Annotated in this window: 38 protein-coding genes, 1 tRNA gene and 2 pseudogenes (1 of these 41 running past the window's edge); 19 read left to right on the top strand and 22 right to left on the bottom strand. The window is 50.4% G+C overall.

What is annotated here, in order from left to right:
- Nucleotides 1–179: 179 nt before the first annotated feature.
- A pseudogene (locus tag KP22_RS10095) lies at nucleotides 180–392 on the top strand (IS3 family transposase); the annotation flags it as partial.
- Between the two features lie 135 nt (nucleotides 393–527).
- Here KP22_RS10095 and KP22_RS10090 read toward each other — a convergent pair.
- Complete coding sequence (locus KP22_RS10090; protein ID WP_039308834.1) at nucleotides 528–1,034, bottom strand: GNAT family N-acetyltransferase; 507 nt, start codon at nucleotides 1,032–1,034, stop codon at nucleotides 528–530.
- 255 nt (nucleotides 1,035–1,289) lie between these two features.
- Nucleotides 1,290–3,581, bottom strand: a complete 2,292-nt coding sequence (locus tag KP22_RS10085) for a penicillin acylase family protein (protein WP_167333800.1) — start codon at nucleotides 3,579–3,581, stop codon at nucleotides 1,290–1,292.
- 274 nt (nucleotides 3,582–3,855) lie between these two features.
- On the opposite strand from KP22_RS10085, the gene KP22_RS10080 reads away from it, so the two are divergent.
- The 8 genes from KP22_RS10080 to KP22_RS10040 all read left to right on the top strand — a co-directional run bounded on the left by KP22_RS10080 (nucleotide 3,856) and on the right by KP22_RS10040 (nucleotide 25,246).
- On the top strand, nucleotides 3,856–6,939 hold the full coding sequence (locus KP22_RS10080; protein WP_209428700.1) for a type I polyketide synthase: 3,084 nt from the start codon (nucleotides 3,856–3,858) through the stop codon (nucleotides 6,937–6,939).
- A gap of 129 nt (nucleotides 6,940–7,068) precedes the next feature.
- Nucleotides 7,069–11,034: a non-ribosomal peptide synthetase gene (locus KP22_RS10070; protein ID WP_039323996.1), complete on the top strand. Its 3,966-nt coding sequence runs from the start codon at nucleotides 7,069–7,071 to the stop codon at nucleotides 11,032–11,034.
- Between the two features lie 52 nt (nucleotides 11,035–11,086).
- Entirely contained in the window at nucleotides 11,087–11,647 is a 561-nt protein-coding gene (locus KP22_RS10065) for a sterol desaturase family protein (RefSeq protein WP_052012508.1), read from the top strand.
- Nucleotides 11,644–12,834: a MupA/Atu3671 family FMN-dependent luciferase-like monooxygenase gene (locus KP22_RS10060; RefSeq protein ID WP_209428699.1), complete on the top strand. Its 1,191-nt coding sequence runs from the start codon at nucleotides 11,644–11,646 to the stop codon at nucleotides 12,832–12,834. Before KP22_RS10065 ends, KP22_RS10060 begins: the two co-directional genes overlap by 4 nt.
- 7 nt (nucleotides 12,835–12,841) lie before the next feature.
- Nucleotides 12,842–13,726: a metallophosphoesterase family protein gene (locus KP22_RS21295; RefSeq protein WP_052012507.1), complete on the top strand. Its 885-nt coding sequence runs from the start codon at nucleotides 12,842–12,844 to the stop codon at nucleotides 13,724–13,726.
- A complete protein-coding gene (locus KP22_RS10050) occupies nucleotides 13,723–14,937 on the top strand; it encodes an MFS transporter (protein WP_039323992.1) in 1,215 nt (404 codons plus the stop codon). The genes KP22_RS21295 and KP22_RS10050 overlap by 4 nt, the downstream gene beginning before the upstream one ends.
- A 38-nt stretch (nucleotides 14,938–14,975) precedes the next feature.
- On the top strand, nucleotides 14,976–24,482 hold the full coding sequence (locus tag KP22_RS10045) for a non-ribosomal peptide synthetase (RefSeq protein ID WP_039323991.1): 9,507 nt from the start codon (nucleotides 14,976–14,978) through the stop codon (nucleotides 24,480–24,482).
- An 11-nt stretch (nucleotides 24,483–24,493) separates the two neighbouring features.
- The gene (locus tag KP22_RS10040) at nucleotides 24,494–25,246 is read left to right on the top strand and encodes a thioesterase II family protein (protein WP_039323990.1); all 753 of its coding nucleotides are present in this window, start codon (nucleotides 24,494–24,496) and stop codon (nucleotides 25,244–25,246) included.
- Between the two features lie 2 nt (nucleotides 25,247–25,248).
- On the opposite strand, the pseudogene KP22_RS21680 reads toward KP22_RS10040, so the two are convergent.
- Nucleotides 25,249–25,455, bottom strand: a pseudogene (locus tag KP22_RS21680) (Arm DNA-binding domain-containing protein); the annotation flags it as partial.
- Between the two features lie 390 nt (nucleotides 25,456–25,845).
- Here KP22_RS21680 and KP22_RS10035 point away from each other — a divergent pair.
- The 3 genes from KP22_RS10035 (at nucleotide 25,846) to KP22_RS10025 (ending at nucleotide 27,025) form a co-directional block, all read left to right on the top strand.
- Nucleotides 25,846–26,139: a type II toxin-antitoxin system TacA family antitoxin gene (locus KP22_RS10035; protein WP_038921611.1), complete on the top strand. Its 294-nt coding sequence runs from the start codon at nucleotides 25,846–25,848 to the stop codon at nucleotides 26,137–26,139.
- A complete protein-coding gene (locus KP22_RS10030; RefSeq protein ID WP_039323986.1) occupies nucleotides 26,136–26,624 on the top strand; it encodes a GNAT family N-acetyltransferase in 489 nt (162 codons plus the stop codon). Before KP22_RS10035 ends, KP22_RS10030 begins: the two co-directional genes overlap by 4 nt.
- A gap of 206 nt (nucleotides 26,625–26,830) precedes the next feature.
- Nucleotides 26,831–27,025 (top strand): YlcI/YnfO family protein, encoded by a 195-nt coding sequence (locus KP22_RS10025; protein ID WP_039323985.1) that lies wholly within the window; start codon nucleotides 26,831–26,833, stop codon nucleotides 27,023–27,025.
- A gap of 104 nt (nucleotides 27,026–27,129) precedes the next feature.
- Here the strand turns inward: KP22_RS10025 and KP22_RS10020 are convergent, their stop codons facing one another.
- A complete protein-coding gene (locus tag KP22_RS10020) occupies nucleotides 27,130–28,410 on the bottom strand; it encodes a tyrosine-type recombinase/integrase (protein WP_039323984.1) in 1,281 nt (426 codons plus the stop codon).
- 393 nt (nucleotides 28,411–28,803) lie between these two features.
- Here KP22_RS10020 and KP22_RS10015 point away from each other — a divergent pair, with 393 nt between their 5' ends.
- Both KP22_RS10015 and KP22_RS10010 read left to right on the top strand, forming a co-directional pair.
- A complete protein-coding gene (locus KP22_RS10015; RefSeq protein WP_039323983.1) occupies nucleotides 28,804–29,097 on the top strand; it encodes a type II toxin-antitoxin system TacA family antitoxin in 294 nt (97 codons plus the stop codon).
- The gene (locus KP22_RS10010; protein ID WP_039323982.1) at nucleotides 29,094–29,582 is read left to right on the top strand and encodes a GNAT family N-acetyltransferase; all 489 of its coding nucleotides are present in this window, start codon (nucleotides 29,094–29,096) and stop codon (nucleotides 29,580–29,582) included. The genes KP22_RS10015 and KP22_RS10010 overlap by 4 nt, the downstream gene beginning before the upstream one ends.
- A gap of 214 nt (nucleotides 29,583–29,796) precedes the next feature.
- Here the strand turns inward: KP22_RS10010 and KP22_RS10005 are convergent, their stop codons facing one another.
- Nucleotides 29,797–30,489 (bottom strand): hypothetical protein, encoded by a 693-nt coding sequence (locus tag KP22_RS10005; RefSeq protein WP_052012506.1) that lies wholly within the window; start codon nucleotides 30,487–30,489, stop codon nucleotides 29,797–29,799.
- Nucleotides 30,490–30,517: 28 nt separating this feature from the next.
- Entirely contained in the window at nucleotides 30,518–30,838 is a 321-nt protein-coding gene (locus KP22_RS10000) for a hypothetical protein (RefSeq protein ID WP_039323981.1), read from the bottom strand.
- Nucleotides 30,839–31,745: 907 nt separating this feature from the next.
- On the opposite strand from KP22_RS10000, the gene KP22_RS09995 reads away from it, so the two are divergent.
- On the top strand, nucleotides 31,746–32,879 hold the full coding sequence (locus KP22_RS09995; protein WP_039323979.1) for a hypothetical protein: 1,134 nt from the start codon (nucleotides 31,746–31,748) through the stop codon (nucleotides 32,877–32,879).
- 664 nt (nucleotides 32,880–33,543) lie between these two features.
- Here KP22_RS09995 and ccdB read toward each other — a convergent pair.
- The 5 genes from ccdB to KP22_RS09965 all read right to left on the bottom strand — a co-directional run bounded on the left by ccdB (nucleotide 33,544) and on the right by KP22_RS09965 (nucleotide 37,845).
- Entirely contained in the window at nucleotides 33,544–33,849 is a 306-nt protein-coding gene (gene ccdB, locus KP22_RS09990) for a type II toxin-antitoxin system toxin CcdB (protein WP_039323977.1), read from the bottom strand.
- A gap of 2 nt (nucleotides 33,850–33,851) precedes the next feature.
- Nucleotides 33,852–34,070 carry a type II toxin-antitoxin system antitoxin CcdA gene (gene ccdA / locus KP22_RS09985; RefSeq protein WP_015855076.1) on the bottom strand — a complete coding sequence of 73 codons (219 nt, stop codon included), beginning with the start codon at nucleotides 34,068–34,070 and terminating at the stop codon, nucleotides 33,852–33,854.
- 58 nt (nucleotides 34,071–34,128) lie between these two features.
- Complete coding sequence (mobC, locus tag KP22_RS09980; RefSeq protein WP_039323975.1) at nucleotides 34,129–34,872, bottom strand: MobC family replication-relaxation protein; 744 nt, start codon at nucleotides 34,870–34,872, stop codon at nucleotides 34,129–34,131.
- An 898-nt stretch (nucleotides 34,873–35,770) separates the two neighbouring features.
- Nucleotides 35,771–36,112, bottom strand: coding sequence for a hypothetical protein (locus KP22_RS09970; RefSeq protein ID WP_039323971.1), 342 nt, complete (start codon nucleotides 36,110–36,112; stop codon nucleotides 35,771–35,773).
- Between the two features lie 452 nt (nucleotides 36,113–36,564).
- Entirely contained in the window at nucleotides 36,565–37,845 is a 1,281-nt protein-coding gene (locus KP22_RS09965; RefSeq protein ID WP_039323969.1) for a tyrosine-type recombinase/integrase, read from the bottom strand.
- Nucleotides 37,846–38,347: 502 nt separating this feature from the next.
- Here KP22_RS09965 and KP22_RS09960 point away from each other — a divergent pair.
- Nucleotides 38,348–39,490: a Fic family protein gene (locus KP22_RS09960; protein ID WP_039323967.1), complete on the top strand. Its 1,143-nt coding sequence runs from the start codon at nucleotides 38,348–38,350 to the stop codon at nucleotides 39,488–39,490.
- A gap of 116 nt (nucleotides 39,491–39,606) precedes the next feature.
- Here the strand turns inward: KP22_RS09960 and KP22_RS09955 are convergent, their stop codons facing one another.
- The 4 genes from KP22_RS09955 to KP22_RS09940 all read right to left on the bottom strand — a co-directional run bounded on the left by KP22_RS09955 (nucleotide 39,607) and on the right by KP22_RS09940 (nucleotide 42,860).
- Complete coding sequence (locus KP22_RS09955) at nucleotides 39,607–40,041, bottom strand: hypothetical protein (protein ID WP_039323966.1); 435 nt, start codon at nucleotides 40,039–40,041, stop codon at nucleotides 39,607–39,609.
- Nucleotides 40,035–41,906 (bottom strand): DEAD/DEAH box helicase, encoded by a 1,872-nt coding sequence (locus KP22_RS09950; RefSeq protein ID WP_039323964.1) that lies wholly within the window; start codon nucleotides 41,904–41,906, stop codon nucleotides 40,035–40,037. Before KP22_RS09950 ends, KP22_RS09955 begins: the two co-directional genes overlap by 7 nt.
- A gap of 323 nt (nucleotides 41,907–42,229) precedes the next feature.
- Nucleotides 42,230–42,496 (bottom strand): helix-turn-helix domain-containing protein, encoded by a 267-nt coding sequence (locus tag KP22_RS09945; protein WP_039323962.1) that lies wholly within the window; start codon nucleotides 42,494–42,496, stop codon nucleotides 42,230–42,232.
- A gap of 103 nt (nucleotides 42,497–42,599) precedes the next feature.
- A complete protein-coding gene (locus KP22_RS09940) occupies nucleotides 42,600–42,860 on the bottom strand; it encodes a helix-turn-helix domain-containing protein (protein ID WP_039323960.1) in 261 nt (86 codons plus the stop codon).
- A gap of 120 nt (nucleotides 42,861–42,980) precedes the next feature.
- On the opposite strand from KP22_RS09940, the gene KP22_RS09935 reads away from it, so the two are divergent.
- Nucleotides 42,981–43,202, top strand: coding sequence for a helix-turn-helix domain-containing protein (locus tag KP22_RS09935; protein ID WP_039323958.1), 222 nt, complete (start codon nucleotides 42,981–42,983; stop codon nucleotides 43,200–43,202).
- A 904-nt stretch (nucleotides 43,203–44,106) separates the two neighbouring features.
- Here the strand turns inward: KP22_RS09935 and KP22_RS09930 are convergent.
- The 7 genes from KP22_RS09930 to aspA form a co-directional block, all read right to left on the bottom strand.
- Nucleotides 44,107–45,366, bottom strand: coding sequence for a tyrosine-type recombinase/integrase (locus KP22_RS09930; protein WP_039323956.1), 1,260 nt, complete (start codon nucleotides 45,364–45,366; stop codon nucleotides 44,107–44,109).
- Between the two features lie 163 nt (nucleotides 45,367–45,529).
- Nucleotides 45,530–45,605, bottom strand: a tRNA-Phe gene (locus KP22_RS09925).
- Nucleotides 45,606–45,731: 126 nt separating this feature from the next.
- Nucleotides 45,732–46,307: a transcriptional regulator gene (locus tag KP22_RS09920; protein ID WP_039302997.1), complete on the bottom strand. Its 576-nt coding sequence runs from the start codon at nucleotides 46,305–46,307 to the stop codon at nucleotides 45,732–45,734.
- A gap of 42 nt (nucleotides 46,308–46,349) precedes the next feature.
- Nucleotides 46,350–48,101: a protein-disulfide reductase DsbD gene (locus tag KP22_RS09915; RefSeq protein WP_039323955.1), complete on the bottom strand. Its 1,752-nt coding sequence runs from the start codon at nucleotides 48,099–48,101 to the stop codon at nucleotides 46,350–46,352.
- Nucleotides 48,077–48,409, bottom strand: coding sequence for a divalent cation tolerance protein CutA (cutA, locus tag KP22_RS09910; RefSeq protein WP_039303002.1), 333 nt, complete (start codon nucleotides 48,407–48,409; stop codon nucleotides 48,077–48,079). Before cutA ends, KP22_RS09915 begins: the two co-directional genes overlap by 25 nt.
- Nucleotides 48,410–48,560: 151 nt before the next feature.
- Entirely contained in the window at nucleotides 48,561–49,862 is a 1,302-nt protein-coding gene (locus KP22_RS09905) for an anaerobic C4-dicarboxylate transporter (RefSeq protein ID WP_039303005.1), read from the bottom strand.
- Between the two features lie 131 nt (nucleotides 49,863–49,993).
- Nucleotides 49,994–51,433 carry an aspartate ammonia-lyase gene (aspA, locus tag KP22_RS09900; protein WP_039323953.1) on the bottom strand — a complete coding sequence of 480 codons (1,440 nt, stop codon included), beginning with the start codon at nucleotides 51,431–51,433 and terminating at the stop codon, nucleotides 49,994–49,996.
- Between the two features lie 477 nt (nucleotides 51,434–51,910).
- Here aspA and KP22_RS09895 point away from each other — a divergent pair, with 477 nt between their 5' ends.
- Nucleotides 51,911–52,381 carry an FxsA family protein gene (locus KP22_RS09895; protein ID WP_039303011.1) on the top strand — a complete coding sequence of 157 codons (471 nt, stop codon included), beginning with the start codon at nucleotides 51,911–51,913 and terminating at the stop codon, nucleotides 52,379–52,381.
- Between the two features lie 238 nt (nucleotides 52,382–52,619).
- Nucleotides 52,620–52,848 carry the 5' portion of a co-chaperone GroES gene (locus KP22_RS09890; protein ID WP_005971295.1) on the top strand. 65 nt of this gene lie beyond the right edge of the window, so 229 of the gene's 294 nt are visible here — the first part of the coding sequence; it begins with the start codon at nucleotides 52,620–52,622; its stop codon lies beyond the right edge, outside the window.

Genomic DNA, 52,848 nt, shown 5'->3' with positions numbered 1-52,848 from the left:
GTCGTCTGCAAAGTGATTTACGCGATGAGCAGCGTTTTCACGGTAAAAGCCGCATCAGTCGTTTGATGAAACAGTGCGGTCTGAAAGCCGCGAATCAGACGCGCTATAAAGTGACGACGAACAGCCGACACGATTTAATATGCGAGCCATCGATATCGGGATGTACTGAAAGATAACGATCAATGAGCGGAAAGGGTTGCTGTTACGACAATGCGGTAATAGAAAGCTTCTATCACACGCTGAAAACGGAGCTGATGCGGGGCAAAGCGTTTGTCAGCAGAGAACAGGCGATGAACGCTCTGTTTGGTTATATTGAGGTGTTTTACAATCGCCGTCGCAAACATTCGACGCTGGGTTATCAAACGTCGGTGGATTATGAAATGGCGGCATAAGTAGGTGGGAATCATTTCAGGGACAGATCATTCTTGTGACAATTGAAAAATAATCCCCTGAACTTGCGTCCTGCAATATAGGGGAGTGCTGAAATCATTTGCAAATGCTCTATCAGTTCACCCTAAGTAGCTATGTTATAGCAACTTATAAAAAAAGGTTGTGCCATCGAGTGTACCAGCGGAGCTGCGGGCAAACTGCGGGATTTGACCCGCTTCCTGATAGCCTAATTTACGATACAAAATGGAGGCGGTGTCATTGGTGCGAGTATCCAAGACCAATAAGGTGCGCTGATGGGCTTGCGCCTGACGCTCCACTTCTGTCATTAATTGCTGCGCAATGCCGCGTTGGCGAAATGCCGTATGCACCATCAGTTTTTCCACTTCAGCGCGGTGGATGCCGTTTTTCTTTGGACAATAGCTAATCTGCACTGCGCCCGCGATGCGTCCTGCTTCACGCGCAATCAATAACGTACGACCGCCTTCAGCCAGATCGACGGCGACCCCCCGCCAGTAACGCTCTGCTTCACCAGCTTCCAGTGGAGCAAGGAAACCGATGGACGCACCACTTTCCACACAATCATTTAATAAGGTCACTAATTCATCACTGTTTTCTGACAGAGTACTCAATTGCTCAATTTTCATTATGTCCTCACGGCTTTTATTGAATAATTACCAAGGCGCTAAATAGCAACCTCTTGTCTATGTCACGTGCAGCGAGACGACCATTGTGTTGGAAGCTGGGCAATGGGTCAGGCTGTCGACAATACTTTTTAGTTTGCTCGGTTTGTACTGCTAACCGTTAAACAGGGCAGCAGGCGTGGCCTGAACAGCGGTAAATCCTGTCGTGCCCGCGGTGAAAATAGCCCCTCATGCCCGTTGCTGAAAGACGGGGAAGTATCACTTTACCTCTCTTTCAGGGACTAGCTGCAAGGTATGGCGATGTTCCCCAGCAACAAGCGCACGCGGAGTGCCGTGATACCAGCTGTCGAAACCGTCGAGAAACCAGATGCTGAGTGGATGCCCGCTTTGGCCTCCTGGCAACAGCAGGGTCGCGTTAGCTTCATCTCCCGGTGACACAATCAGTCGTTCGGAAGCACCGAAGGTGGGTTTACTGACATGTGGCACATGATGATCGCCGGATTGAGGTAGCGCGGGGGCAGATAGCCAACGCCGCATAAATGGAAGTGCCTGCGCAATTGGATGTTCAATACGCACGGCATTCCACTCTCCCCAACGTGCCTGATCCAGCGGTTTTTGGGCGCTGATGATTTGCAATGCGCTGTCAAGTTGTTGCAGGGAGAAATCAGCCCAATCGTGATACCCCTTTGGTACCCAAGCGATTGTGTTATTTTCGATTAAACGCATCACGTTTTCATCCCAGCGCGTATTCGCACGTAGGTAGCTGGCTTTATGCCATTGCTGTCCCAACTGTCGATCCAGACCAGCAAACAGCCCCTGATAAAGTGCTTCTCGCCAGGCAGCCAGCACCGTATAGCCTACAGAATCGGCATTGGCATTACCTGACCACTGTATGATGGCCGAAAGAGCCTGAGCGCGTGGCGTCCCTTCCGTTGGATGGCTGGCTTGTAGTATGGGTAACAGCAGGTTACGCCAGGCACTCATCAGTACGGCGCTATCATCAAACTGAATATGACGCATGTCGCTGTGGCTTAACCGATCGCTACGCATGAGTTGTCGCTTGATCTCAAATGCACGTGGTCCCATATCGGCACCACCATCGTTGTAGGCGTCACTGCTGGCAGAAAAGCTCTGGCGATTATTGGCTGTCCAGATAATGCCGTCTGGCGGATCAATTTGTTGTGGGTAACGTGATACAGGCAGCGGTGTGCTAGCCCATGCCTGGCTGGCCTGCGCAGGAAGCGGAAAACTGCTTTGTTCTCCCACGGTCTTCCTGTCTGGAAGCCAGCCTGCCAATGTCCAGCCAATGTGTCCTTGATCATCGGCAACCAGCAGATTTTGGACTGGCAGACCAAAATGTGGAGCCGCACGTACCGCATCGGCTACCGATTGGAGCTCCGCGAGCTCCAGAAAATCCATATTTACCGCACCTGGCAAGCTGGCTATCCAGCGCATGGCCATATCACCCTGTAGCGTTGTGAAAGCTGGTCCCCAAGGGCTGAGGTGCACATCAAATTGTTCTTGCTGGCCGTGACTAACGGCCAGTATTTCATGGCGCAGCGGATATGACGTGGCGTGCTGCGGTAATTTTACCCAATCGAAGGTATCGATATAGGCATTGGTAAATCCCCAGGTAATATACCCATTGCTACCCGACACTATCATTGGCAGGCCTGGGAGTGTAATGCCTGACTGTTGGCTAATCAGTCCATTATCCATCTGATAGTGTAAGGTGGCTTGATACCATAATGTTGGTAGCATCAGTCCCAGATGCATATCATTGGCCAGTATCGCTTTGCCAGTCATACTGCGATGGGCGCTTACTAGCCAACCGTTACTGCCTTTCATCGCTTCATTGAGCTGGGGTTGCGGGGTAAGGGGACGTGTTCCCCACCACTCTGGTGGGGAAGGTGGAACGGCGGACGGTGCAGGCGGCTGTCCGAGCAACGGCGTATCCCATCGGCTAGATATGGGTAACAGAAACGCTGTTTGTGCTGCATTGCTGTGCTCGGCTATCCAGCCACGGGCATACTCCCGTTCAGCTTGATTACTTTGCAGATCGAGATAGAGCGCATAAACGGTAAGTAGCGAGTCTTCTTCTTCCCAACGTTGGGGTTTTTCCCGCAGCAGCCAGTACTCAAAAGGACGGCTTCCCAGACTCATCAATCCGGCGTTGACCCCGGCAGTATATTGCCGCAATAGCTCTCGCTGAGCGGCTGGCAAACCCTGTACCGCCTCTCTTGCTTTTTCGCGCAATAGCCAAGGACGGTGGCGACGATCCTCTGGCAGCAGATTCGCTCCTAAAAGCGCGGCTAATTCTCCTGATGCACTACGCCGCAACAGATCCATCTGAAAGAAACGATCCTGTGCGTGGGCATAGCCGAGACCAAAGCTGACGGATGCTCTGTCATCTGCCTTGACGGTTAGCACGCCTCGTTCATCACGTTCTAGCGTTATCTGGCTGTTCAATGTTTGTAATCTAACCGTACCTTCGGTCTCCGGCAGGCTTCGATAGAAGAATACAAACACTGTTGCGATGGTTGTTAGCAAAAGAATCAGAAATCCCACCCAAAAGCAGCGCAATATTTTTTTTATGATTGTTAAGTTGGGGTGATGTGCTGGGTTTTTTTTCATAAGTTTAATTCATATTAAATAGCACTCTAACTATCTGTGTATGATTTATTTTTATTTTATATCAGAGTATTGGTTGGTGGTGTCATAAATTTCATATAAATTTTCTTTATTTTTATGTTGATTAATTGTATTTATTTTATTCTTAAAGTTAAGGGGTGGTTATAATACAACTTGCCAGAGGAAGTGTCCTGTGTCTCAACTGAACGGTAATGAAGTTGCTATTATTGGTATGAGTGGTCGGTTCCCCGGTGCGCCTAATCTTGCTGCGTTTTGGCAAAATCTTTGTCATGGAGAGGAGAGCATCACGTATTTTGATGATGCGACATTGCGTGCAAGTGGGGTGGCAGAGAAACAACTGGCCGATAGAGATTACGTTCGCTCTGGGTTTTGTCTGGATGGCATCTCGCAATTTGATGCTGAATTTTTTCAGCTCACTCCGCGTGAAGCGCAGATCCTCGATCCACAACAGCGGCTCTTTCTGGAATGTTGCTGGCATGCGCTGGAACATGCTGGGCATGTGCCTGAGCGCTATGATGGACGCATTGGTGTCTATGCCGGAGTGTTTTCCAGCAGCTATCTGCTGAATATCTATAGTCAGCCCGGTTTGATCGCTTCTCTGGGCGAGATGGCGGTGCGCCATGGCAATGAGAAGGATTATCTCACCACTCGGCTTTCATATAAGCTCAATCTGCGTGGCCCGAGTATCGCGATTCAGACCTCTTGCTCAACCTCGCTAGTCGCCGTGCATACTGCGGTACAGAGCCTGTTAGCTGGCGAATGTGATATGGCGATTTCTGGTGGTGTATCCGTGCTGGCCGATCAAGAAACGGGTTATCTGTGGCAGACTGGAGGCTTGCTGTCGCCGGATGGACACTGTCGACCCTTTGATGTCGATGCGGCGGGTACGGTATTTGGTAATGGCCTCGGCGTGGTGGTGTTAAAACGGCTGGAAGAGGCTGAACGTGATGGCGACACCGTCTATGCGGTGATCAAAGGCAGCGCCATTAATAATGATGGTGCAAATAAGGTTGGCTTTACCGCTCCCAGCGTACAGGGTCAGGCTGAAGTGATCGCTGAGGCGCTCAGTATGGCAGAGGTATCGGCAGAAACCATTCAATTGGTGGAAGCGCACGGTACGGGCACGCCACTTGGCGATCCGGTTGAAATTGAAGCGTTAACCCGCGTTTGGCAGTCGCAAACATCGCGTAAAGGCTATTGCGCACTCGGATCAGTGAAAGGCAATCTGGGGCATTTGGGGGCTGCGTCTGGTATTGCCGGACTGATCAAAGCCACACTGGCCTTACACCATAAGCAACTCCCTCCGACCATCAACTTTACCCGCCCTAACCCCAATATCCCTTTCGAACAAACGCCGTTTTATCCTCACACCACTCTCACGCCTTGGGGGGAGACGGACGAACATCCACGTCGTGCCGCGGTCAGTAGTTTCGGTATGGGTGGAACCAACGCCCATCTGATTCTGGAAGAAGCACCGAAAAAAACATCTCAGACAGGCTTTGATGATGAGGTGTGCCTGCTGACCCTATCAGCCCGCAGTAAGGTGGCATTACAGCAAGCGGTTGCTGAACTGGCAGATCATTTGCATCAGCAGCCAACGGCCCACTTACAGGACGTGGCCCACACGCTGCGTGAGGGGCGACAAACCTTCGACTGGCGAGCAACAATTACCGCCAGCACCATAGAGCAGGCACGAGAAAAACTCCAACGCGGGCTCAACAAACCTTCGCAGGCGCTGGCGTCACCCGAAGTGGCGTTACTGTTTCCGGGGCAGGGATCGCAGTACTGGGGGATGGCTCAGCAACTTTGTCAGACGTTACCCACATTTCGTGATGAAATCAGCCACTGTTTCAGCATCTTGCGGGATCAATTTGGCCTTGACCTAGACCCTCTGATGACGCAAAGCACGCCAGATGATGCACAACTGGCGTGGTTAAACAGTACGGCGGTGACGCAACCTGCGCTGTTCTGTATTGAATATGCGATGGCGCGCACCATACAGGCGCAAGGGGTGAAGGTCAGCCATATGCTGGGACACAGCGTGGGCGAACTGGTGGCGGCGACGCTATGTGGTGTGTTCACCCTCGATGCGGCTCTGACTCTGGTGGCAACACGTGGTCAGTTAATGCAACGGGCAGAGCCGGGGAGGATGTTATCCGTATCGTTGCCGGAAGCGCCGCTTACTGCTTTGCTGCGGGACTGGCCAGCACTTTCACTGGCGGCGGTTAATGGACCTGAGTTGTCGGTAGTCGCGGGTCCTGAAGTGGAGATTACTGCCCTCCAGCAGGCACTAAACGATTCTGGTGTGAGCACCCGATTGTTGATGACTTCCCATGCCTTCCACTCGGCGATGATGGATCCGATATTGGATACCTTTGAAGCCGCGGTTGAAAAATGCCAATGTCATCCCCCTGTAGGGCGTTGGATTTCTAACCTGACAGGTCGAGAAATTACGCCTGAGGAGGCGATTAGCCCACGTTACTGGCGCGACCATTTGCGGAGTACTGTGCAGTTTAATCGGGGACTTCAGCAATTGCTGGCTCGCCCTGATGTGGTACTGGTGGAGTGTGGGCCTGGCACGGTACTTACCAGCTTGGCACAGGCGCAAATGCGGTTACTTAACCCGCAGCGCGCAGTGTCACTTTCTCGTCATCCCAAAGAAAAAAGTGGCGATATGCACGCCTGGCTGACAGGTATTGGTCTGCTGTGGTCTCACGGCGTGCCGCTTAACTTGCCGGAAACGCAAGGACAACGTATCGCTTTGCCGGGTTATCCGTTCCAGCGGCAACATTACTGGATTGAACGTATTTATCCTCATCACGCGACAACGGCGGCCACTGCGTTAGAAGTGGGTGCTGCGACTGCGACTGCGACGGCTACTGATGATACGGGAACCGTCGCTCAATCTTACGCGCAGGCTGAAGGTACTGAGGTACGCGTGGCCGCCATATGGCGGGAACTGTTCGGCATGGACAATATCCTGCATGACGATGATTTTTTTGCTCTCGGTGGCACTTCGTTAGTGGCGATTCAACTGATTTCACAGGTGCGGGAGTTGTGGGGCGTCGAACTCAGTATTGAAGTGTTATTTGAGGATCCCACGATCCGTGGCATTGCTGCACAAATTGACACGGCGCAGGCCAGACAGCCATCGGTTGAGGCTACCGCAGAAGCAGAAGATCCTGAGATGGCAGAGCTATTACGCCTGACAGAGGGGTTGTCACTGGAAGAACTCAACGCAAAGTTGAGCGGGTAAACACGCGGCAGGGATGCAGCCAACAATAACGATTTCATGACGTAACGACGGGTTATCAGGCGCATCACTCCCCTGAGGGGAACCCATGCCTGACGCCGCCTAATCGATACCGCTGATAGAGAGATAATTATGTTACAACCCTTGCCACTCACGCGTATCAGCCGCCAGCAAGCGCTGCCACTGTCCGCCGATCAGTACCGCATTTGGTTTATGCATCAGCTCCAGCCAGATCTGATCCATTTTAATATCAATATGGCATTTCACCTGCGCGGCGATCTGCAATTTGCCCGTTTTCAGGAGAGCCTGAACGCCGTAGTGGCGCGTCATGAGTCGCTGCGAACTACCTTTGTGATGCTATCGGAAGAAAAGCAGCCACAGCAGTGCATTCATCCGCAATTAACGCTCGATATTCCGTTAACCGATCTCAGTACACAGCCTGTGACTGTGCAGGAACTGATGGCACAGGAACAAATGGAAGCGGTAGGTAATCAGGTTTTTTCATTGGAACACGGACCGTTATTGCGCGCACATATCTGGCGGCTAACTGATGAGCATCACCTGCTGTTGTTTACTATCCACCACATCATTGCTGATTTCGACTCGCTGAAACTGATCATGCGCGATCTCTTTGCTTTCTATAACCAGCAGGGCGAAACGCTGGCACCGCTGCCACTGCAATATGCAGACTACGCAGCCTGGCAGCAGGCGCGTTTACAGAGTGAGGATTACGTTAGCCAACTGGAGTACTGGAAAAATCAACTGGGTGGCGAAACGCCAGTGCTCAAAATGCCGATGGATCGCCCGCGTCACAGCGTGATGACGAATAATGGAGCCATCGTTCGTCATACGTTTAGTGCCGAGCTAACAAAGGGGCTAGTGGCCCTGAGTAAAACACAAGGCGTGACGTTGTTTGTCACTCTCTATTCCGCCTGGCAGGTATTGCTGCAACGCTATACCGGACAGGATGATATTCCTGTTGGTACACCGATCACCACCCGTAATCGGCCTGAATTAGGTCAGTTGGTGGGCTTGTTTATTAACACTCTGGTGTTGAAGTCAGACCTACAGGGAAATCCGGATTTTATTACGCTGCTGAAACGTAATCGCAAAATTGCGTTTGGCGCATTTGCCCGTCAGGACGTTCCCTACGAAAAATTGGTTGAAGTGCTGAAGCTGAAGCGCAACCTGAGTCACAGCCCATTCTTCCAGACCATGGTGATGCTGCTTGAAGCTGAAAAATATGACCAACTGGCGCCGGGACTAGCGATTGAACCTTTTGAATTTAAAAAACGCACCACCACGTTTGAGCTGACTCTGACTTTTTCACTGGTTGAACAACAGTTACACCTGGCACTGGATTACAACACCGATCTGTATGACCGTGAGACCGTCACGTGTCTGTTGCAGCATCTGGACGCATTAATGCAGGGGATTGTTGCCAATCCACAGCGGTCGATTGCGGATTATCCGATTATTTCAGAACGAGAGCGGCATCAATTACTCAGTGAGCAGTGTCGTGGACCTGTAGTCCCTGACAATCTGGAGCACTGCGTGCATCGTCTGTTTAGCGACGTGGTGGCTCGTACGCCAAACCAGATAGCAGTACGCCATCGTCATCAGCAGCTCAGCTATCAGCAACTGGATGAGCGTGCCTGCCAGTTTGCACGTTGGTTACAGTCGCAAGGGGTCGGACGTGGAGCAATCGTTGGTCTGGTCACCGAACGCTCGTTGAATATGATGGTCGCCTTGTTTGGCATCTTGAAAGCGGGTGCCGCTTGGTTGCCGATTGATCCGGCTAATCCGGACGAACGAATTAAATACATGCTGAACAATGCGCATGTGTCCCTGGTATTACTAGGGGAAAATGTTCAGCTAGCCTGCCAGCAGCCCTGTTTTGCGCTAGAGGATATCGATAGCTGTCTGGCTGATTTCTCTCGTGCGCCACTACTGTGTCTGAATGTGCCTGATGATCTGATGTATGTCATCTATACCTCTGGTTCCACCGGTCAGCCGAAAGGGGTGATGGTCAGCCACCGTAATGTGGTGAACCATTGCGCCAACATCATTAAGCGCTTTGATCTCCAACCGCATGACCGGGTATTACAGTTCACGTCGATTGGTTTTGATGTGTCGATTCAGGAGATCTTTCCTACGCTGTTACGCGGTGCGACGCTGGTGCTGTGGAAAGAGAAGCGCTTGGAAGAGAGCGGTGAATTTCTTAGCTGGACGGCTCACGAAGAAATCAGCGTGATGAACCTGACCACCGCACATTGGAACAATATTGTTGCCGATCTGCGTCACAGCCGAATCCCTGTGCCGGATCACCTGAAATTGGTGATTGTTGGCGGCGAGCAGGCCGCGGGTGAAGTGTGGAATAACTGGCAACAGCTGACACGCGGTGCAATCCGTTGGATCAATGACTACGGCCTGACGGAAACCACGGTGACTGCCACCATGTTTGAACCATCAGAGGCGTACGTTGCCTGTGGGGCAATGCCCGTTGGCACGGCGTTGGATAACGTCGAAATTTATATTCTCGATAGCCAGATGCAGCCTTTGCCTGTGGGTGTTTTTGGCTCGCTTTATATCGGCGGGTCTGGTGTAGCAATGGGCTATATCAACCAACCTGAACTCACTGAAGAACGTTTCCTGACGAATCCTTTTGCCTCGGGCAAGCTGTTTAAAACTGGCGATCAGGCACGCTGGCGTCGCGATGGTCTGCTGGAATTTGCCGGACGTGACGATCAGCAGGTGAAAATCCGTGGTCACCGCGTAGAGCTGGCAGAAGTGGAGTCGATGCTGACGAAACATGCCAGTGTAAAAAAGGCGCTGGTTCTGGCACAGGAAACCACGCACGGTGGGCAGCAATTAGTGAGTTGGCTCGTGGTGGATGAGGCTACCTATCAGGAAGCTGCGCTGCGTGGGTGGTTAACGGAAACGTTACCGGATTATATGGTACCCGCATCGCTGGTCACACTCGACAGTATCCCCCTCACCGTAAACGGTAAGGTCGATAAAACGCGCTTACCTGCGCCGATTTTTGTGGCCGAGAACGGTGAATCTTTCCAGGCACCGCAAAGTGCAATAGAGCAGATGCTGGCGGAGTGCTGGCAGTCGCTGCTGCAACGCCCAGCCGTCGGTCTGCAAGATAACTTTTTTGCTATCGGTGGTGATTCGCTATTGGCTACTCAGGTAGCGACGCACATTAAGGCACGGATCCAGCATGCCATCCCACTACGTTTGCTATTCGAATACCCACGTTTAGGTGACTTAGCGCATGAGTTGGAGCGCATCATTGCAGAGGGGCAGAGTGTTAGCGATCGCTGCATGGTGAAAATACAGCAAAAAGGTAACCAAACCCCACTTTTCTATGTGCATCCGGTCGGTGGCAATGTTAGCTGTTACTTCACGTTGGCTCGACACCTGGGGGAAAACCAGCCTTTTTACGCGCTGCAATCTCATGCATTGATCGATCCCGATTCGCCTTATAACACCGTTGAGAGTATGGCTGCTTTCTACCTCAATGAGATCCGCCAGATCCAGCCACGTGGCCCTTATCGATTAGGGGGCTGGTCAATGGGAGGGTTTATTGCCTATGAAATAGCGCGCTTGTTGCAGGAGGTCGGGGAAGAGGTACAGGAACTGTCGATGATCGATACCTATCTCACCAAAAGCCGCGTTTCTACAGATGAAATCGTGTTATTCAACTTTGTGCTGCAACTGGCTGCTATGCCGGGGCGGAAGATCGATGAGGAGATGTTGCTAGCATGGCAAGGGAAAAGCTATCGCCATGAGGATGTTTGCCAGCAGTTACGTGCGCACGGCTTAGTGCCGCAGGGAACGAGCGATGCAGAAATTCAGCGACTGTTGGATGTGTATACCCACACTGTACATGCCTTCAAACGTTATCAGCCACAACCGACGCGCAAGCTGGCCTTGGATCGCGTTGTGCTGTTTCGTGCCCGTGATTCACATGAGGAACTGGGCGTTTGGGAGCAATTAGTGGAACGGGTCGACCTGCATCATGTCGACGCTGATCACTTTGGCATCGTGCATCACCCGAAGGTTGGGGACGTACTGCGCCAGACATCTTAAACCTGTGTGGCATTGATGCCGCATATCACCCATGGTTAGTCAGGAGACGGTTATGATTTTTGTACTCAAGCTGGTGGTCTATTTTCTACTCTGGACCCTGTGGTCCTACACCATGCACGTTATTGCACACACCAATTTTAAGTACAATTTTATTCGCTATTTCCATCTCAAACACCATGCCTACGACTATGGCGAGAGCCAACTACCACCATGGCATGACTATTTCTTCTGGTTTGGTGACTGGAAATCATCAATGGATGTGTATATTACCTTTACCATTCCATTGATTATTCTAACGATTTTTGAACCTGTTTATGGTGGCATCCTGCTGGCATTCCACTACATCTATGAGGTGTTTCTTTCACGTAACGTGTTAGATCACAATCCGAACATCACAGGCAACATTACCCGCTTCATTCCTATCGGTAAGTTCCATCTTTGCCACCACCATAATGTGAAGTGCAACTTCTCTTTCTATATCACGTTATGGGATTACCTGTTTCGCACCAACGACGCCTGGGTACTGAGGAGGCGTTATGAGCGGCAGAAACAGCGTCAGCAGGGGAAAGTTACCCCCACTTCCGACACCCCACAGACAGACGAGAGTGCATGATGAGCGATATTCAGGATAAGTTAAGTAGTCTGACCCCCGAGCAGCGCGCGCTGCTCCTGAAAAAGATCAAAGCCGAACGCGATGTCACAACCACAGACACGCCGCAAACAGCCAGTGAGAAGGGGATGAATTTCTCGCTGATCTTCTTTTCGGGCGATGGCGGGACTGAGAGTGAGCATAAGTATGATTTGCTACTGGAATGCGCCCGTTTTGCTGACACCCATGGATTTAGCGCAGTGATTACCCCTGAGCGTCACTTTCAGCCAGTGGGCGGGTTGTTTCCCAATCCTTCAGTGCTGAATGCTGCGCTGGCGATGATCACCAAAAACATTCAACTGCGTGCTGGCAGTGTGGTATTGCCGTTACATAACCCGCTGCGTGTAGCCGAAGAGTGGTCGTTGGTGGACAACTTATCACAGGGGCGCGCCGCGATTTCTTGTGCAACAGGCTGGCATCCGGCGGATTTCTTAATCAATCCCGAAGCGTATGAAAATCGTCGCGCGACCATGTTGGAAAATATTGCTCTAATCCGCCAACTGTGGCGTGGCGAGTCGGTACAGCGTCAGGATATTGCGGGCAACACGGTAGAGGTAAACATTCTGCCGCGTCCCATTCAGAAAGAATTGCCGATGTTTCTCACCTCGTCTGGTAATCCCGATACCTGGCTAAAAGCGGGTGAACTGGGGATGCATGTGCTCTGTTCCCTGACTAACCATACGCTGGCTGAGTTGAAAACGAATATCACCGCTTATCGCGATGCACGGGCGAAGCACGGTTACGATCCCGAAAGCGGTATTGTGTCGGTGATGGTTCACACATTTGTTGGTGAGCAAGATGACGTGGTGAAAAATCAGGTACGTGAACCGCTACGTGACTTCCTTAATGGTTATATCAATCAGAACGATACCCTCAATCCTTACAAAGATCGTCAGCAAACGGTGCGTAGCGCCATTGATAACGATCGTGAGGCCTTACTGACCTATGCTTTTGAAAAACACTTCAATCAGACTTCGCTAATGGGGTCGCCCGAGAAGTGCGCGCGCATGGTGCATAAGTTGCAGGAGGCAGGGGCAAATGAAATCGCTTGTCTGGTGGATTTTGGCCTTAGCATGGAAACCGTGCTTGCAGGATTGCAGCCGCTGGCGGCGCTAAAAGCACAGTGTGCTCATAAGACCGTGAACGGGTAAGCGTGCGATGCGGATCCTGGCGCTCTCCGATATTCATGTCGATCAGGCGGAAAATCTAGCCTGGCTGATGCAGCTCTCGCGTGACGACTATCGTGAGGATGTGCTGCTACTGGCCGGTGACGTTTCCCATGATGCTACACGCTTTGCCGATGCACTCAGCATGTTACGACAGCGTTTTGCGCAGGTGTTTTTTGTGCCGGGTAATCATGACTTGTGGTTGATGCGTCAGGAAGCTGGGGATTCACTGGCAAAGTTTCATTATTTGCTGGCGCTGTGTCAGAAATTGGGCGTACGCACCCAGCCACAGACGCTGAATTTTCTTGGGAAAACAGTGACGATACTGCCGCTGTTTTCCTGGTATATGCGTCCAGAAGAGGGCGTAGAAAGTTTGTATGTCCCCTGTACGCAGGAGCAGCATGTCAGCCACTGGTGTGATAACTACTTGATCCGTTGGCCTGACTCCCTTGGCATCAGTCCAGCACGTTATTTTTTACAGCTCAATGAGCCCTACCTTGCCGCTTGTCCCGCCGGAGAAGTGATCACGTTTAGCCACTTTCTCCCTCGTAGTGAATTGATGCTCTCGTCACTGACTGATGAGGCAGTAACCCGCGTGACCAGCGGAAGCGGATTTAACTTCAGCCGTGTGGCGGGTACGACGCTGCTTGATCAGCAACTGCGTCGCGCGCGCGCCACGCGGCATATTTATGGTCATCAGCACCGCAATCGCGTCCGGTCACTGGCTGGCGTGACCTATTTATCTTGTTGCCTCGGCTATGTTGCTGAGCGCAACACACAGCGTATTGATCTGAGTCAGGGAGCCCCACTGGATGTTTTCAGTCGCTCAACCTGTCATCAGCATATGGAAGAGTCAGGACAGGTGAACATACGATGAAAGCAAGTAACAAAGCGATTTATATTGGTATTATGACTTCCTGTATGCTGGATTCAGTGGCGGTTGGAATATTACTGCCAGTGATCCCTCTGTTGGCGATTGAGATGGGCGCGAATGCAGTGATCATTTCTGCGCTGGTTTCGATTCAATTTATCTGTGGTGCGCTGGGGTCGCCGATCCTTGGGCGAATTTCGGATCATATGCCACGCGGGGTATTGCTGCTGATCTCGCTGATCGCCATTGCGCTATGCTACTGGGGACTGGCATTTACCTCATCGTTATTGATGTTGTTTGTTTTACGTGCGGTGATTGGTTTTATGAGCACCAATCTGGTGATTCTCGAATCCATTATTTCGCAACTGACCAATAACAAAGAGCGTAGCGCTGGGATCGCTCGATTACGATTAGGATCGACCGCAGGTTTGATCCTGGGCCCTGGCCTCGCCGGGCTTCTAGGGCACTTCCACATTATGCAGGGGCTGCATGAACTGCTCGTGCTTTCTGCCTGCATGTCGAGTCTTGTACCGCTGGTGATCGCCTGGACGCTGCGCGGTCAACTGACAACCAATCTGACGGCCGCTCGTCCCAAAAACCCCTACCGCAATGTGCTGAAACTCTTTTTTGCCAATGCCAATATTCGCGATTTTGCGCTGATTAAAGCGCTTATTGCGGTCTGTTTTTCGCTGCTGATGACCATCGCACCTCTGTGGGCCGTACACGCAGTGGGCTGGACCACCACCGAACTTTCCATGTTGGTCGCCGTCTTTGGTCTGTCACTCTTTTTCATCCAGGTGGCCATAGCCACCAACCGAGCACGTTGGCTGACCAGTAATCTTTCACTGTTTCTCGCTTGTCTGGTCGTGGTGCCGGGCTTTGTGATGCTGATTGTCGCCCCGAGCGGGTTGGCTCTGTTTCTCTGCTGCGTCGGTTTGGGACTCAGTTCCGCAGTGGTAAACATTGTGGTGCCTTCCACTATCAGCAAGATGGCTTTCTTTGACGTTGGTGCAGTGCTTGGAATGGTCTCCACTACGGTGCTGGTGGCCAGTACTGTCGGGCCCTTGGTGTTTGGTGTCGTATATCAAACATGGGGAGGGGGACTCACCTGGGCATGTGGATTGCTTTGTGCACTGGTCGCCTGCTGGCTGGCAATGAAATATGTCGGTAAATCCAGCGAGATTGACGAGTCGTTACCTGGGCGTGAGTTGCCGTAAGTGCAGCCAATTTAACCTTTTAATTGTGGCAGGTGAGCATGGAACAACTGGAACAACTCAGCCCGATACAGACCGATATTTGGCTGGATATCAATGTCGGCAGTGAACAGAATTACGGTATCGGTGCCCACTGGAAATTGGCAAATAAGCTCAGTCTGTCAGAGCTTAAGCTTGTCCTGACATCGTTAGAGACGGCGTTGGCTCCGCAGGTCAGTGTTGTGAATGCGGCGTTGGGCGTGACGCTGAAACAGGGGATCCATTTTAGTCAACAGCACTGTATGGCGGCGCAAGTGGCGGACATCGCCCAACGATGGATTCGCGATCCCTGGGATTTCAGTCAGCAATTGGTTCGCGTACTGCTGCTGGAGTTGGACAATGGTGAACAGAATCTGGTGGTGGGAAGCCATCATCTGGTGTTTGATGGTGCGGCCATTGTCCTTTTTTCCCGAGCGCTGTGTGGTGAAGTACCGGAGGTAGCGGAAGGGCAGCAGCCGTTTGTGTTACTGACCGATAGCCTGCGCCAACGTTTTGATTGTCAGGATACGCTGGCATTTTGGCAGCAGCACGCGGCTTTATTAACGCAAACGGGTGAAGACAGCGGTCAGCGTCATCCACAGGAAGCGACTACGTTAATTGATGTACCGATTCCATGCGAGGGATTGGACGCCGTTTGCCGTGCTGCGCGCATTAACCATCCGTTCTACTTTAAATCGCTGTTCGCCTGGGTTGCAGGGCAGTTATATGGCTATGACGAGGGAATTGCGCTTCAGGAGATCGTCAATCACCGCAGTGCTACATCGGCACAGTTATTAGGTAACTTTTCCAGTTTGGTGCCTTTCGTGCTGCCATTTGGCTCGGCACAGCATTTTGGCGACCTACTGCAACAAGGCCGTGAATTTCAGCGTCAGCGCAAAGGGTTTGAAGCGCTGACCCAACTCACCTCTCGTCATCAAGGGCTGACCAGTAACGGTCTGCGGTTTATTTATAACTTCCATGGCTATTCGCGGGCGCTATTGCAAAGCAGTCGCCTGGAGTTAGTGAACAGTTGGACCAGTGAAGATGGCGGAGCCTTACAGTTTTATCTTTATTATCGTAGTGACGGTGCCCTGCATGCCAAGTGTTCTCACCCACAAGGGGTTGCCGCTGCACAACAATTTACCGACTGTCTGATTCACGTTCACCAGCAGTTGCTGGCGGGAACGACGGCGCTGGATAAGTTAGAGTTGGTCAGTGAAGTCGATCGCGCGCAGTTATTACGCTGGAATGCGACCGAGAAGGCCTTTGACGATCGGCAAACGTTACACGTACTGTTCGAACAGCAGGCGAGACGTACACCTCAGGCGATTGCTGTACAGGACGATGATAACAAATTGAGTTATCAGCAGCTTGACTCGCAGTCCAGTCAATTGGCGCATTACTTGCGTTTACAAGGTGTTGGACCAGACTGCCGGGTGGGGATGTTTATTGAGCGCTCCTGCGACATGCTGATTGGCATTCTGGGCATACTGAAAGCAGGGGGAGCCTGGCTGCCTTTGGATAGCGAATATCCTGATGCCCGATTGGCTTATATGTTGGCAGATGCGCAATCCGAGGTGGTGCTAACGACGAAGGCGCTGGCGCCACGCTTGCGTTTGCTGCTGGCTGAACAGCCCGCTTATGTGGTTGTACTTGACGACAGCGATACATTGGCTCAGATAAAGCAGCAGTCAACAGCAGCGATGTCGATGGAGACGCTGGAGCTAACCTCACGTCATCTGGCCTATGTGATTTATACCTCTGGATCGACAGGGAATCCGAAAGGCGTGATGCTGGAGCATCGCGGTGTGGTGAATCGCCTTGCATGGATGCAGTCAGCGTTTAAGCTGACCGCGGACGATACCCTGCTACAGAAAACGCCGTTTGGTTTTGATGTCTCGGTATGGGAACTCTTGTGGGCAGTATTAGTGGGGGCGAGATTGGTGTTTGCTCGCCCTGGTGGACATAAAGATCCGGCATATCTGCATCAAGTGATGGCGCAGCATCGCGTCACGCTGGTGCATTTCGTTCCTTCTATGTTACGGCTGTTTATTGACAGTACGGCGACGAATTCTCTGCCCGATCTGAAAACCATCGTTTGTAGCGGTGAAGCCTTACCCGTAGAAACCTGGCAAGATACTTTGAACTACCTGCCGCAGGTCGCGCTATGGAATCTTTATGGGCCGACGGAAGCGTCGATCGACGTGACCTGGTGGTGTGGTGAAGCCGGGCGACGCTACCGTACCATCCCTATTGGCAAACCGATTGATAACACGACGTGTTATGTGGTCAATCGTCGTCTGCAATTGCTGCCGCCTGGGCTGGCGGGCGAACTTTGTCTTGGCGGCGTGGGTATTGCCCGTGGCTACCTAAACCGACCTGACCTGAGTGCTGAACGTTTCCTGCCTGATCCATTTTGTACTCAGCAAGATGGTGTGTTGTATCACACTGGCGATTTAGTGCGTTACCAACCGGATGGCAATATTGAGTACCTTGGGCGTATTGATGACCAGGTAAAAATTCGGGGGTTGCGAATTGAACTGGGGGAAATAGAACAACAGATGTTATCACTGCCGTTTGTTAGCGCGGCGGTGGTGGTGGCGCGTAAAGATGCGCACGGTGAACAGCATCTGCTGGGTTACTATAGCCTCAATCCAAGCGCTGCATTGCCAACGAATCGAGACGCAGAGATGCGCGCGGTGTTGCACAAGCAATTACCCGATTATATGGTGCCAGCACTGCTGATTGCACTGGACGTTATGCCGCTGTCTGCTAATGGAAAAATCAACCGTAAGGCATTGCCTGAACCTCATTTCACGCGAGATACCCAGAGTTATATTGCCCCGCAAGGCCACGATGAGTGCACGTTGGCAACGATTTGGGCTACGTTGCTGCCAGTAGAGGCGACGGTAATCGGAGCCAGCGATAGCTTTTTTGCTCTGGGCGGCCACTCGCTGTTAGCTGTGCGCTTATTGGCTGAAATTCGTGAGCATATGCAAGTGGAGTTGACGATCCGTGACCTGTTTGACTCGCCTCACTTGTCGGAGCAGGCTGCGCTGATTACCAGTAAACGAGGTGGTGAACTGCTTCCGCCCGTGCTGCCACAGCCGCGTGATTCTCTGGTACCAGATATAGGCTTCCCACTCTCTTTTTCCCAACAACGTCTATGGTTGCTCGATCAACTGATCGCTGACAGTAGTCTCTATAATATTTCTGCGCTGCTACGCATCGAAGGCGAGTTTCAAGCGACGTTGGCTGAAAACGCTTTTCGCTTATTGATTGATCGTCATGAGCCACTGAGAACGGTGTTTTGTGTAGAGAATGATGAGGCTCGGCAGGTGATTCGTGCTGCGTTTAGCTTCCAGTTAGATCAGGTTGATCTCAGTCTGCTTCCAGCAAGCCAGCAACAGCAATCTATTCTGGAAGCCGCAGAACGTGACGCACGGCAACCATTTGATCTGTCTAAAGACGTGCTGCTGCGAGCGGCCTTTCTGCGCACCAGTGCAGATGAAGGCGCTCTGTTGGTTACCGTCCATCACATCGCGGCAGATGGATGGTCGATGGCCGTACTCATTGAGGAATTCCGTACGCTGTATCAGACGCTGCTGGCCGGGGAAGCCCCGTCACTACCAGCACTGCCTGTTCACTATATCGATTATGCCCACTGGCAGCGTGAATGGGTGCAGCGGCCTGCTTATCAGGTTCAGCTTGCATGGTGGCGACAGCAACTGATGGATTTGCCGTTAGTACATAGCCTGCCGCTCAGTCACCCGCGACCGTTGCAGCAGAGTAGCAACGGTGAACGTTATTGCTTCTCGTTGACAGCAGACACCACTCTGGGATTACAACAGCTAGCCAATGAGGAAGGTGCTACGCTATTTATGCTGTTGCATGCCACCTTTGCCTTGCTGTTGTCCCGCCATGGCAGCAGCCAGGACATTGTGATTGGTGTTCCGGTCGCGAACCGTTCTCATTCGGTGTTGGCGCCGTTGGTGGGTTTTTTTGTTAACAGTCTGGTACTGCGTGTCGAGTGCGATCCCGATCTTGAATTCCGCCACTTTTTACGTCAGGTGAAAGCGGTCAATATTGATGCGCAAATGCATCAGGATGTGCCGTTTGAACAACTGGTCGAGGCGTTGAATCCTGAACGTAGTACCCGCCATACGCCGTTATTCCAAATTATGTTCAGTATGGATAACGATCTACTGCAACCGACTCCGGTTGGTAATTGCCATTTTGTCCGCCTGCCGCATCCGGTTACGCCCGCTCGTTTTGAGCTGTTGCTGAATGTGGTGGAGCAGCAGGGCGAATTGAAGTGCCAGTTTGACTACAATACGACGCTGTTTGAGGCTGACTATATTGCCCAACTCGCACAGCGCTTTGGTGAATTGATCAATAGCTTGTTACGTCAGCCTGAGATGGCGCTTGGTGCGTTGCCTATGCTTGATACCGGACAACAGCATCTTCTTCAGCAGTTCAACCCCGCTCCTCATCACTGGTCAGAAGCGTCGCTGCTACCCCAGCAAATCTTGCGTCAGGCGGCATTAACCCCACAACGTGTCGCGGTGGAATGGGGCGATCGGCAATTGAGTTATCTGCAACTGTGTCAGCAGGCGAGCCAGTTGGCACATTTCCTGCGGGAGCAAGGCATTGGTACAGATTCGCTGGTTAGCCTGGCGATGCCGCGTAGCGGTGAGGTGATGATTGGATTGCTGGCTATTGTGATGACAGGGGCGGCCTATGTTCCGATTGATCCAGATTATCCGACAGAGCGGATACGCTTCATGCTGGAGGACAGTGGCGCTAGCTGGTTGCTGACTCACAGTACGGTGGTTGATACGCTTGGCGCCAGTTTGCCCCCAGAGGTGCAGGTATTGACGCTGGACGATCCTGCTTTACGACAGACGCTAAGCGTTTATCCGACGCAGCCGCCTGTATTTACGCAAATCCCAGCCGATCGGCATCTGTTATATGTTATCTACACCTCTGGTTCGACGGGGCGTCCGAAAGCGGCTCAGGTGACGCATCATGGCGTGAATAACCTGCTGCACTGGTATGTTGGCGAGCTTCAGGCCGGAGAAGACGATCGGCCGCTAATTATCAGTTCTCTGTCTTTTGACCTTACGCAGAAAAATCTCTGGTCTCCGCTATTACAGGGCGGGTGCGTGGTGTTCTCTACGGTTACGCAGTATGACGTCGGGCAAATTGTGCAGGAGATAGCTCTGCATCAGGTGACACGCATTAACTGTGCGCCAAGTGCCTTCTATCCGTTGGTGACAGAACGTGAAATGTGGACGCATCTTGTTAGCTTGCAACAGCTGTGGCTCGGTGGAGAAAGTATTGCGATGAATATCCTGCAACCTTGGTTGCAGCACAGCGGTTGTGCGCTGATTAATTCCTATGGTCCCACTGAGTGTACGGATGTCGTGTCGTGGCATCGCGTTGCACTTGAAGAGGATAATCCACCGATTGGGCGACCGATTAGTAATACCCAACTTTATGTTCTCAACAGCCACCTTTCATTGTGTCCAGTGGGTACGCCCGGTGAACTCTGGATTGGCGGCGCAGGGGTTGGGCTGGGCTATTTGGGGCGGCCGGAACTCACTGCCGAGAAATTTATTGCCGACCCGTTTAGTGATGATCCACAGGCGCAGATCTATCGCACTGGGGATCTGGCTCAATGGCAGGCTGATGGTCGCATTGCTTATCTGGGACGGATGGATGATCAGGTTAAAATCCGAGGGTTCCGCATTGAACTAGGGGAAATCACTCAACACTTGATGCAGCATGAGCATGTTTCCGCTGCTACGGTAATCGCCAGAGAAGGGCAAACGCCTTCACTGGTAGCCTTTGTCGTCGCGAATGATCCCGTGCTGACACCAGCATCGTTGCGTCAGCATCTTCTGGTATCGCTTCCCGGTTGGATGGTTCCTGCGCAAATTCTGTTACTGCCAGCTTTGCCGCTGACGCCCAATGGTAAAATTGACAAAAAAGCGCTGCTGGCGTTACCAATGCCTGAGGCATCTTCAGAAATAATGGCCACCGTCCGTACGCCTGTCGAAGCGGGGGTCGCAGCCATCTTTGCTGAGGTTCTTGGTATCAGCCAGATCGGCGTTGATGACAATTTCTTCGAGTTGGGTGGGCATTCACTGTCGGCAACCCAGGTTTTGGCACGTCTGCGCCATCGTTTTGCGCCGGATCTGGCATTACATACGCTGTTTGAAAATCCTACGGTGGCGACATTGGCTGCTGTGCTCGGTGAGAGCTTACCTCTTCCATCTGCACTGACCATCCAACCGCAGCCGGAAAATGCTCCGCGGGTGCTCTCCTTCGCGCAACAAAAAATCTGGTTTATGCAGCAACTGATGCCGGACAGCAGCGCCTACAACCTATTCAGCGCGCTGCAACTGGAAGGAGAACTAAATGTTGTGGCGTTGCAGCAGGCATTTAACCAACTGCGCGCACGTCACGCGGTGTTACGCACCCGTTTCGCGGACGAGGATGGTACGCCAACGCTGATGCCCATCGCGGCGCAGCCTGTTGAGCATCACGATTTGCGTATGCTCGCGGCGGCTGAGCGACAGTCGCAAATTGAGGCGCTGGTGGATGCAGCCGCGAATCGACCTTTCCGCTTGGCAGAAAATGAGTTACTGCGTGTGAGTTTGTTGCACTGCGAGGAGCAGCGATATGTGCTGCTCCTGACGCTACATCACATTATCGCTGATGGCTGGTCGGTCGGTGTGATGATTGATGAACTGGTTCAATATTACCGTCAGATTCTGTCTGCTCGTACGGTGGCGTTACCTGTACTAGCGATTAATTACAGCGATTATGCCGCCTGGCAGCGTGAGCAACTGAGCGGCGAACGGATGCAGCAACTAGAGCAATATTGGTTGAAGCAACTGAGCGGCGATCTACCACTATTGCAACTACCTGCCGATTTTCCTGAGGACGAAAGTGTGGGATCGCAAGGCGATAGCCTGACCCTGTCGTTGGATTCCGGCACATTGCGACGTTTGCATAATTGCTGCCAGCAACATAATGCCAGCCTATTTATGCTGTTGCTAAGTGCTTTTGGATTACTGCTGAGTCGTGTTACAACACAGCAGGATCTGGTCATTGGTGCCCCCGTTGCCGGGCGCACGTTGCCGGAAACAGAACCGTTGTTGGGCTGCTTTATTAATCCGTTACCCCTGCGCGTGAAGGTGGTCGATGAGGCAACGTTCAGTTCGTTGCTGATGCAGGTACGGCAGGTTTGCCTTGATGCCTGGGATCACCAGGAAATGCCCTTTGAGCGATTGACCGAGCTTCTGCGTCCAGAACGACGCCTGAATCAAAACCCTATCTTCGACGTGATGCTCAATATGCTCAATGCGCCGCAGGGGGATAAGCAGCTTGATGGCATCACGGTACGTGAGCTGAAGTTGACGCAACCGCAGGCGAAATTTGCACTGACCCTCTATGCGCAAGAACGTGAAGGTGAGTTGGTGCTGGAATGGGTCTGGCCGCAAGCGCGCTATGGGCATGGACAGATACGCGCGTTGGCGGAACAGTTGATTACACTGCTGGAACAGGTTGCTGATGATGCTGAGCAGCCGTTGCAAAGCTACTCGTTATTGACCGTTGCCGCACGACAGTTTTTACCTAACCCTCAGGCGCCGCTGTCATCTGCTGCGATCACCACCGTACCGGCGCTATTTGCCGACAGTGCCCGACGGTTTGCGATGCTGACCGCGATTGAACAGGGGGAGCGGCTGTGGAGTTATCAGGAGCTGGCAGAAACCGCCGCTTACTATGCCGCACAGTTGCGTACAACGGGCGTACAACCCGGTGAGGTGATTGCCATCCACGGTTCGCGCAGCTTTGGTCTGATTGCAGCGATGTTGGCTGTCATGCAGGTGGGTGGCGTGATGCTGTTATTGGATAAAAATCTGTCGCTGCCTCGTCGTCAGGCAATACTCAACGAGGCGAAGCCGCAACAGTTGTTGTCTGTTGTTTCCCCTGATGCAGCCATTACTGATATTTGCGACGATCGACGTTGGAGGCAGGTGACGCCGATCGACGCATTGGCTACCCAGCATGCCGAGGTTATTTCTCCAACCGTTGACCCTTTGGCGGCGTGTTATCTGTTTTTTACCTCTGGCACAACCGGTACGCCGAAGGGAATTATCGGTCAGCAACAGGCGCTGGCTCACTTCTTACAATGGCAACGAGACACCTTTGCCATCGGTCCAAACGATCGCTGTGCACAACTGACTGCACTCAGTTTCGACGTGGTGCTGCGCGATATTCTGACACCGCTTATCAGCGGCGCAACGCTCTGTTTGCCGCCTGTTGAGGAAGATCTTTCTGCGGGGACGTTGTTCCCTTGGTTCCGACGTCAGCGCATTACTATTTTTCACACCGTGCCGACTATCGTGAAATCCTGGCTGCTGACGATTGACCAGATTGCTGCGCTGCCGGATCTCCGACGGCTGTTTTTTGCCGGTGAGCTACTTCCGGCTAACCTGGTACGCCAATGGCAAGCCCTGGTCAGCGCGGAGGCGGAGATCATCAATCTCTATGGCCCGACGGAAACGACATTGGCGAAAAGTTTCTATCGTGTGCCTGCGGTTGGGCGCTTACCGCAAGCATTACCGGTGGGACAGGCGATAAGTGCCAGCCAGATTTTGGTGCTTAACGCGCAGCGCCAACAGTGTGGTATTGGCGAGCCGGGCGAAATAGTTATCCGTACTCGCTTTCCGTCGTTGGGCTATTTACAAGGTGGGCGACAGGCTCCTGCCTTTATCCACAACCCGTTTTCCGAGCAACCGGATGATATTTGTTATTTTACTGGGGATGTTGGGCATGTGCGCCATGATGGCGTTGTTTGCCTCATGGGGCGCCGCGACGATCAGGTGAAAATCCGCGGTATGCGGGTAGAGCCTGGTGAGATTGGTGCAGTACTGTTAAGCCATCCTGCTATTCAGGATGTTGCAATTACGGTTTTTAGTGATGCGCAAGATGAGAAACGTATTGCCGCTTATTATGTTGCCGCACAACCTGTGCCGGAAATAGAGACATTGCGCCAACATCTACAGGCTCGTTTACCAAGCTATATGTTACCAGCGGCTTGGGTTGCGATCGATCGCCTGCCGATAACGCCGAACGGTAAACTGGATCGCCGTCAATTGCCTGACCCTCGAGCGGCGATAGCGTCGGGAAGAAGCCTGGGTTACGTTGCACCTTCCAGTGAACTGGAACAGCAGCTAGCTACGGTGTGGGCTAGCGTATTGAAGATCGAAGCCCCTGGCATCAGAGACAACTTTTTTGATATTGGCGGCCACTCTCTATTGCTATTACAGGTAAAAAATCAGTTAGAGGCCGCGTTGCAGCGTGATATTCCAGTAGTAGTGTTGTTTCAGTATCCCACTATTGCTGCGTTGGCGGCTTGGCTGGGCGAACAGGTTCCGCAACAAGATCTGATGGCGGAGGCTGATGCGCGTATCAGAAAACGCCGTGAGGCGTTGCAGCGCCGCCGACATCGTTAACAGGAGAAATAATGTCACCGTGGTTTCACACATTACTGCCGCGTCCAGCGGCAGTCGTGCGATTAATTTGCCTGCCATTCGCAGGAGGGAGCGCCAGCCATTATCAACCCTTTGCCAACGGATTACCTTCGTGGGTCGAACTTTGCGCTGCCCAACTACCGGGGCGTAGCACGCGCCTGCGTGAAGCGCCTTGCCTGCGGATAGCTGAGGTCGTTGAGGCGTTGCGTCAGCATATTCCGCTCGATAAACCTTGGCTGCTATTCGGTCACAGCTTGGGGTGCCGTTTGGGTATGTCATTAATGCAGGCGTTGCAGGAACACGGGCAGCGTTTGCCTCTTCATTTTATTGCTTCAGGCTGCCGGCCACTGCATCTGATTCGTGACATATCGCCGATGTCATCGCTTTCCGACGCCGCATTTATCCAGCGGCTGCAAGGGTATGGAGGGACGCCGCCGGAATTGCTGGCTCATCAGGAACTGATGGCGTTGGTTTTGCCTATGTTACGGGCTGATTTCCGCTTGGTAGAGGATTACCACTTGTCCTCTGCTACACCATTACCACTACCCGTTACGATAATGGGAGGGCGCCAGGATCAGAATGTTCCAGTGATGGAGTTGCCACAGTGGCAGACGTTGTTTACCGACCCTGCGACGGTTCTGTTATTTGACGGTGGGCACTTTTTTATTCAGCAGCAGAGGCAAGCGGTGCTAGAGGCGCTGGTGCAAATTTTGCGGCGCTATCATGTTGGCGAGATCATTGAATAGACTTCTGCCAGCGTAGTCTGTGGATAGGGACCAAAGGCCAGACGGTTCTCTTTACCGCTAAGGCGATAGCGGAAATACCATAGCTTAGCGCCGCTGGGTGATACCGTGAGGTACAGGCCTTGCGAGTCAGTGAGCTTACAAGATTTTGCGAGAGGTTTCGCGGATCTGACTTTGCTGTCAGTTAACCTATGAGGATCACTCCCGTTCATCGAACTGAATGACCCGCAATCTGACCCACAAATTCCCCGATACGAAGGGATAAATCAAAACGCATCGGAAAAGATTTTTACGCCAACTTATTGAATCGTAACAACATAGGGATTGATAAGGGGGCATAAAAAAGGAAAAGTGGCAGACTCGGGAACATTCAGCTTTCTATGAAGTTGAAATGTAACATAAATTTTAATCGTGGCTGTTGTCAAGACCCGTGGGTTGACTCATGTTTTCTATTGAATATCATAACGCTGGGATATATGTGCGATAAATAGCCCAGTGATTTCCTTTGGTTCGGTTCCCTATGATGCCGATAAATCGTAATGACATTAGCGTTACGGCTGCTGTATGATTAATATCCAGAGAGTATATTCGAGGATAACATCATGCCAGCGACGAACAGCGTTTCTGTTAAACGCGAAACATTGAATTTACGCATCAAACCCGCAGAACGGGATCTGATTGATCGTGCTGCGAAGGCTAGAGGAAAGAATCGCACTGATTTTGTCCTTGAGGCTGCGCGTGCTGCCGCAGAGGAAGCGTTGATCGATCAGCGCATCATCATGGCAGATCCCGACGCTTATCAGGAATTCCTTGCCCGTTTGGATCAGGCCCCTGCACCAAATGCCGCGCTGCGTAAAACTATGCAAACGCCTGCACCGTGGGAACAGAAAAAATGATCTCTGCTCCTGAGCCACTCCACGCCGAACATGCACTTTCCTCATTCTGTTGCGGTGTGGAGTCTATGGATAACTGGCTAAAACTGCGGGCGATGAAAAATCAGGTCACTGGTGCATCACGAACTTTCGTCAGTTGCGATGATTCAAAAGTGTTGGCGTATTACTCATTGGCTTCCAGTGCCGTTGCAACGAATGCCGCTCCCGGACGTTTTCGCCGCAATATGCCCGATCCGATCCCGGTCGTGGTGCTGGGTCGTCTGGCAGTAGATAAATCATTGCATAGTCAGGGTGTTGGCCGGGCGCTGGTACGTGATGCTGGGCTAAGAGTGATTCAGGTTGCTGATACTATCGGCATTCGCGGGATGTTAGTTCATGCGCTGTCTGATGAGGTGCGTGATTTTTACCTGCGGGTGGGATTTGAGCCTTCACCGATAGATCCGATGATGCTGATGGTGACGTTGGCGGATTTGGTGGGGAACGTTTGATGCTTAATTGGATTCCAGCATAAGCTTGTTTGCGCTAATGTTGTGGTCAGAAGCCCGGTTAGTGTTAGCGCACTGCCGGGTTTCGTTTTTCACCATGAATTTGCTCTTGGTGTTCATACACCTTAGCGCTAGGTGCACATACACGTCAACGTGTTTAAAAATATTTTTCCTTGTATAGTGTGCGTTCAGCGAGAAAGGAAAACGGCATGCCTACAGGTTCTAAAAACAAGCGTTCGACCACAAAGGGAATTCGCTTCCCGCATGAGCTTATCGAAGAAATAAACGCCAGCGTTGCACAGGAGAGAACGGAAGATCCCGACGCTAATTTTTCAGCCTGGGTTCTGGATTCTTGCAACCGAAAACTGGCAGCGCCAAAACGCGATAAGCCAGTGAAATCCTGACGTATAAGAAATGTTTGGCAGAATGCTCGAATGATTTTACGAAAAGCTCCTGACGGGTTTTCTATCACATAGAAAGCCCGTCAGGAGCCAACAAGCGTAGCGCGTTAGCCAGCCGTATAACTTCGCGCATAAATATACGGTGCGACATATCCTTCACGGTTGACGTCCAGATAATCCGACCACCACTGCATCATTTCGATTCTGGCTTCCAGATGCTCCGCTTTATGCACGTAAGCCGCCCGTACGCCGTTGCGCTCTTTGTGGCTCATCTGTCGCTCAATGGCGTCTTTTGACCAGCGTCCGGACTCGTTCAGGGCGCTACAGGCCATTGTCCTGAAGCCGTGGCCGCAGATTTCGGTTTTGGTGTCGTAGCCAATCACGCGCAGCGCCTTGTTGATGGTGTTTTCACTCATCGGCTTGTTCAGGGTATGTGCACCCGGAAAAACGAAGACCGATTCGCCAGAATACGCCTGAATCTGTTTCAGCAGGGCGACCGCCTGCCGTGACAGCGGCACCAGATGTTCATCCTTCATTTTTGCGCCACGCTCTGAGAACCGCACGCCATCTACCGCTTCGCGCTGGGCGGGCACGCTCCAGATATGTGCTTTTAGATTGAATTCATCCCAGCGGGCAAAACGCAGTTCACTGGAGCGCAGAAACACATGCAGATTCAGCTCCAGCGCAAGACGGGTCAGCATCCGGCCTTTGTAGTTCTCCATCTTCTCCAGCAGTTCAGGCAGGCGTTTCAGCGGCAGGGCGGGGTGATGTTGGGTCACGACCGGGGTCACGACGCCATCCAAATCGTAAGCCGGATTATATTTAATCACGCCCTGCTGGACGGCGTGGCGCATGATTTTAGTCAGGTGCTGGCGTATCCGTCCGGCGACGTCATGCACGCCTTTGTCGTCAATCGCCTTAACCAACTGCGCAAGATGGTGGGTTTCAACCTGCGTGATATCCATCGTGCCAATCGCGGGGAAAACGTAGCGTTTCAGGCAGGTGAGGATTTTATCGGCGTGCGCGTCTGACCAGAGCTTGAAGCTGCTGGTGTGCCATGCTGTCGCGACATACTGAAAGGTGTTGGATTCATCAACTGCAGGATTGTTCGTTTTGCGAAGTTGGGAAGGGCTGATGCCGGATGCCAATAGCTTACGTGCCGCATCGCGCTTTTCGCGGGCTTCTGCCAGTGTGATTTGAGGGTAGGGGCCAAAGGCCAGACGGCTTTCTTTACCGCCGAAGCGATAGCGGAAATACCATAGCTTAGCGCCACTGGTAGATACCGTGAGGTACAGGCCTTGCGAATCAGTGAGCTTATAAGATTTTGCGAGAGGTTTCTCAGATCGGACTTTACTGTCAGTTAACCTATGAGGATCACTTCCGTTCATCGAACTGAATGACCCGCAATCTGACCCACAAATTCCCCGATACGAAGGGATAAATCAAAACGCATCGGAAAAGATTTTTACGCCAACCCATTGAATTTAAACAATATAAGAATTCATAAGGAAGCATAAAAAAAGAATAGTGGTGCCGGACTCGGGATCATTCAGCTTTCTATTAAATTGAAATGTAGCATAAATTTTAACCGTGTCTGTTGTCAAGACCCGCAGGTTGACCCGTATTTTTATAAATAGATCAGAATGATGGGTCACATGCGATAAAGAAATACCCGGTTCGTTCCTTTGGTTCGGTTCCCATGGTACTAATAAATCGTAATGACATTAGCGTTACGTTTGCTGTATGATTAATATCCAGAGTGTATGTTAGAGGATAACATCATGCCAGTGACGAACAGCGTTTCTGTTAAACGCGAAACATTAAATTTACGCATCAAGCCCGCCGAACGGGATCTTATCGATCGTGCGGCGAAGGTCAGAGGGAAAAATCGCACCGATTTTGTCCTTGAAGCTGCTCGTGCCGCCGCAGAAGAGGCATTGATCGATCAGCGGATCATCATGGCAGATCCTGAGGCTTATCAAGAATTCCTTGCGCGCTTGGATCAAGCACCCTCGCCGAATGCCGCACTGCGTAAAACCATGCAAACTTCTGCACCGTGGGAGCAGAAAAAATGATTTCCGCCCCTGAGCCACTTCACGCTAAACATGAACTTTCCGCATTCTGCTGCGGCGTGGAGTCTATGGATAACTGGCTGAAACAGCGGGCGATGAAAAATCAGATAACGGGTGCATCCCGTACATTCGTTTGCTGCGATGACGCTAAGGTATTGGCGTATTACTCATTGGCCTCCAGCGCCGTTATGACAAACGCTGCACCTGGGCGTTTTCGTCGCAATATGCCCGATCCGATTCCTGTGGTGGTGCTGGGTCGTCTGGCGGTAGATAAATCATTACATGGTCAGGGTGTTGGCCGAGCGCTGGTACGGGATGCTGGGCTACGGGTGATTCAGGTGGCGGATACTATCGGCATTCGCGGGATGCTGGTTCATGCGCTGTCTGATGAAGCGCAGGAATTTTACCTACGGGTGGGGTTTGAGCCTTCACCAATAGACCCGATGATGCTGATGGTGACGTTGGGGGATTTGGTGGGGAGCCTCTAATCTTAGAATGGCACTATGTTTGGTAATATCAAACATTTTTGTGGAACTAAAACGGGTGTGTTTACAAATTGAGTTGCCTTTTATTATGGAGGCTCTGTCGTGGATAGTGGCCATCTGACGCAGCGCTAGGGCGAACGGGTAATCGGTGGCTACAAAAAGTGAAACCGGCGCAATATGCGCCGGAACGGCAAGTAAAATCATATCTGCTCTTCAGCTATGTGGGTTGTTGGTCGGCTGCTTGAATATCGATATCCCCTTCAGCCCTTTCCCTGCAACGCTGTGCTCGATTTTTGCGCTCGCGTCGCCATACGTTCCACATCTGCGGCATCGCAGACCACTCGGTAGCATCCAGTCGTGTCGAGGGAAGCCCTGCCGTTTTACGCAAGCGAATGGCCAGTATCAGTGCTTTCAGCCCCAACCGGGCGTACTGATACTGCCGCTCTTTAAAGCTATCGTTGTAAAAAGGTGCCCAGTCATATTCCGAAATGCTGGCAATAAATCTGTTGGCTTCATTCTGCAGGATAGGCAGTTCACGAATTCTGTACATTATTCTTACTGGAAGGGTGCGCCAGTCCCCAGTAACCTCATCCATTTTGAGCTTGGGGGGCTGTACACTGACAGAATATTCTCCTTGCAAATCTGGTTCGCCGCTATCAGCGGCTACCTGCGAGCACTCATCTGCAAACCGTTCCAGCAGGAAGACTAGTTCGGTTGTAATAAACAGATGTTCCTCTTTACGTTTTCGTGTTGCAGTCGCTTCCTCGCGTTTACGCGTAAAATGGTGTGATAGACCCACACCTCCGAGTGCTGCACCGGCGGATGAGATTGCTGTGATAATCTGTGGCCACAGACCGACGCTGTCTTTGATAACTTTCACACCCTCGGTAGCGATAATCCAGTCAGTCATACATATTCCTTTGTTGATACCCCAGCCATCATTTTCCCCTGGCAATCAGATGAAATTTCAGGCGTTCATCCAGAGGGATGGCATCGGTAGGCAACGCGGCACTGGGTCGGCATTGGGTAGTTTTCCAGTCTCCACATAGCAGCCAACCGTTAGGGCGTTCTTCTCGGTGTGCCACCGTTCTGCCGTCACCGGTAATGATGTTCGGCAGGTACCACTGGCTTTGATCGAAAGGATATCGTTCAAGACAGTCTTTCCCGTGTGGTGACGTTAACCACAACGCGGAGTGTCCGACTTTTTCCAACTCAATCAAAATTTCATATAATGGTCGTGGATTTATTGCTTGTGACATTCAGTACTCCTTTTCTGTTCATTGATGCAAAACAAGTCATCATATCTCGTAATCAAAATACGTCACCTGACGAATCATCCCATCCCTTTAATTGGTATAGTGACAATTATCAAAGGAGTAATCACATAAAGAAATAATAATTTTATTGATGATCTGATGATCTGATGATCTGATGATCTGATGATCTGATGATCTGATGATCTGATGATCTGATGATCTGATGATCTGATGATCTGATGATCTGATGATCTGTAATTGTATTGGTAAATTATCGAATCACCCTTTATAGAAGATCCGACTTTTCAACAATAGGCAGCTTTTAGAAATGTAGGATGGCAAGGCAGGTAAAAAACACGGTTTTTCCCCTGCCGCACCGTCACGGCTTCGATATCTGGTGGCATCGACCGCTGATGTGATACTGTATCTGGTGTTATTGCGGCGGAGCCGAGAGGGGAGGGATAAATCCGAGAATAGTGACTTCGAATCTGCAGTAGCGAATGCAAAATTATATAACCAACCGAGCTGTTTATTAATAAATTTAACGAGAAAGATTATAGTTGATGTTTAAACCTGACTTTTAATTTATAAGGCGGCACAGTGTTTATATTCACATATAAAACCGTAGCTCGAATGGTTTTACTATCCGTTCAAATTCCAGCATGGTGTAGTATTAAACCATGACGATAAAATCGTTTGTCGAGCACTCCTGACGAAACTTTTAGGTAGCGAGCAGGCCTGAGGATAAATTGCCCATCAGATCAGGCACGAATTTGGTAGCTTCGGTGCCGGCTACAGACTCACTGGATAGCGCCATGTCAGTAAGAACAGAAGAGATTGCATATGCTATGAAACGTAGCCTAGAAGTGGATTCTGCTGTGAACATCACTGTGTATGTACAGGAGGTCGTATGAGCGATCAGAATTCGCTGGACAAAAAAACCGGAAAGGGCAGCTCGTTTTTGGCCAGGGCAAGCGAAGAACTTCTGGCCATAAAAAACGATCGGGCTCTCAGCAAGGTAGCAAGCCGAACATTTTGGGCTGCTGTCAAAAAAATCCCCGTTGCCGGGGATCTCTTGGAAATCCTAGGGGAAGCGCTTGCTGGACTTGCTGACCGGGAGAGGGATTTCCGCCAGCGGCGTCTGGAGGATTACATCTGCGGTCTCATAGAGATCAATCGTAAAGACCTCGATATCCAGGATGATGATTTACTGGTGGCCATCCGCCGGGTAATTCAGGATGATGAGGTCGGAAAGGCTGAATACTATGCCCGTCTGACCGTCCGGATGGTGGAAAGTGAGGTGGATATGAGGGATAAACTCCATTTCCTGAGCATGCTCAGTGAGCTGACCTGTTCACAAATAGAGTATGCCCTTGCTTTTTATATCCGCGATACGGTGCCCCTCTGTGGCTATCCCGATTGTGCTTCTGCCGTCAACGAGTGGGTCAGTCAGAGCGACGGCCGGAGTTTGCGTGCCCGAAGTAATCTAGTAAGTTGGGGACTTTTACAGGAAGAGCAACTGGTTGCCGGACTGGACGGTGCCTCTGGGATAGCTTACAGGCGAACTGAAGACCTGGAGAGGATGATAACGTTTTTGTTTGAGGAGACTGATCGTCAGCCTAATGTAATCGGCAAACAGACCAAAGCCGCGTTTGATGTGATCATTATCGACCACATGAAGTCCACAGATGATCTTTATCTTGAACATCTGCGTCTGAAACTGGAAAAAGCGCAACTGAGTGTTGACATCGCTAGCCGTACTTCTGACCATCAGGTGCAGAAAATAGCTCGACTCTATGTCTGGAATAATTTACTCAAGGACAATTCGCCAGGTATCAATAAAGAGTTCGTACAGATCAAAATACTGGACGCTCCGCCTTCAGTAGGCATGCCTCGGTCTGACAGCCTTCGTACGTTTAAACTGGAGCTCGAACAATTTAACAACAACGAGAATCCCAATAGACAGTGCGCTGGTTCTACGGCGGAACTGATAAAAGTACTGGACATGGTGGCCGACAGACTGATTACCCTGCTTAGGCAGTGATATCTGGTCAGATCTTAACGCCATTGCACGAATACTCTACGGGGCTGGTTTCGGCCCCTTTTCAACGCGGTTCTGTGAGTCCCGATTACAGATACCGCCGTTCCAGCTGGGTAGTCAGTCTCTGTGTTTCCGCTGCATTCTTGGTGCGTTCCCAAGCTAATTTTGGTATTGGTAGTAGCTATATCCGCCCGTACTATTCAGCCAAATCACCGATATTCACAATCTCAAAACGTCTTCTGGTTTCGTGCAGCTCTCTGTTAGGGCTGGCTTATTCTGGCTACACGATGCAGTAAATGGCGTGCTTGATCATCACGCCATTTCTCTATTATTTCAGACGTGCTCTCCGTCAGTCCTTAAGAAGCTCATTAAACTGCTCGGAAATTGACTAAAGTGACATACTGTTGCTGAACATATTTCCAGAGCATGTGGTTGATAACCGCAGTTATTCCTGGTAGGGAAGGTAGTGTTTGACTACGAGCAGGTGTTTACAGACCAGCAAATCTCTTCACCGGAAGAAGTTACCTATCGCGAATTTCTGGATGAACTGTATTTCCAGTGTAAGTATCCCGATAAATTGACAAATTCACTTTTAGAAACTTTTCAACACGCTGATGTCCTGGATATAGCCATGAGTAAAGTTCAATGCAAACATGCTGAACCCCCTTCAAATCCCCCAAAACATAAGATTAATAGCATCCTTAATCTCGTCCGCGTAGTTGCCAAGATACGCGATTTCTCCACAAATCACCTCAACAGGAACGCTCGATAGCTCAGTAGTCATCAGCCGATAATCTTCTCCATCGATGCGGATCAGAGGGAACAGTGTTTTATTCACTTTCTCAGACAAGTGATGTGATTCAATAAGCGGGATGACCATGCGCCGCTTTGGTGTGTCGACAATATCACTCTGGACATCGACAAACATTTTGTAGTGACTGGCTCTTTTGTATTCATAAACAATGAATTGCATGATCACCAGTTCCTGTTTTCATCCGCAAAGGAGCCATTCTGAGCGATAAATCGGGCGACTTCTTCCATCCCCTCACGGTTTTCTTTCTTCCACTCCTCAGCCTTGATACGGCGGGCTTCTTTGCCAATGGCATCATTTACCAGACCAGAAATATTGACTCCGGCAGCACTCAGAACCTGATAATTGTCTTTGTCCACGGTAACGCTGACGCGGTGTTTCATGATAGTGCTCCTCTCGTGTGCATACTTTGAGTATATACTCCGCGTGGTTGTTCAGCAATTAGTCAAAATTTAACGCTAACCGTTTAAGTTCATCAACCGTATAAACCCGAAAAACATTGCGCTGCTTTGCTTCCAGCAGGATACGCTGATGATTCACGATGACGTGTTTGATGTTATTGAACAGCAGTTCGATAGCCCGTTTTTTCTGTGGGTCTGGCACGATATAGAAAACGTACATCCAGCGCTTTTGAGTACGCGCCAGTAAATGGTTGGTGATAATTGCCTGATAACGGGCCTTGGTTTTCAGATGTCGCTCAGTCTCCACGGCGATGACGGTTCCGTCTGGTAACGTTATCACCCCGGCCGGGCGATGATATACCTCATAGCGGCTGCGGAATGTTGAATTAGCGCCGCTGATCCACCCATAAGCGCCTTTCTTCTCAAGAAGGAGCCGTGTTAGCTGACGATCAAGGCGCTGTATCAGCGTCCAGCCAGTGACTTTCGAGGGCTCAAACCGTGCAGGAAAGCCATCCTCATGGGGTGTGACGACAACGGATAATCCGTCGTTGGTGATACCCCATAGTGAGATTTTTTCCATTCTTGTGCAAAACGTCTGTTTTTGAATGAATCCCATGTCGATGGCTTTTGCCAGCAGCAGATAAAGCGGCTTGTGATTTTTATAATCAAAAAGCAGCATCAGCGTTTTAAAATCGCTGTAGGTTTCTTCTTTCAGGAAGTTGAGAAGTATCTGGATCTTTTCGCAATGACGTTCGCGGCGTTCACGGTAATCAGAAATTAGCATTGATCCTCCTTTGTCTCTGGCTGCTTTTCTTTTTCGTCTTTCTCGCCTCATGGCCTCGGCTCATATTTCCGTGAATGACATGCGCCCATGCGATGTGCCGACAGCATGAGGCGAATGGGGTGGCCGCTTCGCAGCCATGCGCCGGAAAATACATTTCCCGGCACAAAACGGCGTGCGCCAGTTCATGCGGGCTGGACGCCCTTATTGCCTGGCACATGGGGGTAATGTCGCGGCTGGACGCCACGCCAAAACCCCCAAGGTCAACGGCGGCACACCGTCGCGCGCTACGCGCGACTACCCCCTTTGAGACGCTGTTTTTAGCCCACTTTTTCTTTTGCCCGTTGCGGTCAGCGAAAAAATGGGAAAACGCCTTCAAAGTGGGTAGTCGCGCCTCGCTACCGGCTTGTGGCCGGAGACTTAGCCACGACGGTGTGCGGGGCTGTCGCCCCCCAAATAAACCGACGCGTGGGCGCGTCTTTTTGCTCGCTGGGGCGGCAAAATTTATTCGGCTCCCCCCGGCCTGCTCGGTTTCCCTTGGGGGAAGCGCTCGCAGGTGGGTTCGGGCGACGCAAATGAGCCCTTTCTGCGAAATGGCATTTACTCGCCTCACACCACGGATGAATGCCCGCGAGGCGCAGGCCTTCACCCGCCTAAATCCGTCGCGTCCTGCGTCGTGCCTGAATGGCATGTTGAGCGCTGTAAATGTTGCGAAAATAAAACGTTCAGGCATGTCTTCTCCCCACTGGAATCAGCCAGTAGGGAAGGCTATCGGGAAAGGGGGAGGATGCCTGCAAACAACTCAATATCGGATAGGGAGAATTATTGTTATTGAGCCACGAAAGCAAAAAAGCTCTGACCTAACGGCAGAGCTTTAATCAGGCTGGCTATATTCAGATGGCTATCTGGCGGTGAGTGAATGTGCGCGTTTGTGCATCGTGGTAAGGGCAGGGATGAGTAAACTGATTGCCGTTAACCCGTGTCCCAACTGGCACAAGCTTTCTGGTGTCGATTCGCACACGTCATTATCGGCAAAGGTAATCAGCGCATCGCCAATGAAATTCAGGCAATGGCAAAGCCCGGCCTGTGTTTCGGCGCAATACTCTGTCACTTGCGAGAGTTCGTCATCGTCCATGTTTGAAAAATCCAGACGCGCCAGCGCGGCACTCATGGCAGAGTAACGGTTCTCATAATCCGGCAGTGATTGATAAGGCGAGCCCGTGTTACTATTGGTGTCAGCCATAGCATTAGTCCTCATAATGTTGTGGTCAGAGGCCCGGTTAGTGTTCCTAGCACTACCGGGCTTCGTTCTTTATTGTTGCAAAACACCATGTAATTGCGGTGTAATTACAACTATACCATGCTATGGAATTTGTAATTACAATGTCAAGTGAAAAATCAAAAACAGACCAGTATCAAATTCGGCTGTCCCACGAGTTTCGTGCGCAGTTAGAAGAACAAGCCCATAAGGATGGTGATAAGACATTGGCTACGTGGATAAAGCGTGTTCTGCGTAAGGAACTCCAGACTCGCGGTATTGAACCAAAAGGCTGAACGGTGGTTAAAGTCAGTTGATATAGCAAATCCTAACGTGTAAGAAACGTTTGGCAGAATGCTCGAATGATTTTAAGACAACGCTCCTGACGGGGTTTCTATCACATAGAAAGCCCGTCAGGAGCCAACAAGCGCAGCGCGTTAGCCAGCCGAATGACTCCGCGCATAAATATACGGTGCGACGTAGCCCTCACGGTTGACGTCCAGATAATCCGACCACCATTGCATCATTTCGATTCTGGCTTCCAGATGCTCCGCTTTATGCACGTAAGCAGCCCGCACGCCGTTGCGCTCTTTGTGGCTCATCTGTCGCTCAATGGCATCCTTTGACCAGCATCCGGATTCATTCAGGGCGCTACAGGCCATGGTTCTGAAGCCGTGGCCGCATATTTCGGTTTTGGTGTCATAGCCAATCACGCGCAGTGCCTTGTTGATGGTGTTTTCACTCATCGGCTTGTTCAGGGTATGTGCGCCGGGGAAAACGAAGACCGATTCGCCAGAAATCGCCTGAATCTGTTTCAGCAGGGCGACCGCCTGCCGTGACAGCGGCACCAGATGTTCATCCTTCATCTTTGCGCCACGCTCTGAAAACCGCACGCCGTTTACCGCTTCGCGCTGGGCGGGTACGCTCCAGATATGCGCTTTGAGGTTGAATTCATCCCAGCGGGCAAAGCGGAGTTCACTGGAGCGCAGAAAAACGTGTAGGTTCAGCTCCAGTGCCAGACGAGTGAGCATCCGGCCTTTGTAGTTTTCCACTTTCTCCAGCAGTTCAGGCAGGTGTTTCAGCGGCAGGGCGGGGTGATGTTGGGTCACAACCGGGGTCACGACACCGTCCAAATCGTAAGCCGGATTATATTTAATCACGCCCTGCTGGACGGCGTGGCGCATGATTTTAGTCAGGTGCTGGCGTACCCGTCCGGCGACGTCATGCACGCCTTTATCGTCAATCGCCTTAACCAACTGCGCAAGATGGCGGGTTTCAACCTGCGTGATATCCATCGCACCAATCGCGGGGAACACGTAGAGTTTCAGGCAGGTGAGGATTTTATCGGCGTGCGCGTCCGACCAGAGCTTGAGGCAACTGCTGTGCCACGCCATTGTGACAGACTGAAAGGTGCGGGATTCATCAACGGCGGGGTTGTTCGCCTTGCGAAGCTGAGAAGGGCTGATGCCGGATGCCAATAGCTTACGTGCCGCATCGCGCTTTTCGCGGGCCTCTGCCAGCGTGGTTTGAGGGTAGGGGCCAAAGGCCAGACGGTTCTCTTTACCGCCGAAGCGATAGCGGAAATACCATAGCTTAGCGCCGCTGGGTGATACCGTGAGGTACAGGCCTTGCGAGTCAGTGAGTTTGTAAGATTTTGCGAGAGGTTTCGCGGATCTGACTTTGCTGTCAGTTAACCTATGAGGATCACTTCCGTTCATCGAACTGAATGACCCGCAATCTGACCCACAAATTCCCCGATACGAAGGGATAAATCAAAACGCATCGGAAAAGATTTTCACGCCAACTTATTGAATCACAACAACATAGGGATTGATAAGGAAGCATAAAAAAGGAAAGGTGGTGCCGGACTCGGAATCATACTCACGATTAACTTGCTGTTAATTATCTATTTTATTGATATTTATCGTAAGCAGCGCCCCCACGAAAGCCCCCATAAAAAATCGCTTTGTTTTTGTGATGGTTGTCACGATGAATCGGTGTTTTAGCGGTTAACGGCGCTAAAAACGTGGTTTCATCTCTCATGCTGGCAATGGCCTGTTCCTCTCTGCATTGAACATTTTTCAAACGTAGACTTGATATGTCGGATTCGTGATTTTTGAGATAATCATAAACAGTCTGATTTATAATTTATGGATTATATTAGTATTTTTGCTATTATTTTGAGATATCGTCATGCTCCATTTGAGATAACTACGTATCATGGCTCAATTTAATCACTTTGAACTCTCGCTCCTGAACCCCAGTTTTGACTCCCCTTTGGTCGATGCGCTGACGGAACTGGAGATCCTTCGGCATCTGCGTCTGGAAACTGACGTTCATCCCATCCTTTTCGCGCAGTTGAAGGCCGTATTCCATATGCTGGAGAGTCTGGGCTCTGCGAGGATTGAAGGAAACCACACGACGCTTGCCGACTATGTTGAAAGTAAAGTTGAAGGAACACAGAGTTCAACGGATCAGCTCAAAGAAATCAACAATATTGAAGCTGCGATGGAATTCATCGACGAGCATCTAAATAATGGTGATGAGATAACGGAGTATTTTATCCGCGAGCTACATAGCTTGGCGGTTGTCGGATTGCAACAGGAAGGTGACAGAACACCCGGTGCCTATCGGCAGCATAACGTCAGCATCGCTCAGTCTGACCATTTGCCGCCGGACCACATCCGCGTTGCTGATTATATGGCGGAACTGACGGCCTTCATTAACCGTGCCGATAAGCCAAAATACGATCTGATGAAGATTGCACTGGTGCACCACCGCTTCGGTTGGATACACCCCTTTGGCAACGGTAATGGCAGAACGGTCAGATTGCTGACCTATGCGTTGCTTATCAAGTATGGTTTTAATGTTCAGGTTGGTGGGCGGGTTCTCAATCCGACAGCGGTATTTTGTAACGATCGCGAGCGTTATTACGCCATGCTGTCGTTAGCGGATAAAGGAACTGAGCAGGGCTTAGAAGAATGGTGTTTATATGTACTTTCGGGAATTTCATCTGAGTTGAAGAAAGTCGATCAACTGACAAACCATGCTTTTTTGAGTACGACAATACTGTATCCGGCGATCGACTTTTCATCTGAAAGAGGGCTAATAAACCCGTTGGAATCTAAAGTTCTGAAACGCGCTGTCGAGCTCGGGACGATAAAAGCGGGTGATCTCCGTACCGCTTTACCTGAGCTGAAACCGGCTCAAGTGACTTATCAACTTGGTAAGTTGATCGACCGAGGACTGCTCCAGCCAGTAGAAGAGGGTGCTCGTTCCTATACGGCGAAGTTTTCTAACTCGTATCTGATTCGTGGGGTGATTAAGGCCCTGCGGGAGGAAGGGTTTATTCCTGATTTGTGAGGCCAGCAGATCGTTGGCTGACAGTTCTGTGTAGGTGCTGACTGATATATTGGTTAGCTACTTAAAAAAGGAATTTGGAAGGTATAAAACCGGCTTGTTAGCCGGTTTTATAAAATTTATCTTGCGGAACTAACTGATTTGTCAAGGCATTTTTTTCTGAGTTCAACCGGAAGGGTAGACATCAGTGCATTAATAAAATCAAGCGTGTAATCACGAGATAATTTAAATGAAAGCTCATTAATAAGGTGAGATAAATTTTCAGTTCTATCCCATTGAATTTTGAAATTACCGTTATTAACTTTTTGTTCTACGCGCTGCAATATTTTTTTTGAATTATAAGTATACAACATCGTATGGTTAGTTCTTCGTCCATCTTCATCCTCGAAGAAGGAGACAGAGACCTTTAGACCACTTCGAGTTTTCTTAATGACAATTTCGTCGTAGTTTGGGCTAAATGCAGCTTCTGCAAGTTCATGAGGCTGCACACCTTTTGAAAGGTGTACAGAAACTATTTTGTCTATGAGCTGGTTCACACTTTTGGTGCTTAGCATGACAACATGCTCCTTAACTCTTTGAATATAGTAGGGAGATAATTAACAGACATCGTTAAAGCATCATTATCCCTTTCATTTACAGGGCCAAATCGGTTATGCAATTTGGCATTTATATAGATTACAAGTGTACCATCGTTGGTTGTATCTGTCCTTAAGGTTCTTATGTGCCTTGACAGAATTTTTGTCAACTCGGTTCCCTTTGGATCTAATTTTAAGTCACTTAAAATATTTGTAGCTTCATCACGAGAGCGCTTTGTTAATGTTTCACGCATTCTTTTACGATATAGCTCTGGTCTCTTAGATATGAGATTAGGATCAATATCGTCATTTGAAACTTTGCGAGTTTCTTTTGCGATCATTTGCGCCTTAATTAATGCAAGGTCGTCTTCATCGAGTTCGCCATCAGTAACATTATCTCTTAACTTATCAATTTTTTGGTTTGCTCGGGCTTCAATTTCGGCCCTTTTTTGTTCAAAAAGTTCATTAAAGTCAATATCTTTTAGATAAGAATCTTGATCACTTATAAAGCTGTTATCAATGAATACGCCTGCTAAAGATCTGTCTTTTCCTTCATACTCGTAATCGGAAAAATTATAGTCTTTAATTCGTTGCTGAGTTCCCCGATCAACTTCTTTTTGGAAAGATGACCACATAGCATCAAGGCCAATATCTTGATGATAAATAATGAGAGCGTTATTATCTACTTCAAAGGCTTCTATTTCCTCTTCGGGAATAGCACGCAAAACACGTCCAACTATTTGTGCGAAAGCATTTATACTTCTGTATGGTCTAAACAAGGCTAGAATTGTTAGGTATCTATGATCGTAGCCTTCCATAAGCATATTCACAGAGATTACAACTTGGCATAAATGATTATCAATATCCTTAAATGCTCTTTCAACTTCTTTATACTCCATATTGCTATGAACAATTATGCACTTAAGCCCTTTTTCTTCATACCATTTTTTTATATCTTCAGCATGAGATATGCTGCAACCAACAGCCAAAATCTTATGAGGTATTTTTTTTGAAGCATCATTTAACTCTGCTAATTTACTAATACTGTGATTTATCACTTCAATTGAACAGTCTTTTGATAATGCCACACTTTTCTCTATCCACTCTTTATCTTTTAGAGCTAGGATCTGTTCGCGTGTAAATTTTTCACCGGGAGCATGTGGCATTGTAAAATATAACTGACTGGCATTTACAGTTTCTTTTCTGAGCCATTTTACATATCTATCACGCATAACTTCAGATAGTGGCGTTTCGTGAATTAGCTCTCCGGGTAATTTTTGGTTATCACCACGGAATGGAGTTCCGGTAACGTGTAATTTTTTTGCCTTTGAGAAATATGCTAACAACTCTTTCCAGCTTTGTGCTGGTGCATGGTGAGCTTCATCTATAATCACCATATCGAAGAAGTCTGGAGGAACACTGTTTATTAAACTATTTTTTCTTGATGAGGTTAGTTTGTGGATATTAGATATAACAATATTGCTGCTATATAAATTCTCAACTGTTATATCACTTTCATATTCGCAAAGGGATGGAAGATCGCTGGGATTAAATATCACATCAAAATTAACCCAAAAATTATCACTTAACATTTCTTGGGTTTTTACAATACTTTGCTTAGTAACTAAACCCGGAGTGACTATTAAAACACGGCCCTTACAAATACCAAATGGAGCTATCGATACCAGTCCGCTTTTACCTGTTCCTGTTGGTAGTACAACTAAAGCTTCGCCATTATCATTCGAAGAAAAATAATCTACAATTTTAATATATGCCTCAATTTGAGGAGAGCGAAGTTTATTATTACCTACAATATTAACTGGGGTGTTTAAAAAATAATCCATGTTTTCACCTCTCCGCATTTACTCTGTTTTTATTCATAAATTTCAAGTGGTAATAGGTTCAGTCGTACTGCATATTGTGACTATCTAAAAATAACTCAGTTATCGCAAAACCTCTAAAATCATCTAGTTAAAGCACCAAATTTACTTTACAGAACATCCTTATAAAAATATATACATTCATTGTGTTTATGGCGAACTGGGCGGGGAGTCGCAAAACATATCTGTGTCCAGTAAGGCCAATTCTATCCGGTTTCACCACCGCAAGGTTGCTATTTTCAGCGATAGTTCAAATGATAATTTCAAAAGTTATTATATGGATTGATTTATTTTACCCATTGAACCATTTCACCATCATGTAATTTTAAAATTATTTCCGCAAAATCATCATCAACCGTATAAAAATAACACTCTGGCACATTAAGCACTTTAGCAAACGCGCACATCATCTCAAATGTTGGGCGGTGTATACCGCTTTCATATTGGGATATGCGTGATCGTGCAGTGGCTTCTTCAATGCCAGCCAGTACGCCTAGCTTTTCTTGAGTGAGATTGGCTTGTAAACGAGCCGTTTTAAGGCGAATGGGCAACATGATGGCACCATCAATAAGGATATTGATAGCATGTTTAGCACTACTTTACATGTAGGTTGCTTAGACTTCCTGAACAATAGAGGCGGGGATTTATTTGCATTCGTTAAGAATGACTCTGATGTTTAAGGTAAAGCTCCAGAACCATCTGAGCAAAATCATCGTTAACGGTGTAAAAATAGCATTCCGGCACATTAAGTACCTTTGCAAATGCGCACATCATTTCAAATGTTGGACGATGTATCCCACCTTCATACTGAGACACGCGGGAACGAGCGGTTTCTTCTTCAATGCCAGCAAGAACTCCCAATTTTTCCTGAGTTAGATTAGCCCGTAGTCGGGCGGCTTTGAGACGAGTAGGCAGCATCCATTACACCATCAATGATCATACATTGACTTAGTGTTTAGCATTACTTAACATCGTAGTTGTTTAGACTATCTGAACAAATGATGTTTAATGTGAGGCCACAAAATAAGGATCATGGAGATGATTGATAAGGATTGGCACCCGGCAGATATCATCGCCGGGTTAAGAAAGAAGGGAACAACATTGGCGGTCGTTTCCCGAGAAGCGGGGTTAGCGTCTTCCACGCTGGCAAACGCGTTAACAAAACACTGGCCGAAAGGGGAAAAGCTGATTGCGGAAGCGCTGGGGGTTTCACCTGCGGAAATCTGGCCTTCCCGTTACCGCAAATCAGAAGATCGTTAAAGTAAAACAGGATCTCCCGAACCGTTATCGAACTAGATCGGTAACGGTTCGGGAGAAGGCAAGCGAAGCGCGACAGTTTACTTTTGTTGTTCGCCCCATGCTCTCACCCCGTGACTTCGCCCCATGGTATGGGGCAAGTATATGTGGCGAGCGCATGAGGCGAATGCGCTGGCAGCAATGCATCCCTGTGCCGGAAAATACATTTCCCGGCACAAAACGGCGTGCGCCAGTTCATGCGGGCTGGACGCCCTTATTGTCTGTCGCATGGGGGTAATGTCGCGGCTGGACGCCACGCCAAAACCCCCAAGGTCAACGGCGGCACACCGTCGCACGCTACGCGCGACCAACCCCTTTAAGACGCGCGTTTTAGCCTGTTATTTCTCTTTCTCGCAAGCTCGGTGCGAAATAACGGGAAACGCTGCTTTAAATGGGTTGGTCGCGCCTCGCTACCGGCTTTTGGCCGGAGACTTAGCTGCGACGGTGTGCGGGGCAAGCCCCCCAAATAAACCGACGCGTGGGCGCGTCTTTTTGCTCGCTGGGGCGGCAAAATTTATTCGGCTCCCCCGGCCTGCTCGGTTTCCCTTGGGGGAAACGCTCGCGGGTGGGTTCGGGCGACGCAAATTAGCCATTTCTACGAAATGGAATTTACTCGCCTCACGCCACTTTTTAATTTCTGCTGTTCGCATCCATTAAAAAGCCATACAAGGGCGGCCTGTCATATCGCTTGTCCCTGTAAACACGTGTAATTTTGATGATGACAGAATCCCGCTGTTGTATCAGGGATGTTCGGTGCTCGCTCTGCTGCGCTCCGCCTCAGCCCTGATACAACAGCGGCGTAGAGAAACAAGATAAGCCGCCTCTGTTCGATTAGAAGCGACTTATTCCATAGGTATATCAGTCTGGCTCAGGCAACCTTAATCGACTTCTCAAAGCGATAAGCCGGGATGAATTGATGCTGGCAGGCATCGAGATAATCTGACCACCATTGCATCATCTGAGTCCGTTCGTCGAGGTGTTCCGCTTTGTGAATATAGGCGGCACGAACGTGATTGCGCTCCTGATGGCTCATCTGCCGCTCCACAGCATCTTTTGACCAGCGACCTGATTCGATCAACGCACTACACGCTATCGTGCGAAAGCCATGTCCGCAGATATCCACCTGTGTGTCATAACCCATCGTGCGCAGCGCCTTGTTGATGGTGTTCTCACTCATTGGCTTACGGGCATCGTGATCGCCGGGAAAGAGTAATTCCCCGTTGCCGGACAACAGTTTTAGCTGCTTCAGTATCGTTACCGCCTGTTTTGACAGCGGTACCAGATGCGGCGTTTTCATTTTTGCGCCGCGCTCTGAGTGACGCACGCCAGCGATAGGCTCCCGCTGTGCGGGAAGTGTCCACATGGCGTTATCCAGATCGATCTCTACCCAACGGGCAAAACGCAATTCACTGGAGCGGATAAAGATCAGCAAATTAAGCTGTACCGCTAACCTTGTCAGCAGTCTGCCTGAATAGCCTTCTATTCTTTCTAGCAGTTCCGGCAACTTTTCCAGCGGTAGGGCAGGGTAATGGTTTTTCGGCGGCGGGGTGATAGCGCCGCAGAGGTCATTGGCCGGATTGCTGGCAATCAGTCCTTCCTGCACGGCGTAACGCATGATGACTGTCGTGCGTTGCTGTATCCGTGCAGCCGTTTCCAGACAACCCTTTTTCTCCGCTATCCGCAGCGGGATCAGCAGGTTGGCGGTTTTCAGGTCGGTGACAAGGACATTGCCGATGAGCGGAAAAACGTGCAGTTCCAGTGAACGCAGGACTTTGGCGGCGTGTGCCTCACTCCAGCGAATGTTCGCGGCCACCCACTGACGAGCGATGGCTTCAAAGGTATTGCCGTTTTTCTTTGCCTGTTTGTCGTGCTGTTTTTTTACGCCGGGATCGTCCCCTGCGCTGAGAATAGTTCGGGCTTCTTCACGCAGTTTACGGGCACTGGCAAGCGAGACAGTCGGGTAAGCGCCAAACGCCAGCTTCTTCTCCTTGCCGCCGAAGCGGTACTTAAGATGCCAGAGCTTGGAACCGTTAGGTTTAATCAGCAGGTACAGACCCTGCGCGTCGCTGAGTTTGTAAGGTTTATCGAGCGGCTTGGCGTGGCGGATGGCGGTATCAGTCAGAGGCATGGTGGGGGCTCCGTAGTTTATCGAACCGACAGGCCCCCAATTAAGCCCCCAAAAACTACGGATGTCAAAAAATCTGGAAGTACCTTGAGGTACTCCAGATTTTCATCAACTTACTGATTTTGCTATGTTCCCGGACGTATAGGAACGTCCCAAAACAAAAATATGGTGCCCGGACTCGGAATCGAACCAAGGACACGAGGATTTTCAATCCTCTGCTCTACCGACTGAGCTATCCGGGCAACGGGGCGCATTAAACCGTATTGGCCGCGTGGCGTCAACGGGTTTATCAACGAAAGCGCGGAAAACCCTACTGACTGCCGACTTTTCAGTCAATGCGTAGGGTTTCTCGCGTTTGATACCTGAAATCAGGTGAGTGCGCCGTTTTTGCGGCACAGCGCGAAGCGTAATACATCTTCTGCTAACCGTTGTGCGGTGGCGATGCTGGCGGCATGATGTTTCACCAGCAGGTTGCTCAGGCAGCCTTCCAGAATCAATTCCATCTGCTGTGCGACCATCTCGGGATCGTCGGTTTCCAGTTCTTCCAGCAAATCGCGAGTGTAGCTGTAGGAAGCCAGCTTCTGCTGTTCCGCAATTTGGTGGATAGGGTGATTGATATCAGGGAAGAAGCTGCACGCTGCGATAAACAAGCAACCTGGATAACGCTGTTTGTTCACCGACTCATGCAGCACCTGATAGCGTGCCAGCAGCTTTTGTTCGATACTTTTCTCGTCGTCCAGTAGCAACTGACGCCGCCAGGTATCGACCTGTTGGCTATGGTGGCGCAGGCAGTCGTACAGCAGTGCCTCTCGATCCGGCCAGAATGGCGTCAGTTCCTCGACAGGAACCCCCTGTTTCTCCGCCAGCATATCCAGCGTCGTCATGGCAAATCCGTGCTGCTCCAGTAGAGTAAGCGCATGTTCAAGAACCTCTTCCCGTTGCATTAGGTCTCCTCCAGAAGCACAAAATCGAATAGAAAGTGTCGTTTATGGGCTGAACTTCTGCAAATGTGCCTGAAATTGTTCAGCGTTCATAAAACCGGTGACGCGCGAGCCGGGGATCTCTTTCCCCTGTACGTCAAAAAACACGATGGTCGGCAACCCTAAAACCTGTAGCTTTTTCAGCAGCGCGTTCTGTTCTTCACGGTTAGCGGTAACATCTGCCTGTAGCAGCGTGATGCGCGACAGATGGTTCTGCACTGCTGGGTCGCTGAATGTGTATTTCTCAAACTCTTTGCAGGCCACGCACCAGTCAGCGTAAAGGTCGAGCATAACAGGCTGAGGGCTCTTTGCCAGCGCGCTGTTGAGATCGGCAATATTCGCGACAGGGGCGAAGTTCAGTGCCGAGGAGTGGGTTTGCACCACGCCAGTTGGGGGGAATACCCAGTCTTGCAGCGGTTTGGCGCTGATCACCACGCCTGCCAGTAGCAGCAATTGTACGCCACGCATCCAGCCTTTTTTGCTGCTTAGCGTCAGCATGAGCGCCCAGCCGAAGAAGGCGATGCCCAGCGCGCCCGACAGGCGCACTCCCCAAGTCTCACCGAGAATGCGTTCAAGCAGGAAGACAGGCAGCGCCAGAATGATGAAGCCAAAGGCTTCTTTAACGTACTGCATCCACGGGCCGCTGCGCGGCAGCAGTTTATTGCCAAACAGCGTAACCAGAATGAGCGGTAAGCCCATACCCAGTGCGTAGAGATAAAGCGTACCACCACCTGCCAGCATGTTGCCGCTCTGGGCGATGTAAAGCAGGATGGCACTGAGCGGGGCAGTGGTGCAGGGAGAACAAATCAGACCTGCCAGCGCACCCATGCAGAATACGCCGGTGACGGAGCCGCCCTGCTGGCGGTTGCTCCACTCTGTCAGTCGAGTTTGTATCGACGACGGGAGCTGGAGCGTATAAAGGCCAAACATCGATAGCGCCAGTGCGATAAACATCACCGACAGGCCGATCAGAATATACGGATGCTGGAGCGCCGCTTGAAAGCGTAATCCGGCAGCGGCGACAACCAGACCGAGCAGCGTGTAGGTCAGCGCCATACCCTGAACATAGGTCATCGACAGCAGGAGCGTGCGGCGCGGCGTCAGCTGTTCTTTTCTGCCCAGCACCAGACTGGCAATCAGCGGGTACATTGGCAGGACGCAAGGGGTAAAGGCGACGCCGATGCCAATCAACAGCGCCCACCACGGTGAGAACGGCATGGGTGTGCTCTGTGACAATGCGGCTTGGTCTGATGGTCTTACCTTGTCTGATAGAGTATTGAGCGGCGTATCACTGCTTGTGGTAGCAAGCACCTGACTGAGGGGAATGGTTCGCGTTTCTGGCGGATAACAGAAACCTGCATCGGCGCAGCCTTGATAGGTAACTTTGACGGCCGCACCGCTTTCGGCTTGTTCAATCGGAACCGCTAGCGCCAACCGATCCCGCAGAATAAAGACCTGACCAAAAAACTCGTCGTTATGGCTTTCGCCCTGTGGCAACTCCACTTTACCAAGCGTAGCGCTGTTCCCTTCGATCTTGATTTGTGCGCGGTACAGGTAGTAATCGGGATGGATGTCCCAGTGCAGATTGAGCTGGTTTCCCTGCTGCTGAAACTCAAAGGAGAAAGCCCCATCGACGGGTAGAAACCGTGATGTCGTGCTGTTGCCAAACAGTTTTTGACCAAAAGAAGAGGCGGCCACATGGGGTGTGCCGACAGCTGTCCATAACAGGAAAATCAGCGTAAAGATGCGTTGAGCCATGTCAGATAATCGCTATCGCCCCCAGATACAGGCAGGACGAGTAGCTCCGGCGTATCATAAGGGTGTTGTTGTTTCAGATGAGTCAGCAGCGCTTGCTGATGTGAGGTATCGCTTTTTATCAGCATTTGTACTTCTGATTGCTGTTCGAGCTTGCCTTCCCAGTAATAGAGCGAACGGGCACCGGGCAGCAGGGTGACACAGGCGGCAAGCCGCGTTTCCAACAGCGAATTGGCAAGCTGTTGCGCACAGGCATCGTCAGGTGCGGTACATAATATGACGACAGCATCGCAAAGCGGGCGGTCAGACATCATATCCTCCGTGTCAGATGAACAAAATCCCAGCTAACCAGAGTCACACTATACCTTGCTTTATTGTTTGAAGGGAATGAACTGCTCTAAGGGAAATGATGCGGATCGACCTGTCAGGCCGATCCGCGAGGTACTGCTCGAAGGGCAATCTTTAGATCAGGATGCTGCCGAGGATAAAGCCAAATATCACCGACAGCGTAATGGCGATCACGCCGGGAATCAGGAAGGAGTGGTTAAACACAAACTTGCCGATGCGCGTTGAGCCGGTGTCGTCCATCTCCACCGCCGCCAGCAAGGTTGGGTAGGTCGGCAGAACGAACAGGGCAGAAACGGCCGCAAAAGAAGCCACCGCCGTGACCGGAGATACGCCCAGCAGCAGCGCGGCAGGCATCAGCGCTTTCGCCGTTGCCGCCTGAGAGTAAAGCAGCGTGGCAGCGAAGAACAATACGACGGCCAGCATCCACGGGTAGCTTTGCAGCAGTGCGCCTGCGGTGTTCTGAATATCAGAAATATGTGCTTTAACAAAGGTATCGCCCAGCCAGGCAACGCCCATCACGCAGATACAGGCGCTCATACCGGACTTAAATGTGCTGGCAGAGAGGATGCGTGAGGTATCGATCTTGCAGGTGATACAAATCAGCGTGGCGATGGTCAGCATGAAGACCACAATTGCTTCGTTACGTGGCAGAACCGGATTCTGAATCAGCCCAACGGTGCCGCTGATCGCCGTCGCATACAGAACGACTGCGACGATACCGATCAGGAACAGGGTTACGGACAGCTTGGCACCCGGTTTGATCTCATGCTGGCTATTACCGCGCAGCGTGGTTTCCCCTTTTTTCAGGCGTTCCTGATAAATCGGATCGTCTTTCAGCTCTTTGCCCAGGAAGTTAGTCACAATCGCCGTCAACATGATCGCTGCCAACGTGGTAGGAATACAGATCCCTAACAGCAAGAGGTAGCTGACGCCATGTGGTTCAAGAATACCGGCGACAAACACCACCGCCGCAGAGATTGGCGAAGCGGTAATGGCGATTTGCGAGGCGACAACGGCAATCGAAAGCGGGCGAGAAGGCCGAATGCCTTGCTCTTTGGCGACTTCAGCGATAACGGGCAGAGTGGAAAACGCGGTGTGCCCGGTTCCTGCCAGAATCGTCATGAAGTAGGTGACCAGCGGCGCGAGGAAGGTGACGTATTTCGGGTGTTTGCGCAGCAGTTTTTCCGCCAGACTGACCAGATAATCCATTCCGCCCGCGACCTGCATAGCAGCGATGGCGGCGATAACGGCCATGATAATTTCAATGACATCAAAAGGGATGACGCCGGGCTTTATCTGAAACCCTAGCGTAAGTACAAGCACACCTAGGCCACCGGCGAAACCAATGCCGATGCCTCCTAGTCGTGCCCCCAAATAGATGGCGAGCAGAACAATGAGTAACTCAAGACCAAGCATGACTATGCTCCTTAATTAATAAAAAATTTTAATAAAAAGTACATAACTTATTCTTATGGCTGTATGCAGCAAAAAATAAAGGCACGCTGTTCCTCATGAACGGACGTGCCTGAAAAAATTAAATGTCGGTGTTAAGGAAGCTCGTTTTCATCAGTGTAGCGTTTGGCTTTGTACGCTGGATGCATCAGGTTCTGGATGGAGAAAATGTCATCCAGCTCAGCTTCTGTCAGCAGGCCGCGCTCCAGTACGACTTCACGCACGCTCTTTCCTGTTTCCGCACAGATTCTGCCGACGATATCGCCGTTGTGGTGGCCGATGAACGGGTTCAGGTACGTCACAATTCCGATGGAGTTGAAAACATAGGCTTCGCAGACGCTCTTATTAGCGGTGATGCCGTTGACGCATTTCTCTAGCAGGTTGTAGCAGGCGTTGGTCAGAATGTGGGTTGATTCAAACATCGCCTGACCGATAACCGGCTCCATCACGTTTAGCTGTAACTGCCCGGCTTCCGATGCCATGGTGACGCAGGTGTCGTTACCGATGACCTTGAAGCACACCTGATTGACGACTTCCGGCACCACGGGATTAACCTTGGCAGGCATGATTGACGAACCGGCTTGTAATTCCGGCAGGTTGATTTCATTCAGGCCAGCGCGAGGGCCTGAAGAGAGCAGACGCAGATCATTGCAAATCTTCGACAGCTTCACGGCCAGACGCTTCAGCGAACTGTGCACCATGACATAGGCACCACAGTCTGACGTGGCTTCGATTAAGTCTTCTGCTGGTACGCACGGCAGGCCGCTGACTTCCGCGAGACGCTGCACCGCCAGTTGCTGGTAGCCGTCCGGTGTGTTCAGGCGCGTACCGATTGCAGTGGCCCCCAGATTGACTTCAAGCAGCAGTTCCGCTGTACGCAGCAGGTTTTTGATTTCTTCCTGCAACAGTACATTAAACGCATGAAATTCCTGACCGAGCGTCATCGGCACCGCGTCTTGTAGCTGAGTCCGACCCATCTTCAGAACGTCTTCAAATTCTTTGGCTTTGTGCTCGAAGCCATCGCTCAATTTCGCTATCGCATCCGTCAATTTCAGTATGGCTGCGTAGACCGCGATACGAAATCCGGTCGGGTAGGCGTCATTGGTGGACTGACATTTATTCAGGTGATCGTTGGGGTTCAGATACTGATATTCGCCTTTCTGGTGGCCCATCAGCTCCAGACCAATATTGGCTAATACTTCGTTGGTATTCATGTTGACCGATGTGCCTGCGCCCCCCTGATACACATCTACCGGGAATTGATCCATGCATTTGCCGTTATTCAGCACTTCATCACAGGCGCGGATGATGACGTCGGCGATTTTTTTCGGGATGGTTTGTAGCTCTTTGTTCGCGAGTGCGGCGGCTTTCTTCACCATGACCATACCGCGTACGAACTCGGGGATGTCACTGATTTTATTGTTACTGATATAGAAGTTTTCGATGGCGCGCAGCGTATGAACGCCATAATACGCGTCTGCGGGAACTTCTCGGGTGCCTAACAGGTCTTCTTCAATACGGATGTTTTCTGACATGAAAATTCCTATCCTGTTGTACGACTAGCGATGTAACTAGACGTTGTGGGCTGGTTTTCGGATGGCCTTACTTCGGAAAAAAGCGCGATTACGGATAAACCGTCTTCTCTCGGCAATAGTATTGGGATGTTTGACCAACCATATATCCATTGCCGTGAGGATATGTCGTTACGACAGTGAAAAACAGGTGTTTAGATCACTATACTGGCGTTCTCTACCGTTATGGTAAATGAACTGTGATTGTAGTCACGAGCCATTATTTTAGAACAATAATCATGGGTTGGCGGCTTGAAAACGAGCAAAGGCGCACCCATTTAACTAAATCATGATGTGCCGGATCGCAGAGCAGGACGCGTACTTTGCCTAATCGATAGGGAGTATGGCGTGTCTGGATTTTCAATCGCGATGGCTTAACACGTTTTCATTAACACACGTTCTTATTAACGACAGTACGCGTAAAAAATACAGGAGAACCGGGTGCGCTGGTTACCGTTATTACTTATTTTTCTTTTAGTTTACATCGAGATATCGCTGTTTATTCAAGTGGCTGAAGTGCTGGGCGTTGCCATGACCTTGCTGCTGGTGGTCTTCACATCCTGCGTGGGTGTTTCGCTGGTGCGCAATCAGGGAATGAAAACGCTGGTACAAATGCAGCAGAAAATGGCGGCAGGTGAAAGCCCTGCGGCCGAAATGGTAAAAAGCGTTTCGCTGGTGCTGGCTGGCTTCCTGCTCCTGATTCCGGGCTTCCTGACTGATTTTCTGGGGCTGTTGCTGTTACTGCCGCCTGTGCAGAAAAGCCTGACGTTAAAGCTGATGCCTCACTTGCACATCTGGCGTTCCGGTTCGAGTGCATCGCCTTCCGATGGGAACACCTTTGAAGGTGAATACCAACGTAAGGACGGCGGGCGCGGAAATATTGAACACCGAGACGATCGTGACGACCGTTAACATCGCGACAGTCTGAAAAGCAGTTAAGGATTATCATATTGATAATCCTTATTTTTTATCTGCGGTTACTAACGCGTAGCCGCCTAGCGCAAAAAAAAATGAATTTTTTCCCTTGAAGGGCAGCGAAATGCCCCCACTTAGAACACCACAAGGTCGATTATGAAAAGCATAATCGTTATGAAAACATAGTCGGCGTTTATCCTAAACCGATATGGACTTTCTCAAAGGAGAGCTATCAATGAATATTCGTCCATTGCATGACCGCGTGATCGTCAAGCGCAAAGAAGTCGAGTCAAAATCTGCTGGCGGTATCGTACTGACTGGTTCCGCTGCTGGTAAATCTACCCGTGGTGAAGTTCTGGCCGTAGGTCACGGACGTATCCTGGAAAATGGCGAAGTGAAGCCGCTGGATGTGAAAGTCGGCGACATCGTTATTTTTAATGATGGCTATGGCGTGAAGGCAGAGA

Source organism: Pectobacterium betavasculorum (assembly GCF_000749845.1).
Lineage (GTDB): Bacteria > Pseudomonadota > Gammaproteobacteria > Enterobacterales > Enterobacteriaceae > Pectobacterium > Pectobacterium betavasculorum.
This window is presented reverse-complemented; position numbering and strand designations above follow the sequence as displayed.

What these genes read in the sequence shown, in the direction of transcription:
- KP22_RS10090 (WP_039308834.1), bottom strand. Translation starts at nt 1,034, where the DNA reads ATGAAAATTGAGCAATTGAGTACTCTGTCAGAAAACAGTGATGAATTA.
- KP22_RS10070 (WP_039323996.1), top strand. Translation starts at nt 7,069, where the DNA reads ATGTTACAACCCTTGCCACTCACGCGTATCAGCCGCCAGCAAGCGCTG.
- KP22_RS10065 (WP_052012508.1), top strand. Translation starts at nt 11,087, where the DNA reads ATGATTTTTGTACTCAAGCTGGTGGTCTATTTTCTACTCTGGACCCTG.
- KP22_RS10060 (WP_209428699.1), top strand. Translation starts at nt 11,644, where the DNA reads ATGATGAGCGATATTCAGGATAAGTTAAGTAGTCTGACCCCCGAGCAG.
- KP22_RS21295 (WP_052012507.1), top strand. Translation starts at nt 12,842, where the DNA reads ATGCGGATCCTGGCGCTCTCCGATATTCATGTCGATCAGGCGGAAAAT.
- KP22_RS10050 (WP_039323992.1), top strand. Translation starts at nt 13,723, where the DNA reads ATGAAAGCAAGTAACAAAGCGATTTATATTGGTATTATGACTTCCTGT.
- KP22_RS10045 (WP_039323991.1), top strand. Translation starts at nt 14,976, where the DNA reads ATGGAACAACTGGAACAACTCAGCCCGATACAGACCGATATTTGGCTG.
- KP22_RS10040 (WP_039323990.1), top strand. Translation starts at nt 24,494, where the DNA reads ATGTCACCGTGGTTTCACACATTACTGCCGCGTCCAGCGGCAGTCGTG.
- KP22_RS10035 (WP_038921611.1), top strand. Translation starts at nt 25,846, where the DNA reads ATGCCAGCGACGAACAGCGTTTCTGTTAAACGCGAAACATTGAATTTA.
- KP22_RS10030 (WP_039323986.1), top strand. Translation starts at nt 26,136, where the DNA reads ATGATCTCTGCTCCTGAGCCACTCCACGCCGAACATGCACTTTCCTCA.
- KP22_RS10025 (WP_039323985.1), top strand. Translation starts at nt 26,831, where the DNA reads ATGCCTACAGGTTCTAAAAACAAGCGTTCGACCACAAAGGGAATTCGC.
- KP22_RS10020 (WP_039323984.1), bottom strand. Translation starts at nt 28,410, where the DNA reads ATGAACGGAAGTGATCCTCATAGGTTAACTGACAGTAAAGTCCGATCT.
- KP22_RS10015 (WP_039323983.1), top strand. Translation starts at nt 28,804, where the DNA reads ATGCCAGTGACGAACAGCGTTTCTGTTAAACGCGAAACATTAAATTTA.
- KP22_RS10010 (WP_039323982.1), top strand. Translation starts at nt 29,094, where the DNA reads ATGATTTCCGCCCCTGAGCCACTTCACGCTAAACATGAACTTTCCGCA.
- KP22_RS10005 (WP_052012506.1), bottom strand. Translation starts at nt 30,489, where the DNA reads ATGACTGACTGGATTATCGCTACCGAGGGTGTGAAAGTTATCAAAGAC.
- KP22_RS10000 (WP_039323981.1), bottom strand. Translation starts at nt 30,838, where the DNA reads ATGTCACAAGCAATAAATCCACGACCATTATATGAAATTTTGATTGAG.
- KP22_RS09995 (WP_039323979.1), top strand. Translation starts at nt 31,746, where the DNA reads ATGAGCGATCAGAATTCGCTGGACAAAAAAACCGGAAAGGGCAGCTCG.
- ccdB (WP_039323977.1), bottom strand. Translation starts at nt 33,849, where the DNA reads ATGCAATTCATTGTTTATGAATACAAAAGAGCCAGTCACTACAAAATG.
- ccdA (WP_015855076.1), bottom strand. Translation starts at nt 34,070, where the DNA reads ATGAAACACCGCGTCAGCGTTACCGTGGACAAAGACAATTATCAGGTT.
- mobC (WP_039323975.1), bottom strand. Translation starts at nt 34,872, where the DNA reads ATGCTAATTTCTGATTACCGTGAACGCCGCGAACGTCATTGCGAAAAG.
- KP22_RS09970 (WP_039323971.1), bottom strand. Translation starts at nt 36,112, where the DNA reads ATGGCTGACACCAATAGTAACACGGGCTCGCCTTATCAATCACTGCCG.
- KP22_RS09965 (WP_039323969.1), bottom strand. Translation starts at nt 37,845, where the DNA reads ATGAACGGAAGTGATCCTCATAGGTTAACTGACAGCAAAGTCAGATCC.
- KP22_RS09960 (WP_039323967.1), top strand. Translation starts at nt 38,348, where the DNA reads ATGGCTCAATTTAATCACTTTGAACTCTCGCTCCTGAACCCCAGTTTT.
- KP22_RS09955 (WP_039323966.1), bottom strand. Translation starts at nt 40,041, where the DNA reads ATGCTAAGCACCAAAAGTGTGAACCAGCTCATAGACAAAATAGTTTCT.
- KP22_RS09950 (WP_039323964.1), bottom strand. Translation starts at nt 41,906, where the DNA reads ATGGATTATTTTTTAAACACCCCAGTTAATATTGTAGGTAATAATAAA.
- KP22_RS09945 (WP_039323962.1), bottom strand. Translation starts at nt 42,496, where the DNA reads ATGTTGCCCATTCGCCTTAAAACGGCTCGTTTACAAGCCAATCTCACT.
- KP22_RS09940 (WP_039323960.1), bottom strand. Translation starts at nt 42,860, where the DNA reads ATGCTGCCTACTCGTCTCAAAGCCGCCCGACTACGGGCTAATCTAACT.
- KP22_RS09935 (WP_039323958.1), top strand. Translation starts at nt 42,981, where the DNA reads ATGATTGATAAGGATTGGCACCCGGCAGATATCATCGCCGGGTTAAGA.
- KP22_RS09930 (WP_039323956.1), bottom strand. Translation starts at nt 45,366, where the DNA reads ATGCCTCTGACTGATACCGCCATCCGCCACGCCAAGCCGCTCGATAAA.
- KP22_RS09920 (WP_039302997.1), bottom strand. Translation starts at nt 46,307, where the DNA reads ATGCAACGGGAAGAGGTTCTTGAACATGCGCTTACTCTACTGGAGCAG.
- KP22_RS09915 (WP_039323955.1), bottom strand. Translation starts at nt 48,101, where the DNA reads ATGGCTCAACGCATCTTTACGCTGATTTTCCTGTTATGGACAGCTGTC.
- cutA (WP_039303002.1), bottom strand. Translation starts at nt 48,409, where the DNA reads ATGTCTGACCGCCCGCTTTGCGATGCTGTCGTCATATTATGTACCGCA.
- KP22_RS09905 (WP_039303005.1), bottom strand. Translation starts at nt 49,862, where the DNA reads ATGCTTGGTCTTGAGTTACTCATTGTTCTGCTCGCCATCTATTTGGGG.
- aspA (WP_039323953.1), bottom strand. Translation starts at nt 51,433, where the DNA reads ATGTCAGAAAACATCCGTATTGAAGAAGACCTGTTAGGCACCCGAGAA.